65 protein-coding genes, 1 pseudogene, 1 riboswitch and 1 other annotated feature (2 of these 68 only partly in view) are annotated in these 56401 nt (G+C 33.2%); of the genes and pseudogenes, 50 read left to right on the top strand and 16 right to left on the bottom strand.

The window, feature by feature from the left end:
* The 9 genes from ACFWM3_RS12675 to ACFWM3_RS12635 all read left to right on the top strand — a co-directional run.
* Positions 1-678, top strand: the 3' end of a protein-coding gene (locus ACFWM3_RS12675; protein ID WP_390311541.1) for a PH domain-containing protein. It extends 744 nt beyond the left edge of the window; the window shows 678 of its 1422 coding nt (coding positions 745-1422); its start codon lies off the left edge, out of view; the stop codon is at positions 676-678.
* A gap of 103 nt (positions 679-781) precedes the next feature.
* Positions 782-2218, top strand: coding sequence for an FAD-binding oxidoreductase (locus ACFWM3_RS12670; RefSeq protein ID WP_390311540.1), 1437 nt, complete (start codon positions 782-784; stop codon positions 2216-2218).
* A gap of 4 nt (positions 2219-2222) precedes the next feature.
* Positions 2223-2759: an MFS transporter gene (locus tag ACFWM3_RS12665; RefSeq protein WP_056475434.1), complete on the top strand. Its 537-nt coding sequence runs from the start codon at positions 2223-2225 to the stop codon at positions 2757-2759.
* Positions 2760-3081: 322 nt separating this feature from the next.
* Positions 3082-3261 (top strand): hypothetical protein, encoded by a 180-nt coding sequence (locus ACFWM3_RS12660; protein ID WP_390311539.1) that lies wholly within the window; start codon positions 3082-3084, stop codon positions 3259-3261.
* A 150-nt stretch (positions 3262-3411) separates the two neighbouring features.
* A complete protein-coding gene (locus tag ACFWM3_RS12655; protein WP_390311538.1) occupies positions 3412-4923 on the top strand; it encodes an MDR family MFS transporter in 1512 nt (503 codons plus the stop codon).
* 91 nt (positions 4924-5014) lie between these two features.
* Positions 5015-5641 carry a class I SAM-dependent methyltransferase gene (locus ACFWM3_RS12650; RefSeq protein WP_390311537.1) on the top strand — a complete coding sequence of 209 codons (627 nt, stop codon included), beginning with the start codon at positions 5015-5017 and terminating at the stop codon, positions 5639-5641.
* A gap of 155 nt (positions 5642-5796) precedes the next feature.
* Positions 5797-6219 carry an RrF2 family transcriptional regulator gene (locus ACFWM3_RS12645; protein WP_390311536.1) on the top strand — a complete coding sequence of 141 codons (423 nt, stop codon included), beginning with the start codon at positions 5797-5799 and terminating at the stop codon, positions 6217-6219.
* 119 nt (positions 6220-6338) lie between these two features.
* Positions 6339-7046, top strand: a complete 708-nt coding sequence (locus ACFWM3_RS12640) for a nitroreductase family protein (RefSeq protein ID WP_056475447.1) — start codon at positions 6339-6341, stop codon at positions 7044-7046.
* Between the two features lie 273 nt (positions 7047-7319).
* Positions 7320-7913, top strand: a complete 594-nt coding sequence (locus ACFWM3_RS12635; RefSeq protein ID WP_098429337.1) for a YdeI/OmpD-associated family protein — start codon at positions 7320-7322, stop codon at positions 7911-7913.
* 230 nt (positions 7914-8143) lie between these two features.
* Here the strand turns inward: ACFWM3_RS12635 and ACFWM3_RS12630 are convergent, their stop codons facing one another.
* Complete coding sequence (locus ACFWM3_RS12630) at positions 8144-8461, bottom strand: hypothetical protein (protein ID WP_390311535.1); 318 nt, start codon at positions 8459-8461, stop codon at positions 8144-8146.
* Between the two features lie 208 nt (positions 8462-8669).
* On the opposite strand from ACFWM3_RS12630, the gene ACFWM3_RS12625 reads away from it, so the two are divergent.
* Positions 8670-8870 carry a hypothetical protein gene (locus ACFWM3_RS12625; protein ID WP_056475456.1) on the top strand — a complete coding sequence of 67 codons (201 nt, stop codon included), beginning with the start codon at positions 8670-8672 and terminating at the stop codon, positions 8868-8870.
* 301 nt (positions 8871-9171) lie between these two features.
* Here the strand turns inward: ACFWM3_RS12625 and pdxK are convergent, their stop codons facing one another.
* Positions 9172-9987, bottom strand: a complete 816-nt coding sequence (gene pdxK / locus ACFWM3_RS12620) for a pyridoxine/pyridoxal/pyridoxamine kinase (protein ID WP_390311534.1) — start codon at positions 9985-9987, stop codon at positions 9172-9174.
* A 201-nt stretch (positions 9988-10188) separates the two neighbouring features.
* Positions 10189-10366, top strand: a riboswitch (Lysine riboswitch).
* Between the two features lie 201 nt (positions 10367-10567).
* Between pdxK and ACFWM3_RS12615 the strand changes: the two genes are divergently transcribed.
* The 3 genes from ACFWM3_RS12615 (at position 10568) to ACFWM3_RS12605 (ending at position 13495) form a co-directional block, all read left to right on the top strand.
* Positions 10568-12037 (top strand): amino acid permease, encoded by a 1470-nt coding sequence (locus ACFWM3_RS12615; RefSeq protein ID WP_056475460.1) that lies wholly within the window; start codon positions 10568-10570, stop codon positions 12035-12037.
* 181 nt (positions 12038-12218) lie between these two features.
* The gene (locus ACFWM3_RS12610) at positions 12219-12911 is read left to right on the top strand and encodes an MBL fold metallo-hydrolase (protein WP_390311533.1); all 693 of its coding nucleotides are present in this window, start codon (positions 12219-12221) and stop codon (positions 12909-12911) included.
* Positions 12912-12928: 17 nt separating this feature from the next.
* Positions 12929-13495 carry a TetR/AcrR family transcriptional regulator gene (locus tag ACFWM3_RS12605; protein ID WP_056475464.1) on the top strand — a complete coding sequence of 189 codons (567 nt, stop codon included), beginning with the start codon at positions 12929-12931 and terminating at the stop codon, positions 13493-13495.
* A 73-nt stretch (positions 13496-13568) separates the two neighbouring features.
* On the opposite strand, the gene ACFWM3_RS12600 is transcribed toward ACFWM3_RS12605, so the two are convergent.
* Entirely contained in the window at positions 13569-13868 is a 300-nt protein-coding gene (locus ACFWM3_RS12600; RefSeq protein ID WP_056475467.1) for a hypothetical protein, read from the bottom strand.
* 202 nt (positions 13869-14070) lie between these two features.
* Between ACFWM3_RS12600 and ACFWM3_RS12595 the strand changes: the two genes are divergently transcribed.
* Positions 14071-15057, top strand: a complete 987-nt coding sequence (locus tag ACFWM3_RS12595; protein WP_390311532.1) for a zinc-dependent alcohol dehydrogenase family protein — start codon at positions 14071-14073, stop codon at positions 15055-15057.
* A 94-nt stretch (positions 15058-15151) separates the two neighbouring features.
* On the opposite strand, the gene ACFWM3_RS12590 is transcribed toward ACFWM3_RS12595, so the two are convergent.
* Positions 15152-15604, bottom strand: coding sequence for a hypothetical protein (locus ACFWM3_RS12590; protein ID WP_390311531.1), 453 nt, complete (start codon positions 15602-15604; stop codon positions 15152-15154).
* A 484-nt stretch (positions 15605-16088) separates the two neighbouring features.
* Between ACFWM3_RS12590 and ACFWM3_RS12585 the strand changes: the two genes are divergently transcribed.
* From ACFWM3_RS12585 to ACFWM3_RS12565, 5 genes are all read left to right on the top strand, one after another.
* Positions 16089-16730, top strand: a complete 642-nt coding sequence (locus tag ACFWM3_RS12585; protein WP_390311530.1) for a response regulator transcription factor — start codon at positions 16089-16091, stop codon at positions 16728-16730.
* Positions 16731-16746: 16 nt separating this feature from the next.
* Positions 16747-17850: a sensor histidine kinase gene (locus ACFWM3_RS12580; protein WP_390311529.1), complete on the top strand. Its 1104-nt coding sequence runs from the start codon at positions 16747-16749 to the stop codon at positions 17848-17850.
* 156 nt (positions 17851-18006) lie between these two features.
* Positions 18007-18942, top strand: a complete 936-nt coding sequence (locus ACFWM3_RS12575) for an ABC transporter ATP-binding protein (protein ID WP_129688594.1) — start codon at positions 18007-18009, stop codon at positions 18940-18942.
* Positions 18943-18978: 36 nt separating this feature from the next.
* Positions 18979-20103, top strand: a complete 1125-nt coding sequence (locus ACFWM3_RS12570) for an ABC transporter permease (RefSeq protein ID WP_056475488.1) — start codon at positions 18979-18981, stop codon at positions 20101-20103.
* Between the two features lies 1 nt (position 20104).
* Positions 20105-21250: an ABC transporter permease gene (locus ACFWM3_RS12565; RefSeq protein ID WP_056475491.1), complete on the top strand. Its 1146-nt coding sequence runs from the start codon at positions 20105-20107 to the stop codon at positions 21248-21250.
* Between the two features lie 50 nt (positions 21251-21300).
* On the opposite strand, the gene ACFWM3_RS12560 is transcribed toward ACFWM3_RS12565, so the two are convergent.
* The 3 genes from ACFWM3_RS12560 to ACFWM3_RS12550 all read right to left on the bottom strand — a co-directional run bounded on the left by ACFWM3_RS12560 (position 21301) and on the right by ACFWM3_RS12550 (position 22808).
* Positions 21301-21681: a VOC family protein gene (locus ACFWM3_RS12560; protein WP_056475494.1), complete on the bottom strand. Its 381-nt coding sequence runs from the start codon at positions 21679-21681 to the stop codon at positions 21301-21303.
* Positions 21682-21766: 85 nt separating this feature from the next.
* Positions 21767-22447: a bacillithiol biosynthesis deacetylase BshB2 gene (gene bshB2, locus ACFWM3_RS12555; protein ID WP_056475496.1), complete on the bottom strand. Its 681-nt coding sequence runs from the start codon at positions 22445-22447 to the stop codon at positions 21767-21769.
* Positions 22448-22463: 16 nt separating this feature from the next.
* Positions 22464-22808 (bottom strand): YojF family protein, encoded by a 345-nt coding sequence (locus tag ACFWM3_RS12550; protein WP_056475499.1) that lies wholly within the window; start codon positions 22806-22808, stop codon positions 22464-22466.
* A gap of 426 nt (positions 22809-23234) precedes the next feature.
* Between ACFWM3_RS12550 and ACFWM3_RS12545 the strand changes: the two genes are divergently transcribed.
* The gene (locus ACFWM3_RS12545; RefSeq protein ID WP_056475502.1) at positions 23235-23624 is read left to right on the top strand and encodes an FtsB family cell division protein; all 390 of its coding nucleotides are present in this window, start codon (positions 23235-23237) and stop codon (positions 23622-23624) included.
* Between the two features lie 291 nt (positions 23625-23915).
* On the top strand, positions 23916-24233 hold the full coding sequence (locus ACFWM3_RS12540; protein WP_056475504.1) for a hypothetical protein: 318 nt from the start codon (positions 23916-23918) through the stop codon (positions 24231-24233).
* A gap of 54 nt (positions 24234-24287) precedes the next feature.
* On the opposite strand, the gene tatC is transcribed toward ACFWM3_RS12540, so the two are convergent.
* The gene (tatC, locus tag ACFWM3_RS12535; protein ID WP_056475508.1) at positions 24288-25016 is read right to left on the bottom strand and encodes a twin-arginine translocase subunit TatC; all 729 of its coding nucleotides are present in this window, start codon (positions 25014-25016) and stop codon (positions 24288-24290) included.
* A gap of 333 nt (positions 25017-25349) precedes the next feature.
* Here tatC and ACFWM3_RS12530 point away from each other — a divergent pair, with 333 nt between their 5' ends.
* The 3 genes from ACFWM3_RS12530 (at position 25350) to ACFWM3_RS12520 (ending at position 26779) form a co-directional block, all read left to right on the top strand.
* Entirely contained in the window at positions 25350-25952 is a 603-nt protein-coding gene (locus ACFWM3_RS12530; RefSeq protein ID WP_056475511.1) for a metal-dependent hydrolase, read from the top strand.
* A gap of 76 nt (positions 25953-26028) precedes the next feature.
* Positions 26029-26457 (top strand): hypothetical protein, encoded by a 429-nt coding sequence (locus tag ACFWM3_RS12525; protein ID WP_335409736.1) that lies wholly within the window; start codon positions 26029-26031, stop codon positions 26455-26457.
* Between the two features lie 22 nt (positions 26458-26479).
* Positions 26480-26779, top strand: a complete 300-nt coding sequence (locus tag ACFWM3_RS12520) for a DUF2653 family protein (RefSeq protein WP_056475516.1) — start codon at positions 26480-26482, stop codon at positions 26777-26779.
* Positions 26780-26826: 47 nt separating this feature from the next.
* On the opposite strand, the gene ACFWM3_RS12515 is transcribed toward ACFWM3_RS12520, so the two are convergent.
* Positions 26827-27021 (bottom strand): YqzH family protein, encoded by a 195-nt coding sequence (locus ACFWM3_RS12515; protein ID WP_056475519.1) that lies wholly within the window; start codon positions 27019-27021, stop codon positions 26827-26829.
* Between the two features lie 162 nt (positions 27022-27183).
* On the opposite strand from ACFWM3_RS12515, the gene ACFWM3_RS12510 reads away from it, so the two are divergent.
* The 4 genes from ACFWM3_RS12510 (at position 27184) to ACFWM3_RS12495 (ending at position 29403) form a co-directional block, all read left to right on the top strand.
* Positions 27184-28446 carry a Y-family DNA polymerase gene (locus ACFWM3_RS12510; protein ID WP_056475522.1) on the top strand — a complete coding sequence of 421 codons (1263 nt, stop codon included), beginning with the start codon at positions 27184-27186 and terminating at the stop codon, positions 28444-28446.
* Between the two features lie 87 nt (positions 28447-28533).
* Positions 28534-28866: a YolD-like family protein gene (locus tag ACFWM3_RS12505; protein ID WP_056475525.1), complete on the top strand. Its 333-nt coding sequence runs from the start codon at positions 28534-28536 to the stop codon at positions 28864-28866.
* Positions 28867-28945: 79 nt separating this feature from the next.
* The gene (locus tag ACFWM3_RS12500) at positions 28946-29170 is read left to right on the top strand and encodes a DUF1659 domain-containing protein (protein ID WP_056475529.1); all 225 of its coding nucleotides are present in this window, start codon (positions 28946-28948) and stop codon (positions 29168-29170) included.
* A 17-nt stretch (positions 29171-29187) separates the two neighbouring features.
* Positions 29188-29403, top strand: a complete 216-nt coding sequence (locus ACFWM3_RS12495; protein ID WP_056475532.1) for a DUF2922 domain-containing protein — start codon at positions 29188-29190, stop codon at positions 29401-29403.
* A 91-nt stretch (positions 29404-29494) separates the two neighbouring features.
* Here the strand turns inward: ACFWM3_RS12495 and ACFWM3_RS12490 are convergent.
* Positions 29495-30846 (bottom strand): IS3 family transposase gene (locus ACFWM3_RS12490; protein ID WP_390311528.1). Its coding sequence is split into 2 segments (ribosomal slippage): positions 29495-30399 and positions 30399-30846, totalling 1353 coding nucleotides; the frame shifts between segments, so codons are not numbered across the junction.
* A 199-nt stretch (positions 30847-31045) separates the two neighbouring features.
* Between ACFWM3_RS12490 and ACFWM3_RS12485 the strand changes: the two genes are divergently transcribed.
* The 4 genes from ACFWM3_RS12485 to ACFWM3_RS12470 all read left to right on the top strand — a co-directional run bounded on the left by ACFWM3_RS12485 (position 31046) and on the right by ACFWM3_RS12470 (position 34636).
* Positions 31046-31885, top strand: a complete 840-nt coding sequence (locus tag ACFWM3_RS12485; protein WP_056475533.1) for a Cof-type HAD-IIB family hydrolase — start codon at positions 31046-31048, stop codon at positions 31883-31885.
* A gap of 566 nt (positions 31886-32451) precedes the next feature.
* Entirely contained in the window at positions 32452-32898 is a 447-nt protein-coding gene (locus ACFWM3_RS12480; RefSeq protein ID WP_056475534.1) for a BclA C-terminal domain-containing protein, read from the top strand.
* Between the two features lie 179 nt (positions 32899-33077).
* Positions 33078-33572 carry a DinB family protein gene (locus ACFWM3_RS12475; RefSeq protein WP_390311527.1) on the top strand — a complete coding sequence of 165 codons (495 nt, stop codon included), beginning with the start codon at positions 33078-33080 and terminating at the stop codon, positions 33570-33572.
* A gap of 134 nt (positions 33573-33706) precedes the next feature.
* The gene (locus tag ACFWM3_RS12470) at positions 33707-34636 is read left to right on the top strand and encodes a phosphotransferase family protein (RefSeq protein WP_390311526.1); all 930 of its coding nucleotides are present in this window, start codon (positions 33707-33709) and stop codon (positions 34634-34636) included.
* Between the two features lie 61 nt (positions 34637-34697).
* Here ACFWM3_RS12470 and ACFWM3_RS12465 read toward each other — a convergent pair whose 3' ends face one another.
* The 3 genes from ACFWM3_RS12465 to ACFWM3_RS12455 all read right to left on the bottom strand — a co-directional run bounded on the left by ACFWM3_RS12465 (position 34698) and on the right by ACFWM3_RS12455 (position 36751).
* Positions 34698-35318, bottom strand: a complete 621-nt coding sequence (locus ACFWM3_RS12465; RefSeq protein ID WP_056475543.1) for a class D sortase — start codon at positions 35316-35318, stop codon at positions 34698-34700.
* Between the two features lie 3 nt (positions 35319-35321).
* A complete protein-coding gene (locus tag ACFWM3_RS12460; RefSeq protein WP_390311525.1) occupies positions 35322-36395 on the bottom strand; it encodes a processed acidic surface protein in 1074 nt (357 codons plus the stop codon).
* 146 nt (positions 36396-36541) lie between these two features.
* Positions 36542-36751 carry a CDGSH iron-sulfur domain-containing protein gene (locus ACFWM3_RS12455; protein WP_056475552.1) on the bottom strand — a complete coding sequence of 70 codons (210 nt, stop codon included), beginning with the start codon at positions 36749-36751 and terminating at the stop codon, positions 36542-36544.
* A gap of 196 nt (positions 36752-36947) precedes the next feature.
* On the opposite strand from ACFWM3_RS12455, the gene ACFWM3_RS12450 reads away from it, so the two are divergent.
* Together ACFWM3_RS12450 and ACFWM3_RS12445 are read left to right on the top strand one after the other, a co-directional pair.
* Positions 36948-37535 carry a GNAT family N-acetyltransferase gene (locus tag ACFWM3_RS12450; RefSeq protein WP_390311524.1) on the top strand — a complete coding sequence of 196 codons (588 nt, stop codon included), beginning with the start codon at positions 36948-36950 and terminating at the stop codon, positions 37533-37535.
* A gap of 58 nt (positions 37536-37593) precedes the next feature.
* Positions 37594-38757 (top strand): iron-containing alcohol dehydrogenase, encoded by a 1164-nt coding sequence (locus ACFWM3_RS12445; RefSeq protein WP_390311523.1) that lies wholly within the window; start codon positions 37594-37596, stop codon positions 38755-38757.
* A 39-nt stretch (positions 38758-38796) separates the two neighbouring features.
* Here ACFWM3_RS12445 and ACFWM3_RS12440 read toward each other — a convergent pair whose 3' ends face one another.
* Complete coding sequence (locus tag ACFWM3_RS12440; RefSeq protein ID WP_390311522.1) at positions 38797-39717, bottom strand: alpha/beta hydrolase; 921 nt, start codon at positions 39715-39717, stop codon at positions 38797-38799.
* A gap of 17 nt (positions 39718-39734) precedes the next feature.
* Positions 39735-39980 carry a zinc ribbon domain-containing protein gene (locus ACFWM3_RS12435; protein ID WP_056475564.1) on the bottom strand — a complete coding sequence of 82 codons (246 nt, stop codon included), beginning with the start codon at positions 39978-39980 and terminating at the stop codon, positions 39735-39737.
* Positions 39981-40537: 557 nt separating this feature from the next.
* Positions 40538-40776 (top strand) — a binding site (T-box leader).
* Positions 40777-40826: 50 nt separating this feature from the next.
* On the opposite strand from ACFWM3_RS12435, the gene asnS reads away from it, so the two are divergent.
* From asnS to ACFWM3_RS12365, 14 genes are all read left to right on the top strand, one after another.
* Positions 40827-42218 (top strand): asparagine--tRNA ligase, encoded by a 1392-nt coding sequence (gene asnS, locus ACFWM3_RS12430; RefSeq protein ID WP_056475567.1) that lies wholly within the window; start codon positions 40827-40829, stop codon positions 42216-42218.
* A gap of 179 nt (positions 42219-42397) precedes the next feature.
* Positions 42398-42652, top strand: coding sequence for a YqkE family protein (locus tag ACFWM3_RS12425; protein WP_056475570.1), 255 nt, complete (start codon positions 42398-42400; stop codon positions 42650-42652).
* 267 nt (positions 42653-42919) lie between these two features.
* Positions 42920-44419, top strand: coding sequence for a 4-hydroxyphenylacetate 3-hydroxylase family protein (locus ACFWM3_RS12420; protein WP_056475573.1), 1500 nt, complete (start codon positions 42920-42922; stop codon positions 44417-44419).
* Between the two features lie 59 nt (positions 44420-44478).
* Positions 44479-45225 (top strand): IclR family transcriptional regulator, encoded by a 747-nt coding sequence (locus ACFWM3_RS12415; protein WP_056475576.1) that lies wholly within the window; start codon positions 44479-44481, stop codon positions 45223-45225.
* A gap of 52 nt (positions 45226-45277) precedes the next feature.
* Positions 45278-45817 (top strand): 3-hydroxyanthranilate 3,4-dioxygenase, encoded by a 540-nt coding sequence (locus tag ACFWM3_RS12410; protein ID WP_056475668.1) that lies wholly within the window; start codon positions 45278-45280, stop codon positions 45815-45817.
* Entirely contained in the window at positions 45802-46839 is a 1038-nt protein-coding gene (locus ACFWM3_RS12405; protein WP_390311521.1) for an amidohydrolase family protein, read from the top strand. The genes ACFWM3_RS12410 and ACFWM3_RS12405 overlap by 16 nt, the downstream gene beginning before the upstream one ends.
* A complete protein-coding gene (locus tag ACFWM3_RS12400) occupies positions 46808-47269 on the top strand; it encodes a RidA family protein (RefSeq protein WP_056475578.1) in 462 nt (153 codons plus the stop codon). Before ACFWM3_RS12405 ends, ACFWM3_RS12400 begins: the two co-directional genes overlap by 32 nt.
* A 56-nt stretch (positions 47270-47325) precedes the next feature.
* The gene (locus tag ACFWM3_RS12395) at positions 47326-48798 is read left to right on the top strand and encodes an aldehyde dehydrogenase (RefSeq protein WP_390311520.1); all 1473 of its coding nucleotides are present in this window, start codon (positions 47326-47328) and stop codon (positions 48796-48798) included.
* 30 nt (positions 48799-48828) lie between these two features.
* Complete coding sequence (locus ACFWM3_RS12390; RefSeq protein ID WP_056475674.1) at positions 48829-49605, top strand: 2-keto-4-pentenoate hydratase; 777 nt, start codon at positions 48829-48831, stop codon at positions 49603-49605.
* Between the two features lie 14 nt (positions 49606-49619).
* Entirely contained in the window at positions 49620-50501 is an 882-nt protein-coding gene (locus ACFWM3_RS12385; RefSeq protein WP_390311519.1) for an acetaldehyde dehydrogenase (acetylating), read from the top strand.
* 30 nt (positions 50502-50531) lie between these two features.
* The gene (dmpG, locus tag ACFWM3_RS12380; protein WP_390311518.1) at positions 50532-51551 is read left to right on the top strand and encodes a 4-hydroxy-2-oxovalerate aldolase; all 1020 of its coding nucleotides are present in this window, start codon (positions 50532-50534) and stop codon (positions 51549-51551) included.
* A gap of 15 nt (positions 51552-51566) precedes the next feature.
* A complete protein-coding gene (locus ACFWM3_RS12375; RefSeq protein WP_390311517.1) occupies positions 51567-52337 on the top strand; it encodes a 2-keto-4-pentenoate hydratase in 771 nt (256 codons plus the stop codon).
* Positions 52338-52343: 6 nt separating this feature from the next.
* Positions 52344-52526 (top strand): tautomerase family protein, encoded by a 183-nt coding sequence (locus ACFWM3_RS12370; protein WP_056475592.1) that lies wholly within the window; start codon positions 52344-52346, stop codon positions 52524-52526.
* A 181-nt stretch (positions 52527-52707) separates the two neighbouring features.
* A complete protein-coding gene (locus tag ACFWM3_RS12365; RefSeq protein WP_390311516.1) occupies positions 52708-53427 on the top strand; it encodes a YwiC-like family protein in 720 nt (239 codons plus the stop codon).
* A 77-nt stretch (positions 53428-53504) separates the two neighbouring features.
* Here ACFWM3_RS12365 and ACFWM3_RS12360 read toward each other — a convergent pair.
* Positions 53505-54248 (bottom strand): annotated as a pseudogene (locus tag ACFWM3_RS12360) (Mrp/NBP35 family ATP-binding protein); the annotation flags it as partial.
* A gap of 189 nt (positions 54249-54437) precedes the next feature.
* Here ACFWM3_RS12360 and ACFWM3_RS12355 point away from each other — a divergent pair.
* A complete protein-coding gene (locus tag ACFWM3_RS12355; protein WP_390311515.1) occupies positions 54438-55616 on the top strand; it encodes an MFS transporter in 1179 nt (392 codons plus the stop codon).
* Positions 55613-56401, top strand: partial view of a formate dehydrogenase subunit alpha gene (fdhF, locus tag ACFWM3_RS12350; protein WP_390311514.1) — the start only. Its footprint extends 1338 nt past the window's final position; 789 of the gene's 2127 nt are visible here — the first part of the coding sequence; it begins with the start codon at positions 55613-55615; its stop codon lies beyond the right edge, outside the window. The genes ACFWM3_RS12355 and fdhF overlap by 4 nt, the downstream gene beginning before the upstream one ends.

Here is a 56401-nt window from a genome sequence, read left to right as displayed (position 1 = left end):
AACTTTACTGTCCAAAGAAGAGATGATCGAATTATTATTACAAGAGGGTTATTCGAAAAAAATGAATTTACGGTGTCTTTAAAACGAATTCAAGGAGTAGTTGTAAAAGAAGGGATCCTTCGTCAATTATTTGGCTATTCTACAGTTTACGTCGAAGCTGTTGGCATGGGAGATAAGCAGGAACAAGGTAGACATGTACTACATCCATTTATTAAAACTAAGGATGTGCACTTATTCCTAAAAAATTTTATTCCTTCTATTAACTATGATGAAATATCAAACCGAGCACCAAAAAGAGCTCGAAAAACATATTATTCAAGAATGATTATTACTTTTCTTCTAATAGCAAGTGGAATTGTATTACTTCCATTTGTTCATTTCTGGGCTTATGGCATTGTTTTAATCGGTATATTTATTGGGGAATTAGGATTTAGAAATGCAGGCTATACATTATTAGATCGAACTGTGATCATTCAGTCTGGTTATTTCTCAAGAACAACTGCGATTTTACCAAAAGAGCGAATACAAGTATTGATCGGTGAACAAAGTTTCCTTCAAAAAAGGGTAAAACTAAAATCGATCTTCATTACGATTCTTTCAAGCCAATTTGGTCGTACTTATCAGGTAAGACATTTAGATGAAAAAGACGTTAATCGAATGATTGGTTGGTTTAGTTAATAAATATTTGTACATTATTTTTAAATGAAGACGTGTATACATTAGTGTAAGCACGTCTTTTTTTAACGCTTAAATTTATTTTTTCTACTGGGAGGAAAAGAACTTGAGGAAACGAATATTTGTAGGAATACTCCTCTTAACCGTGTTTGTTACAGTTTTACATACGCTGTGGAACAAACCTGCACCATTAAGGCATGGAGTAATTGATGATGTTGGCCATCTTCTTCCTACTAAAATTGATCGGATTGTCAAAGGAAAGGAAGTAGATCAATTAAAGAAAATTGTAATCGATGCAAAAAAACAAGGGAAGACAGTTTCAATTGCAGGCGAGCGACATAGTCAAGGTGGTCATACATATTATAAAGATGGTGTGGTGATCGATTTAAAAACATTTAATAAGGTTGAAAAAGTGGATCCCGTTGAGAAGACAGTGATTGTTCAAAGTGGTGCAACATGGGGAGATATACAAAAAGCGATTAATCCTTATCATCTTGCATTAAAGGTAACTCAGTCACAAGAGATTTTCTCAGTAGGCGGTTCATTAAGTGTGAACGCACACGGTCGTGATATTCGGAATCACTCATTAGCTAGTACAGTTAATTGGTTTACATTATTAACACCTGAAGGGAAAGTAATGAAAGTAAGCCGCACAGAGAATAAAGAATTATTCCCTTATGTATTAGGTGGATATGGATTATTTGGAATTATTTTAGAAGTAGAGTTTCAACTAACAGATAATGAATTATATCGAATAGAAACAAAAACGATGGACTATAAGAAATATCCAAATTATTTTAACAAGAACGTTTTAGAAAACGAAAATGCAAGAATGCATATTGCTAGAATTTCTGTAGCACCAGATAGCTTTTTAGATAAGGTTTATGCAATTAATTATATGGCAACTTCCCGTAAAATGTCCGATTCAGATCAAGAGCTGAAGGATGATCATTCCGCTTTTTTACCGAAGTTGGCACTAGGTATGTCCAGAACTTCGGATATTGGTAAGGATCTCTTTTGGGATTTTCAATATCGCTTTATTCACTCCTTAAATGGAAACTATGAAACTCGTAATAATGTCATGCGTTCTGAAAGTAAGTTTATGGAATTCGATGACCGTCAAGATACACAAGTTTTACAGGAATTTTTTGTACCTGTAAATGAATTTGTTCATTACATTGATGATGTTAGAGACTATTTACAATATGAAAATTTAAATATATTAAATATAACGATCCGTTACGTTGAAAAAGATGATGAAACAGTCATGAATTATGCGAAAGATGATATGTTTGCATTCGTTGTTTTGATTCAACATTGTAAAGATAAAGATTCTGTTCAATATGCAAAAGAGGTAATTCAAAAGTGGACTGATATAACGTTGGAGCATCGCGGTACTTATTATTTACCTTATTATCCATATCAGTCGAAGCAACAAATGGTAACAGCATACCCAAAAATGCAAGATTTTTTCAATAAGAAAAGAGAGTTTGATCCGAATGGTGTATTTATGAATACTTTTTATGAAAATTATGGGGAGTAGTCCTATGAACCGTTTTTTAATCGCATTACTTAGTATTATTGGGTTTAGTAGCTCTTTAGTATTTCCATATTATGTCCTCTTCTTAAGGAATATAGGAGATGCGTATGATGTATTTAGTTTATTATATGGACTCTTTTCATTAAGTTTGAGTGTGGTCGTATACTTTGGTGGTCGATTCGTTGACCGCGTTTCACCATTTTTATTAATGATATTTCATTCATTATTTTGCTGTTTATTGTTTTTTTCACTGCCTTTGATCGATAATATAAAGATTGTCTATATTGGGCAAGTTTTATTTGGAGGATTTACTGCGTTATTCAAGATCGCTGAAAAGAAATTATTTATGAACGCTTCATCTGATTTTTATAGAAGTTACTTATTTTGGACATCTTTTGTAACAGCTATTTGTATTATAGGTGTAGGAACTTTACTTGAATCAATTGACATTCAATTTATGTTTCATTTAGCGGCTTGGCTTTTCTTAATAAGTGCACTCGGTCTTTGTTATAAAATGATAATGAGCAAGGTGTCGACTAGTTGAATGTTTTTGGAACGAACGGTCTGGTTCTTAGCAATGAAGTTTATTCTATAAATTCAATTCAACACAACAATGTTTTGTTTTTTATTGATTGTTATTATGCGTAACGTTGTTATATTCCTTTTTATACAATAAAGTTAATGAACTAGTAGTATATTTTACAGATAAAGTACTGTTTTTAATAAAAATAAAACAATAAATTTAAAATTTTATATTGTCTAAGTAACGAAACAATGTTATATTAACTTTAAATTAATTAAAGTATTTATGGAGACATTCATACTTTATGTGAAGTTAAATTGTATGGAAGGAATGATTATATAGTATGAGACATGAGGAAGCTGTAGGAATTTTTTATGCTGCTTTTGTAATTTTAGGAGTAACGATTGGTTTAGGTGTAGGTTATTTTACATCACATTTAATCGTAGGAGGATTTCTTGGTTTTGGAATTGGAATAGGTTTAGGTCTATTAAGTAATGCTATTTTATACATTAATAAAGACTGATTTTGACTGCTGTTCTAATGAACGCCAAAGGTTACTTTAGCTCGTCATCAGGCTAAGCGCCCGTTTTTTAGCAGTCAGATACTTAAGTTAGGCCATGAATACAAAATTGAAGTTAAATTTTATGCTTGAAATGTTAAAGGAGAGATGGTCATGCAAAAAAGGGAAACTAAATTGGTTCCTGTTATGATTGCGTTATTGCTTGGGATATTTTTCGCTTCCCTTGATAACACAATCGTTTCTACCGCGATGCCTACTATTTTAAAGGATTTAGGCGGCTATGATAAATTTGTTTGGGTAACTTCGGCTTACTTAGTTACAGAAATGGCTGGTATGCCAATTTTCGGTAAACTTTCTGATATGTACGGTAGAAAAAGATTTTTTATGTTAGGTATTATATTATTCATTTTAGGTTCAGTTCTTTGTGGAACAGCGACTTCTATTATTCAGCTTAGTATTTACCGTGCAATTCAAGGTATAGGTGGAAGTGCGTTAATGCCAATTGCTTTTTCAATTATTTGGGATGTGTTTCCTGTTGAAAAGCGTGGTAAAATGAGTGGTGTTTTTGGTGCTGTTTTTGGGTTATCAAGTGTTCTTGGACCTTTAATTGGTGCTTATATTACGGATTATATTAACTGGCGATATATTTTCTATATTAATATTCCTTTTGGACTTTTAACACTTGGACTAATTAGTTATTTTTATGTCGAGTCAAAAAACCACACAAAGCAACAAATCGACTGGTGGGGTGCTACAACATTTATTATTAGTATCATCTGTTTAATGTTTGCACTTGAGCTAGGTGGAAAAGAATATGCTTGGGATTCAGTTCAAATTTTAGGTTTATTTGCTGGATTTGCTGTTTTCCTAATTGTCTTTTTATTTATTGAACGTAAAGCAACTGAACCGATTATTTCGTTTAGCATGTTTAAATATCGTCTTTTTGCTGCAAGTAACTTTGTTGGCTTATTTTATGGAGCGGCATTCATCGCTGCAACAATTTATATACCAATCTTTATCCAGTTTGTTCAAGGTGGAACAGCTACGAATTCAGGTTTAGTTTTATTACCAATGATGGTGAGTGTAAGTATTTCTGCCGCATTTGGTGGAACTTTAGCAAATAAAACTAGTTATCGTAATATCATGATTGGATCGGTTGTACTTTTATTAGCAGGTATTATTTGTCTAGGTACTTTAACACCTGATACGTCTAAATTCCAAGTGATCGTTTATATGATTATTGTTGGATTTGGTGTAGGGGCATCATTTTCAGTTCTTGGTATGTCTGCGATGCATCATTTTGATAATGAAAATCGTGGTTCAGCAAGTTCAACTAACGCATTCCTTCGTGCACTTGGCATGACAGTAGGTATTACGGTTTTTGGTGTTATTCAACGAAATGTATTTACAGATAAAATTGCTGATGCATTTGCAAAAAGTGGCGCACCTCAGAATTTCTCTAATATTAATCAAGCCTTTACTCCTGAAGCTGCCAAATTGATTCCTGCGCCAATACTGACAAAAATTACTGACGTGTTTTCAACATCAATTGCCCATACATTCCTTTGGACATTAGTTCCTGTAGGATTAGCATTGATTTCAATTTTCTTAATGGGTAACGAGCGTTTATCAGATAAAGAAATAGCTAAGAGCAATGCGTCATAAGTAGAAATAAAAAAGAAAGACCTTTGGTCTTTCTTTTTTTGAACACAATAATATAGCTCAAGTGGAATGATTTTTGAAAGGGGATTTACATATGACAGAATTTTGGGAATCGAGTTTTATAGATAATCAAGCGATGTGGGGATATGAACCTTCAGACTCCACAATTTTAACAAAGGACTATTTCCTTGAAAAGAATGTTAAGGATGTATTGATTCCAGGGATTGGATATGGTAGAAACGCAAAGATTTTTACTGAAAACGGAATAAACGTAACAGGTATTGAAATATCAAAAACAGCGATTGAATTGGCAAGGCAAAATGGGATTGATTTTACTATTTTTCATGGTTCAGTAACCGACATGCCTTTTGATCAAAAGCTGTACGACGGCATATTTTGTTACGCACTGATTCACTTATTGAATAAACATGAGAGAGAGAAGTTTATTAAAGATTGCTATAATCAGTTAAAGCCGAATGGCTATATGGTATTTACTACGATTTCAAAAGATGCACCAATGTTCGGAAAGGGCAAACAGCTAGATAAAGACTACTTTGAAATAATGGAAGGGATAAAAATGTTTTTTTATGATTCTGACTCGATCAAACAAGAGTTTGGAAACTATGGATTGATCGAAGTTTCCGAAATTCTTGAGCCACATAAGAATATGGAAAATAAACCTCCGTTTAAATTTACGATGGTGAAATGTCAAAAGAAATGATTATTACCTTTATTAAAAGTGAATTTAGGAAAGATGTAGGGATTTTCTAATTTCGCTTAATTTCTTTCATCTCGCTATAACCCTATCTCTTAATAATTTAGATAAGGTTGTCTTTTTCTAAAAATAGTTTAGACTAGTAACTGAGGTGAATGATCTTGAAAGATAAGGTTTCTAGTACGAAATGGTTTGGACTAGCACTGCAATCTCTACTAGTTTTAGCAGAGCAAGACGGAATCTGTCCAAGCGCAGTATTAGCTCAAAAACTTGAGGCACAGTCTACTTTTTTAAGAAAAATTCTTGCCAATTTAGTTAAAGCAGGCATTATTTCAGCTAAAGAAGGACGAGATGGTGGATATTATTTAGCCAGAGATGCTAATGAAATTACTTTAAAAGATGTTTATGATGCGATGAGATCAGATCCATATTCAAAAGGCTTTTTAGATGTAAATAGTAAGGAATGTTTTGCGCCATCTACTCGATCTGCTTTATACGATTTAAAAGATGAGATGGAAAGCTGGCTTGTTGAAGGTCTTGCAAAGAAAACAATTTCAGACTTATTACCAAAAGAAAATGGGTAAAATAAGATCGAAACTAAAGTGTTTCGATTTTATTTTTCTATAAACTGTAGTTGACTTTTATACAGTTAAAGTCATATACTGTATTTGTAAAGGATACAGTTAATTAAGGAGAGATTAAAATGTCTAAAGTTAAATCTGAAAAAGAAGAGTATTTAAATAAAGTAAACGAAATTGATTTTGGTAAAGAAGCTCCAAAAGAACTTGATAGTACGGATTTCTTTACTGTAGCAAAGGAAAGAAGATCAGTTCGTCACTACGATCCAAGCTTTCAAATGTCTGATGATGAAATTAAGGAGTTATTAGAAATTGCAGTTCAAGCTCCATCTTCTTCAAATCTACAGCCATGGAGATTCCTTGTTATTAAGGACCAAGATACTAAGCAAAAATTATTACCAATCGCTAATAACCAACAACAAGTTGTGGATGCTTCTGCAGTAATCGCTGTTTTAGGTGATACAGAAGCATACAAAAATGCTGATCGCATTTATGATGAATTAGTTGAAAAAGGTATGATGACACAGGAAGTGAAAGACTTCTACGTAGGATCAATCGTGAAAAACTACGGTGGTTTACCAGAAGAAATTGCAACAAAAATTGCTATGGTTGATGGTGGATTAGTTTCAATGCAATTTATGCTTGCAGCAAAAGCAAAAGGTTTAGATACAGTTCCAATGGGTGGATTTGATCAAGCGAAGTTTGTGGAAGCATTCAATGTACCAGCAAACTTCAAACCAGTTATGTTAATTTCAGTTGGTAAAGGAATCAAAGCAGGCTTCGAAAAAGTTCGTTTAACTTTAGATGAAGTTGTTGCTTGGGATCAGTACTAATTACTTAGAAGAGTATGAAGAGCAGTGATAAGGGAAACCTTGGACCTGTTCTTTTTTTGTGTGAAGGAAATTTGCATCCGTTTAAAGAATAAATTTTTGGAGGGAACTAATTCTCTATCAAATTAGCTAAAAATAAGTAAAAAATGAGTCAATCCGAGTGGTATTAAAAAAACATGTATAGTAAAATTTACTAAAATAATAATTCTTAAGTTAATTTATATTTAAATAAACGCTAAAAAGTTGTCTGAAAGAATTAATGTGAGGTGTTTATCGATGACAAATAATAATATGCATCCTAAAGTTGAAGCATTTTTATTGAGAGCGAAAAAGTGGCAAGAAGAATTTTATAAGTTAAGGGAAATTGTCATTGACTGTGAACTGACAGAAGATTTTAAATGGATGCATCCTTGTTACACACTTGATAATAAAAATATCGTTTTAATTCATGGTTTTAAAGAATATTGTGCACTTCTGTTTCACAAAGGTGCGTTGTTAAAAGATCCAAAAGGCATTCTGATTCAACAAACAGAAAATGTACAATCAGCACGTCAGATTCGTTTCACCAATATTCAGGAAATAATTGAAATGGAAAGTGTCTTGAAGGACTATATTAAAGAAGCAATTGAAGTGGAAAAAGCAGGTTTGCAAGTAGAATTAAAAAAGACTTCAGATTATGAAGTTCCTGAAGAATTACAACTTAAATTAGATGAAAACCCGGCCTTAAAAACGGCTTTTGAAGCATTAACGCCAGGACGTCAAAGAGCTTATATTTACTATTTTTCTCAACCAAAACAATCAAAAACCCGTACGTCTAGAGTTGAAAAATACATTGATCAAATTCTCGATGGCAAAGGATTAAATGATTAGTATATTTTTAGGAAACCAATAAAATTTAATATTGCTTAGACAAAGTACAAAAAACTTGATTTTCAGACTGATTGCAAGCGCTTGTCTTTCGAGGCGCGAAGCCTGATGAGGAGCGGAGTTACCTTTACACGGTAATGACCACCGCAGGTAGGCGAAGCAACGAAGAAAGCGAGCGTTTGTCAACAGTCTGAACGATTAAAATTGCTCTTTAATTTTAAGGTAACAAAAAATTAATTCTCGCCAATCATGCCGACTTTTTTGTTTGTCTTTGTATCTATATAGATAACGATCTTCTCTTCAGGATGATCTCCATTAAAAGTAACAGAATATAGCTTATCTTTATGATAATTTTTATTAAATATTGTAGCATTATTAGGTATGGATTCTTCTTTTTTAATGACCCCATGTTTATCACTTAACGCAGCCTGTTCATTTCTAGTTAGGCTAGAATATGCAATGCCTTGGATATTTTCTTCATTATTTTTTTCACAACCAATTACTGAAAGAAGCATAGATGTTATCATTAATATGAAAAAACTTTTTCTCATAAAATCAACTCCCTTTCTATATATAATAACATGTAGTACATAAAAAAATGTTAAATATTGGTACTTTTTCTTACTGTTCAAAATTATTGAAAAGGTATAAGTATATAGGAAGTAGAGTAGAAATTAATAGAAAAAATTAAACGTTTATGATCTAGTTATTTGCGAATTATTTGAGCTGGTATTAACTATAAGGGAGGTGGGAATTCAGATGGGACAAAACAAACATGCATTACATCTTCACAAGCGTTTGCATACAAAACATAATGAACGAGTTGCTGAGTTTCATAAACAGCACGCGATTCAGATTGAAAATGGTGAAAATGGAAATGGCTTATTAGCTAAATGGGAAAGATATATTTATTTCAAAGGAAGAACTGTAATTAAGGCAATTAAGGGAATCGCTAAGTGAAAATTATGAAGATAGGGGATTGGGAAACCTTTCCCTTTTTCTTATTTTCAAAATAAAAAAGAGGTTATCCTAATAGGATTAAATGAGCTGCAGATGGACTGCAAATAAAACCTGAAAATCGCAATTAAAATTGGCAAAACTGAATAAAAACTTGATAAAAATCTGCTAATTTTCTATAAAAAAGATCAATCATATCAGCTGAGATCCCCACTAGCGTCTGTACATTCCCTTTTTTACAATAAAAAAAGGGCGCCTCATTCATCAGTTAATCTGACTTATGAGACAGCCCCATTATTTGTAATCAGCCTTCACCATGTAATCGATAAGCCATGTGGTTTGTTGGACCAACGTATTGATTAATTGGGAATGAGTGACGAATTGCTTCCGTAATGAATTTCTTTGCAGTGTAGATTGCTTCCCTTGGTTCTGCTCCTTTAGCAAGCTCTGCACAAATCGCTGCAGAGTAAGTACAGCCTGCACCGTGAGTATATGTAGTTTCAATTCTGTCAGATTCTAAGTGCTCTATTTTTTCACCGTCGAATAATACATCTATTGCATTTTCATGCTGAATTTTGCTTCCACCTTTAACTAAAACAAATTTAGCACCTAATTCATGGATTTTGCGTGCTGCTTCTTCCATTTGTTCAACAGTGCAGATTGGAGGCATTTTAGCTAATTGAGCTGCCTCAAATAAATTTGGCGTTACAACTGTTGAAAGTGGTACTAAAATTTCTCTTAATGCATCATTCGTCTCTGGATGAAGAGCTTCGTCATTTCCTTTACAAATCATAACTGGATCTACAACTACTCGATCAATATTATGTTTTTTGATTGTTTTTCCAGCTAACTCAATTATTTCAATTGAACCAAGCATACCTGTTTTCATTGCTTGAATACCAACGCCAACAACGATTGTTTCTAATTGTGCTGCAATTGTATTTATATCAATTGGAAATACTTGATGATGCCAATGATTATGAGGATCCATCGCTACTAATGTTGTAATTGCACTCATGCCATAAACATTACGTTCCTGAAACGTCTTAATATCAGCTTGTAATCCAGCTCCACCACTACTATCAGATCCCGCAAGTGTCAATGCTTTATAAATTGTCATGTGAAAAATTCCTCCTTTGAATTACATAGAATTATTATACAAAAACATATGTGCTACGTACAAGACAAGAGTATTCTGAAGCGAAAATCAAGGGATACATCTCTTAAGTTGAGTCTTTTTTTGTCGAAAAATCTATTGACAAACTAGATTAATAGATTGTATATTGAGTTTATAAAAATTAATTTAATATGATCTTTATCTCGTCTGGATAGAGGCGCAGTTTTGATTAGTCGTTACTTTGAGGTTTATGGTACCTGTGAAAAGTAATAAAAGGTGAAACTGCCGAAGTAATAAATTTACCATTTAAATTTATTATTGGGCCTATTGCTGAATAAGCATAGGACTGTCACAAGATTTCTTGTGGAGGGCTATTGAAGAGATGTTGATGCTGTTTGACACATATAATTTGAGTCTTAAACACGTGAACATTGCTTCACGTGTTTTTTTGTATTTTACCAGATTTTCCATTCTTTACATATTGACGAAAATACTGAGTAAAATACACATCATACAACACTTTTATACCGTCCCATATTCTCGCGTAAAGATAAGATTGCAAGAATCAAGAGGAGGCAATAAGATGGGACTAACAAACCCTAAAAATGATAAAGTAGTATCGAATACTCACGATGGTTCTTTAAAAAGGGGCCTTAAAGCAAGACATTTAACGATGATTTCAATTGGTGGTTCAATTGGGACAGGTTTGTTTTTAGCTAGTGGAACTTCAATTAGTCAAGCTGGTCCTGGTGGAGCTGTTTTAGCTTACGGACTAATTGGTATTATGGTTTATTTCTTAATGACTAGTTTAGGTGAAATGGCGACGTATTTGCCAGTTTCTGGTTCATTTAGTACTTATGGATCTCGCTATGTTGATCCAGCATTTGGTTTTGCTATGGGTTGGAATTATTGGTATAACTGGGCAATCACTTTAGCTTTTGAATTATTAGCTTCAGCAATGCTGATGAAATATTGGTTCCCTCATTCTCCAGCAGTATTATGGAGTGGAATCTTTTTAGTGATTATATTAGGTTTAAATTTACTTTCAGTTAAAGGTTATGGTGAATCAGAGTTTTGGTTTTCATTAATTAAAGTTGTGACTGTAGTTGTCTTTTTAGTTGTTGGTATTGCAATGATTTTTGGCATTTTAAGTGGACATCATGCAGGTTTTAAAAACTTTACTGTTGGAGATGCTCCGTTTCATAATGGATTTTTAGGTGTATTATCAATCTTTATTGTTGCAGGTTTCTCATTCCAAGGTACAGAGTTAATTGGTGTTGCAGCAGGTGAGACAGAAAATCCAGAAAAAAATGTTCCAAAAGCAATTCGTCAAATTTTCTGGCGTATCCTTTTATTTTATGTTTTAGCTATTATCGTAATTGGTTTATTAATTCCATATACAGATCCTGATTTAATGAGAGGCGACGTGGCTGTTAGTCCATTTACTCTAGTGTTTGAAAAATTAGGTGTTGCATTTGCGGCTTCTGTTATGAATGCAGTTATTTTAACTTCAGTTTTATCTGCAGGTAATAGTGGAACTTATGCTTCGACTCGTATGTTATATACTCTAGCAGTCGAAGGAAAAGCTCCTAAATTCTTAACAAAAGTAAATAAAAATGGTGTTCCTACAAATGCTTTATATGTAACACTTGCAGTTGGTTCACTTGCTTGTTTATCTTCATTTTTCGGTGAAGGTCAAGTGTATACTTGGTTATTAAATTTATCAGGATTATCAGGTTTCCTTGCTTGGTTAGGTATTGCGATTTCTCATTACCGTTTCCGTAAGGCTTATGTTGCTCAAGGAAAGGATTTGAAAGATTTACCTTATCGTGCAAAATGGTTCCCACTAGGTCCAATCTTAGCATTTTTAGCTTGTTTATTTATTGTACTAGCTCAAAACTGGCAAGCTTTCACTGGTAATGCAATTGATTGGCAAGGTGTACTTGTTTCATACATTGGAATTCCTGTATTTTTAATTGTTTGGCTAGGTTATAAATTTAAACACAAAACGAAAGTTGTTTCTTATAAAGAGATGGATTTATCTAGAAAATAATTTTAGTCTGAAAATCAGGTTTATAGATTTTATCTAAATGTAGCCCTTTCATCTTGGATGGAAGGGTTTTTTAGTTATTTTAACGATTTTCACATAAATTTGGAATTTTTGTTCACAAAAACTAATACCTTTAGTATTATAAAACTAAAGGTATTAGTTTTTATTATTAGGAGGGTATAATATGAAGATTACGAAAAAAAATTATCTTTATGAGTTGAGCTTTTTACCCAATTTCTTTCCTGTAAATTGTTTTTTAGTTGAAGAAGAAAACGAGCTTACATTAATTGATACAGCACTATCTTTTAGTGCGACTAAAATTATTGAAACAGCTAATCATATAGGTAAAAAAATTACAAATATCGTTTTAACACATGCTCATGGCGACCACGTAGGATCGCTTGATCAATTAAAATCACTGCTTCCTGATGCAGTCGTCTCCATTTCAAAACGAGATTCAAAATTATTAAAAGGAGACACTAGTTTAGAAGCTAGTGAGCCAAATACTCCTATAAAAGGTGGCGTTCCTAAAAATATCCAAACTATTCCGGATCGGTTATTACAGGAAGGAGACACTATTGGGTCTTTAATTGCAGTTGAGGTTCCCGGTCATACACCTGGTTCAATGGCATTTTTAGATCAACGTACAAATGCCATTATTGCTGGTGATGCTTTTTCATTAAGAGGTGGTTTTGCGATCTCTGGTCAATTAAGAATTTTATTTCCTTTTCCATCTATCGCAACATGGAATAAAGATGCTGCGCTAAATAGTGCTAAGAAAATTAGTGAATTAAAACCTACATTATTAGCAGTCGGTCATGGTACGATGTTAAGCAATCCACAAGAAGCAATTGATCGTGCCTTTAAAAAGCAGTAAGTGGAGGAGTATACGCAATGTCACCAAGAATTGGATTGAATTTTAATGAATTACTGAGAACTTCAATTAAAATTGTTGATACAGAAGGGTGGGAGGCTTTAACGATTAGTTATCTTGCAAAGAAGCTAACGATTCAACCACCATCGATTTATAATCATATTAAAAATTTGGATGAACTAAAAAATAGTGTTGCATTACATGGGATTACACAGCTTTATGAAAAACTTCGTGAATCAGTTGAAGGTAAGAATAATGAAAAGGCAATTTTTGCATTAGCTTTTGCTTATCTTGATTATGCTAGAACTCATCCAGGTTTATATAAAGCTACCTTATCTCCGTCTCAAACACCAGGAGATGAGTATAGGTTAACTGGGAATAAGATATTGAACTTAATCTATGAAGTATTGAAGCCGTATAATTTAACTGATATTGAACTTATTCATGCGGTAAGGGGTTTAAGAAGTTTGCTACATGGTTTTGTTTCGCTTGAAAAAAGTGATGGATTTGGTATAAATATTCCAATTGATGAAAGTGTACTTTTTGTATTGAAAAATTATGTAAGAAATTTGAAGCCAGATCTGTAATGATAATTAAAAGGATAGGAAGGTCTAATACCCTCCTATCCTATTTATAGAGAAAATACGTTAATATTTATAATTATGCGTTTACGCCGTCTTTGAAGTTTTTATTCCAGTTTTTATCTCCCACATGCTCAAGATCTTCAGTAGTACGTTCTAATACGTCTATTAGTAACGTCTTCATATGGTGAATATTGTTATAAAATACTTTTTCTTCTTCTAAATCTGGTTTTGCATGATGAGCTGCCTTGATTGCTGTTTCTTCGCGAAATCTTTTAACTTTTAAGTCTAACTCATCAAAGACGTGTTTTACATACTTTACAATATTTCTATGGTTTAACGTATTTCTCTCATTTAATTCCTCTAATTTGTTTACCATAGTCATTTTCCTCCATGAATTAAGATTAAAAGATTAATATTGATTATACTGAATCAACGTGAAAAAACAATATAAATTATAAATTTTTAACCATTATAATCAAAACCTTAAGATTCAATTTGAGGTCAAAAGTGTATTTTTTTCGATCTGATATATGCTACAATGACTTAAAAATATTTTCTATTTTGCATAGGAGGCTATTATGAAAGCAATTGTGATTCATCAATATGGAGATAGTTCTGAGTTTAAAAATGTTGAAATTTCAATACCGAAGCCATCTGGTCATCAAGTTTTAGTTAAGGTTTCTGCGACTAGTATTAATCCGATTGATACAAAGATTAGAAAAGGGATTGTACCAAATGCGTTCCATCCTAATTTTCCGATGATTTTACATAGTGATTTTTCTGGTGAAGTTGTTGAAGTTGGTGAAAATGTTTCACGTTTTTCAGTTGGAGATTTTGTTTTCGGTTTAAATGTCTTTACTGGTGCTCTTTCAGATTATTTTTTAATAGAAGAATCAGTAATTGCTAAAGCTCCAACGAATTTACCAGTTCAAGAAGCAGCAACTTTACCATTAACAGCTATTACTGCATGGGAGGCACTTTTTGAAAGAGGTAATTTAAAACAAGGTGATCATATTTTAATTCATGGCGGGGCAGGTGGTGTTGGTCATCTAGCTATCCAGTTGGCGAAAGCATTTGGAGCTACTGTCACGACAACAGTTTCATCGAAAGAAAAGGCTGATTTAGTTAAAAATCTAGGTGCAGACCATGTCATTAATTACAAGGAAGAGACCGTCCAAGAATATGTTAACCGCCTAACGGATGGACAAGGCTTTGATCTTGTTTTTGATACTGTTGGCAAAGAAAACCTAGATAAATCATTTATTGCAGTTAAACCAAAAGGTACTGTTTTAGCAATCGCAGCACGTTCGACGCATGATTTAACACTTTTACATAATAAATCTTTATCTTTACATGTAATTTTTATTCTGCTTACTCAAAAAACTGAGGAAGGGCGTAAAGAACATAGTGCGATTTTAAATAAAATTGCTACTTTAGTTGAAGAAGGAAAGCTAAAACCGTTGATTAATCCAAAATCTTTTACATTTGATCAAGTGAAGGACGCTCATGATTACTTCGAAAATAATGAAGTACAATTTGGTAAAGTATTAATTGAAAATAAGTAAACTTTTTAAATCCCTTTTGCATATGCATGGGGATTTTTTTAAAAATAATTTTTGAATGATTGCAGGTCTTAGTAATGTGACTAAGTATTTAGCATTAATTGAAGTTGAAGATATTAAGATGCTTAAAAAGACTAGTAAACTTACTATTTTTTTCATAATCAAACTCCCTACTTTCATAATTTGTTTGGATATATGGGTTTGCATCAATCTGTTTAAAATAATAAGTCTTTTCATTTCTCATAATCTTGAATCCACTATTTTTATAAGTGATTTCTACTTTATTAAAAATCGAACTTTGTATAATATATTGGGATTCTGTTTTTCTTAAATAGGTTCCTTTATCTAATTTTCCATTACCTTGTAAATCTTCGTAATAATAATAAAATGTATAATCATTTTCTGGATCAAAGACGATTGATTCAAAAGGCAGTTCTTTGCATAAAAATGTACCTCTCAATAAAAATGTCTTATTTGGGGATTTGCAACCACTAGTTAAAAATACCAATATAAATATAATGAGTATTTTTTTAGTATTAAATTTTTTCATGTACTTATTTTTCTCCTGTAAAAAGACTTGTAATGTTTACTATTTACTAACTTAATAAGGGGAAAAGTTTACCTTTTCATTTTGCCGGCGTTAATTAATGTGTTAACTTATTTGTAATTTTTTGAAAATGTTAGAAGTATATACAAATAAGTTAAAGGGTAACTATTTTTTAGTAAAATTTAACAGAGCGCTCAATTAAATTTTACTAAATATTTCGAGAAATTTTACTTCAACAATTGAATAAATTGTGAAATTTATCACAAATGTAGAGTTCATGTGTTTTTCTTTACCTTTTTATTAATTAATTCGGAAGGGTGATCGTTTTAAAGCAATAAACTTATGTAATGAATGGATTTATTTTCTGAAATCAATGAGCTAATCTTTCTCTTCTCATGGTAATTAGTTAATAGTGGTATATAATGGAAATATAATTCGTGGAATAAAGGATGTGAAAACGAGGTAGAAATTTTCTCCCTCTATTCAAATGAAAATAAAATTAATTATTGCTGATGATAATTCATTTATTAGAGAAGGTCTTAAAATCATATTGAGCTCTTATGATGAGTTTGAAGTATTAGAAACCGTAAATGATGGGAATGAAGCGTTCAAATATTGTCAAAATAATGAAGTAGATGTTGCGCTTTTAGATGTTCGAATGCCAAATATGAATGGTGTAGAAGCTACTAAGCATATTTCCGAGCAAACTAAAACGAAGCCACTTATTTTAACGACTTTTGATGATGATGAGTACATTATCGATGCTGTGAAAAATGGCGCAAAGGGCTATTTATTAAAAAATAATGAACCAGAACGAATTCGAGAAGCGATTAAAAGTGTTTATCATGGAAATACAGTCATGCAAGATTTAGTACTAGATAAAATTAGAACGAATTTAGCAAGTAATGTGAGTACAACAGATACGAAAATAGATACGAATTTGTTTACCCAAAGAGAGTTAGATGTAATGGCACTAATTGCAAAAGGGTTTTCGAATAAGGAAATTTCTAAGCAAATTTTTATTTCTGAAGGAACAGTTGCTAATTATATTACTTCAATTCTTGGAAAAACAGGACTAGAACATCGAACACAAATTGCTATTTTCTATATTACTGGGAAAGTAGACTAACGCGAAGGAGTTACATATGGAGCGTTGGATTATTTTAAATAAACTCTCTATTATCTTATATATAGCTTTAATTTGTATTCAAAATGAAATTCCTAATTTCTCTTGGGTACTTTTTGCATTACTTGTTTATTTTTGTTTGAATATTAGTCTTTATTTAATAAAAAATAGATCGTTGATAAATCTTTTACTAATTTTATCAATTTGTTTAATTGTCTATTCCAATTTAAAGATTCAGCCATTATTTCTTTTACTACTGCCAGTGTCTATCTTAGAGCTCGTTTCTTTTTTTACTTCGAAAAAATGGATTGGTTGTTTTCTTGCACTACTTCCAATTTTCTACTTACCAAATTCTTTACAGCCTATTTATGGATTAATTTCATTATTTAGTTTTATCGTCTTTTCGATTGTTAATTTATATAACACCAGATTACAGTTTAAAGAAAATCAAATTGACAAGATGAGGAGTACAATTCAAAAGCTTTCAAATAAGATAAATAACCATAATGAGTTTATCGAGCAATCGGAATATACCTTTAAATTGGAGGAACGAAATCGTATTTCTCAAGAAATACATGATAAAATTGGGCATTCAATGACTGGTGCGCTATATCAAATGGAAGCAGCTAAACATTTAATGAGTACTAATCAGGATAAAGCATTAGAATTGCTTCAAAATGCGATTAATATTTCAAAGGATGGAATTGAAAACATAAGACTCACTTTAAAAAATATGAAGCCTCCAACTGAACAAATGGGAATTCATCATATGAAATTATTCATAGATGAATTTTCTGCTAAGCATGATTTAAAAACATTGTTTGTCTATAAAGGAAATCTCGACCTTATTACACCAATTCAATGGAAAGTAATTCAAGAAAATGTAGTTGAGGCTTTAACAAATACGATGAAATATGCAGATGCTACAGAGGTTTCGATTGAAATACATGTCATGAATAAAATGATAAAAACAAATGTAAAAGACAATGGTAAAGGGAAAGTGAAAATTAAAAAGGGTTTAGGCATCATTGGGATGGAAGAGAGAACAGCGGCTATAAACGGGAAAATAATAGTTGATGGTCATGATGGTTTTTCAGTTACAACTTTGCTTCCAATCCAATAATTTCATCATGTGATATGAATTTCTATTAAGTCCATGATGATTTTGCCTAAATAAAAACATGAATATTCTCATGTAAAAAGGGTGAACTAATACACTGATATTAGTTCACCCTTTTGCTTATAATAGCATCATACACAAAGCTTAAGAGGTGAGAGGATGAAAGTTTTAGAGATAAAAAATTTAACTAAAAAGTTTGGGGATTTTATAGCAGTCGATAATATGTCTTTATCAATTGAAGAAGGAGAAATTTTTGGATTTCTTGGAGCAAATGGAGCAGGAAAAAGTACGACAATTAATATTATTTCAGGGCTACTTCGAAGTAATCAAGGTACTGTAGAAATCCTAGGTAAAAACAGTAAGAAGAATAGTAAGTTCGCAAAAATGAATATTGGAATGGTACCTCAGGACTTAGCTATTTATGAAGATTTAACTGCCTATGAAAATGTTAGATTTTTCGCTGGACTTTATGGTTTAAGAGGTTCGGAATTAAATGAAAGAGTAGAAGAAGCGCTACAATTTGTAGGGTTAGAAGATAAATTTAAGGAATATCCAAAAAATTTCTCTGGTGGAATGAAGAGAAGATTAAATATTGCGTGTGCAATTGCACACCGACCTAAGCTTATTATTATGGATGAACCAACTGTTGGGATTGATCCACATTCCCGAAATTATATTCTTAATAGTGTACGTAAGCTTAACGAAATGGGCTGTACAATCATTTATACGAGCCATTACATGGAAGAAGTTGAAGAAATATGCTCACGTATTTCAATTATTGACCATGGGAAAATCATCGCTGAAGGAACGAAAGAACAGCTTAAATCGATTATTACGAATACAAAGGATATACGAATTGAAGTTAAAACGACTGAAAACATTGATGTTACTGAGCTAAAAGCGATTAATGGCGTAGAGAATGTTCATATTTTAGATAATGTTATTACGATTACTTCAGATAATGGTGTGAATAATCTAAATAAAATCATTCAGCATTTTATAAATAATGAAATTGAAATCAGTTCATTACAGGAAAATGCTCCTAACTTAGAAACTGTTTTCCTTACATTAACCGGTCGAAATTTGCGTGATTAACTTCATGAAAAATTATTTAACAAGGAGGCAATTGACTTGAACATTTTTAATATTGCTTTCATGGAAATTAAGCGCGACTTTCGAGATGTAAGGACCTTATTTTTTATGTTAGCTTTTCCAATCATTTTAATGCTTGTTTTAGGTACTTCACTTTCAAATGCTTTTACAACATCCGTCCCGATTAAGGATGTGCATGTTTTATATAAAGATCAATCGACAACTGGTGAGTTTTCGAAGTATTTTAACGAATTAATTAAAGGTACGAAAAAGTCTGGGATTCATTTTAAAAAAGCTGCGAGTAATACAAATGGTGAGAAAGAAGTTAAACGAAATCATTATGATGGCTATATTTCTATTCAAGATAACGGAATTAAGCTTTATATAAATGAAGGAAACAGTGTTGAAGGTAGCGTTATTCAAGGAATGTTAACTTCTTTTGTAGATAAATATAATGTTGGAGTTGAAGTTGCAAAAATTGACCCAACTCAAGTTAAAGAAGTCTTTTTAGGTAATTCACATGACGATTATATTAAGGATACTTCCATTGCATCAAATAAACAGCCAGGTTCAATGGATTATTACGCGATTGCAATGACGACTATGATTGCTCTTTATGCAGCAATGTCTGCAAGTAAGTTGATTACTGGAGAAAGAATGAGAAAAACAGCTGATCGATTAATCGTTTCTCCTATTTCTAAATTTGAGATTTTTATAGGAAAAATACTTGGAAGTTTGGTTGCTAATTTTCTGTGCATTATTGTAGTTGTCTATTTCAGTAAATTCTTTTTTAAAGCTAACTGGGGTAGCCATCTATTATTAGTCTTTATTGTTTTACTAACGGAAGTTCTTCTATCAATTAGTTTAGGATTGGTTGTAAGCTATATCACGAAATCAAATGCATCATCTAGAGCAATCATCATGATTGTTGTGCAGTTATCTTCATTCTTTGGTGGAGCTTACTTTAAATTGGGCGATACTAGCGGGTTTTTAAAAATCATTACACATTTTTCCCCACTTACATGGGTTAATACTGCAATTACAAAAATTATTTATGCAAACGACTTGTCAGCTGCGATTCCTGCGCTTGTCTTTAATATAGGTTTTTCATTGTTATTCCTATTTCTTGCATCTATTTCTCTACAAAGAAGGGAGGGACTGTAAGATGCAGACAGTTTTTTGGCTAATTTCGAATACTTTAAGAGCTACTTTTAAAAATAAGAAAAATGTTATTATGTATATTTTAGTACCTCTAATTGGTATTTTTATTTCCTTTCTAGCTTATGGTGGTTCAAATAAAACGATTGTTCACGTTGGAGTTGTCAATGAGGATCATCAATATATTGCAAATGATACGATTATGTTTTTAGAACACTTAGATAACGTTCGTATTGAAATAATAAACACTTCTGATGCCAATGATAAGCTTGCTTCAGGATCACTTGATTGTGTTATTTCGTTCCATGATGGTTTTACAGATAGTGTACGTTCTGGTAATCCAGATCATATTCAAATATCTTCTATAAAAGGTGCTCAAATTACGAGCTTTGTAAAATCTTATTTATACAATTATATCGATAATGTTTCGGCAATTAGTAAAGTGGCAAAAACAGACCAAACTAAATTTAATCAAATGTATTCCAACTACCAAAATGCAAGCTTCAAGGTAGCAACAAAAACATTATCAGATTCATCTCAGTCTGAAAATATGACGACATATAGTTTAGGCTTTTTGATTATGATTATGTTAATGTCTGCAGGGAATCTTTCTGAAATTATTTTAAAGGAAAAAGAAAATCGAATTTACTACAGACTTTTGTCAGCACCTATTAATGCTAGAAAATATATTTTCTCAAATGTTGTAGTCAATATGATTGTAATGACTATTCAAGTAATTATTACGCTTCTCTTTATGACTAAAGTGTTTCATATTGATATTCATATTCCGTTTTGGGAAGCGGCAATTGTTATGATGCTTTTTGCTTTGATCTCAGTAGGAATCTCATTAATGATTGTGGCGTTCTCAAATAGTTCAAAATCATCTGGAGCATTGCAGAACTTAATCGTTGTTCCAACTGTCATGATCTCCGGTTGTTTCTGGCCAATTGAGATTATGCCATCATCAGTACAAAGAATTGCAGATTTTCTCCCTCAAAGATGGACGTTAGAGACTTTGGCAAAATTGCAACAAGGAAGTAGTTTAGGAAGCTTATATTTAAATATTTTAATCCTTCTAGTTTTTGCGGCAGCATTTTTCTTAATTGCTATTTATAAGTTTAGTCGTAATAGTTCTACTAGAAATTTTGTGTAAGTATAAAAAAATCCATCTCTTTTTAGAGATGGATTTTTTTAGCTATTTTATTAGTCCATTGAACTGCAAATTTCAATAAAATGTCCGTCTGGATCTGCTACATATGCTACTGTTTGACCCCATGGCTTTGTAATTGGTTCTTTGATGATATTTACACCTTTTGTTCGTAAATCTTCTATTGTAGAATTCACATCATCAGTTACAAATCCGATTTCAAAGGTTTGAGAGGTTGCCTCAGTATATTTATAATTTAATCCAGTAAGCTCTTGAACATTGCTACGTTCAATCATAGCAAGTACGGTATTGCCTGTATCTAATTCTACATACGTACCATGATTTCCACGAATAGGAAGGCCTAAAGACTCAGTATAGAAAGTAAGAGATTTTTCTAGACTTGAAACATATAAAATTAAATACCTCATTTTCAACATTTCACTAACCTCCAGAATAGTTTAATCTCTTGTTCTTTCTACATAAATAAGGTTTTTACCTTCTTATATTGGTTTTGGCAAGTTCTTATTCAAACTGATAAGTATAGAACGATTCCTTCGCAAAAAATGATTTTAATCGATCATCGGGTATATCCTCAAATTTTTCGATTTTTACAACGTCTTTTAGCATCGCTTCTGTTTGAGAACGGTGTGCTTTCATTGTTCTTAGTTTCTGGGTTGCTACATCCATTACATCATTCACGATATCTGGTTTCCCTAATACTTCAAAACGTTCTTTTGTAATTGCAATACACCATACTGTTGGACGATCTTCTTCATCCATTCGTCGAACTGCTTCAACAGCAGCTCTTGCAGTTGCATCATGGTCGGGGTGGACACCATGTTCTGGATAAAAAGTAATTAATAATGTTGGCTGAATCTCGTCGATAATTTCCTTTATTGGATTAATTACATCCTCAGGGTTTTCGAATTCAATTGTTTTATCATGGAATCCGAGCATTCTTAAATCTTGGATTCCCATTTCTCTACAAGCGTCGATTAATTCGTTTTTACGTATTGTAGGAAGTGATTCTCTTGTTGCGAAAAATGGATTTCCCATATTTCGTCCCATTTCTCCTAAAGTTAAACAAGCGTATGTAACCGGAATCCCTTTATTTGTAAACTTAGAAATCGTTCCAGCAGCCCCAAAAGCTTCATCATCAGGGTGAGGGAACACAAGTAATACTTTTTCTTGTTTTTGACTCATTTTTAGTGCTCCTCTCTTAAAATGGCGTATAGCTTAAATGTATTGCGATTGCAAGCTTTCCATCCTCATTATGACCTGCTAGTAGGAGGCGACCTTGGTCATCAACTTCAAAATCAGTTAATCCTTCTGCAACAACCCAGCCTTCCTCAAGCTTTAGTCCGACACGGTATGGGTATTTGCCTGTGATCGTAGCACGGCTAATGATTACTTTCGTATTTCTGATAAAGGCATTTACTGTCATTACTTTTTCATTAAAGTGATTAGCATATGCACCATTTGTAGTTTCTAAATGTAAATAGACTGTTTGATTTATATAATTTTGAAGTGCATCTTGGGCAGCACCAATTTCTAATTTTTGCATTTTCTCGTACCTCCTTTAAAAAGTATTATAATCCAACTTTCCCTAAATTGGTAATTTGTTGGCTTGTGATTTTGAACATAAAAAGATCCCTATCTAATTGGGTGATAGGGATTGGGGGGATGTGTATAACATGATTACTAAAATTTAACTGTTTAAATATTCAGTTAATTTATACTTAATATACATGATGGGAAAATATTCGTCAACCACTTTTGTTAAAAAAAATTAAAATATTCAAAAAATAAGAAAATGAGGTAATTAATGGTATCTTTTATTGATAAGATACATGACGAGAACTCGACAAAAAAGACGAGTTTTTGTGTAAAATAGTCAAATTTTTACTTGTTTTACCTTTTTTTTCTTTTCTAAAAAGATATTACTTGTTAAACTAGAGTAGAATAATATTTTTAAAGGGAGGTTTTTAACGTGAAGGCAGAAGCACGAAAGTTATATAATCCACAAAGAGAAGAATTAAACAAGCCTTCTCGTAATCAATTTCCGCAAACTCAAAAAAGAAAAACAATAAGAATCCATCGAATCATTTTGACAATATTATTTTTGTCTTTCATTGTCGTGTCTGGAATATATATGTTTAGTCAAAACAAGATCGCTTCGGCAAAGCAACATGAACTTTCAACATTACATGTCGAACAAAAAAAAGTGGCTAAAACTGAAAAAGATTTAAACAGACAGATTAGACTATTAAATGATCCGGATTTCATAGCAAACTATGCGCGTGATCAATACATGTTCTCTAAAAAAGGAGAAACAATCATCATCGTGCCGAAATCAAAAGATGAGATCAGCTCAAACTAACAATTAATTAAACTAAAAGATTCTCATATATGTGGGAATCTTTTTTCTATTTTTATTATAGAACTAACGTTCGTTTGGTGCAAGTTTAAAGTCGAACGTACAAACTCAAATAGGAAGAAGGGAATAGAATTTTTTAGTCTCTTTTACATTTTTCTCTTATAAACATACTCAATTTCTTATCCTTTTGTTGTCTATTTAGTTCTAATTACCCACGATTTCTACAAAATTTTTACTATTCTGAAAAATACATCTTTGTTATAATTTAAATAAGCTTAAATAAGGAGGATTAACATGAAAAAGTTCATTTACGTTTTTGCTATTTTAATTGTACAAGTAATTTTGACGTTCCTTGTTAGTGTTCTCTCGGATTCATCGGCTAGTAATATTGCTATTATGGTAGGATTCGTTACGACGGTCTTCCTTTATTGGAAAACAGCTAAAAAAGTAAGTTATACTCCATTGCAGCGGTATCAATGGTTGCGTGCTGCTGGATTAGAATTTAATGATTTACATAAAGATTTTCAAAGAAAAATTGCTATTAAAGCATCGTTAATTTATAGTTTTTCAGGTTTGGTTGTTACTTTGTATACATCACATATTTTATTATGAGGAATAGTCAAGAAAAAATGGACAAGCATGCTAATTGCTGTCCATTTTTGTTTTTTATTCTGATTCATGTTGTAGTCGTTTAATACGTCTTCTATATGCAAGTGATGAAACAAGAATACTTAATTCGTATATAACTAACAATGGTAAGCTTGTCATCATATCAGATACAAAATCAGGCGGTGAAATTGCTGTTCCGATAATAATAAGGATAAAATATGCAAATCGTCGAGTTTTTCTTAAAAATGCCGGTGATACGATTCCGATACTTGTTAAAAATAGTATAATGACTGGTAAATCAAAGAAAAACGCAAAAGGAACAACTAAGTTAAATAAGAAGCTAAAATAGCGTTCAGCTGTGAATGTAACTGTTACTAAGTCTTCTCCAATATCCTGTAAAAATTTTAAAACGTTTGGAAAGATGAAATAATAGCCAAATGCTAATCCACAAACGAACAATAAGAATAAAGCTGGTATGTAAAGCATTGTGCTTTTTCGTTCTTTTACATGCAAGGCCGGCTTTACAAACGCCCATATTTGGTAAGCTATGACAGGGATACTACACGCGATCGCGAACACCCCACCAATCATTAGATAAATCCAAAGGACATCACTTGGACCAAGCGCTAGAAGCTTTCCATGCAAATCTTGAACAAGGAAATTGAATATAGCTTTCGTATAATATAATCCAATCCCTAAAAAAATAACGAATGCAACAATAACTTTTATTATTCGATTTCGAAGTTCATCTAAATGGTCAATGACACTCATTTCTTTTTCTTGCATAATTTCCCCCAAAGCAAACTGTGAAAGTATTTTATTACACTTTAAAAAGTAAACTGGCTAGCGACGTCGATTACTTGATGTAGTAGCCAATTCTAGGAATAAAGTGTAAGTGCAACTACGTCTTTAGTCTTCGCCCAAAAGGCTTACAAACCGACTAGTTTTCTATAACACCTAAGCTTCCTATATTTTGTCAGAAAAAAGAACAATCGTCAATGAATATAAAGACATTAATTATTCTTAAATTACCATCATTTGCTAATATATTCATATGAAAACTAACCTTATCCGACTATAATAAAAGTATGAGTATGTAAGATAAGGAAGGTAAATATTTTGGATGGAAAAAGTCATGTAATTGTAGGATTATTTGCAACTGGTGTCACAATGTATGCAACAAAAAATGATTCTATGACCGTCCCACTTATAGTTGGTGCAATCAGTAGTTTAGCTCCTGATTTAGATCATCATAATAGTTCATTAACAAAAAAAGTTTCAATGCCGCTAAAAGTTCTTTTCAGCTTATTATTTTTAGCAGCTACATTATTTATTGTTGTGAAAACAGGGAAATTAATTTATTCTGGTTCATGGATTTATGCAGTAGGTATTCTCACATTATTTATTGTTTGTGTTAGCTGGTTACGGAATATAAAAACAATATTAATGTTAACAGGCATATTAATTGCAGTTATTGGTTGGTTTTTCTTTCATGGTTATTGGTCAATCTTTGCGCTTGGAGTATTTGTTGCTGTTTCTTCGAGATTAAAGCATCGTGGACCAACTCATTCCCTTTACTTTTTAGCTTTTTGGTGTGGAATTTGTTATTTGCTGCAAAAAGACTTAATGATAAATGGATTATGGTTAGCTGGTACAGTCGGTTATTTTTCGCACCTATTAGCGGATCAGTTGTTTACAAAACAAAGTATTAAGTGGTTATAGGCCTCTTAAATTATCACATTTTTTTATTAAAATAATCCATACTAAGAAAGATGTGATGATGAAAGAAGGGTCAATATTGAAAAAAATAAATTCTCTAATATCAATGTGGATTTTGTTTTTTATGCTTGCTTTGTCAATCCCGGTTGATGCAAGTAGTAATACATATAACCATCAACGTATTAAGGTGAATACTAATTCCTTTGTTTCTAGCAAACAACCATCAACGCATCTTGCCATTAGGAGATCGTATCGTTCTAATAGAAGTTATCGACCAACAGCACCTAGGTCGAGTTATCGATCTTATAGAAGTCCTGGAAGGAATTTTTTAGGGTATGCAGGTGCATTTGGGTTAGGTTCTCTTTTTGGCTCGATGCTAAACCCGTTTGGTGGCTACTATGGTGGTCAGCACTTTGGTTTTTCATTTTTTGGATTACTATTAGATTTTTTAGTGATAGTAGTGATTATTTGGTTTATTAAGAAAATCTTTCGTAGAAACCGATATTAATTTTTTCCCTTCGAGGTGACTTGTGAAAATCTATTTTGATGAACAAGATGTTGCCAATGCAATTTGTGTATATGTGGCTGATTTAGAAGGAATACGCCCAGAAAGTGTGCAAATTGAGTTTCAATTTGATGAAGATGTTGGGGTAAGTTGTCAAGTTTCGGCCAATCATCTGAACGTATTGTATGGTGAGCAACAAATATCAGACGCAATTGGTTTTTACTTAGAAGAGATTCATCGTTTTTCATCCTATGCAATGGAAATCATTATTGGTTTTGATGAAGAAGTTGGAATTACGAGTGAAATATCATTTATCTATTCATAAAAACCCGAGAGAGAACTGGACGTTCTTTCTCGGGTTTTTTCGATTGCTTAGGCATAATTCGTTACGTATTCGTAAACAATATCTTGTACTAATTCATATAATTCACGATCATCATTTAATTGTTCGGTAACGATTTGATCGTACAGTTTATCTAGCATATCAGCTGTAATCCACTGTTCGTGTTCTCCTCTATATTGCATTAACGCTCGTTTAATCATCTGCTTTACAAACTGTCCATCCACTTTTAGTTTCCTCCCTTAAGCTAACTTTAGTATAGCTAAAATTTTGTATTGTTCCTAATGAAAAAAATTTATTGAAATCGAACGTATATTCGTTTAATATATGTTTATAATAAAAATAAGAACATTAGTTCTTATATTTTTTGGAAAATCGGAGTGATATGTATGAGCATTTGTTATGAAGAGTTACCACATCATCGGATATTATGCATCGATATGAAGAGCTTTTATGCAAGTTGTTCTGCGGTCATGCTCGAATTAGATCCATTAGAATGTTATTTAGCAGTTGTTGGAGATGTAGAGAGAGAAGGAAGTATAGTCCTTGCAGCTTCCCCACGATTAAAAAAGGAATTTGGGATTAAAACGGGATCAAGGGTTTTTGAAATACCGAAAGATCCGCGAATTAAAATTGTAAATCCTTCAATGTCAAAATATCTAGAAATCTCAACAAACATAGTAAAGTTATTAAATGAATTTGTACCCTTAGAGGATTTACATGTATACAGTGTTGATGAATGTTTTTTAAAGGTGGATGGAGTGAAGAGATTATGGGGTGATGCTTGGGAGATTGCCGAAAAAATTCGCACTGAAATTATGGCACGATTTCAATTACCTTGTTCGATTGGGATTGGACCGAACATGCTTTTGTCGAAGCTGTGCTTAGATTTAGAAGGAAAAAAAGATGGGATAGCGGAGTGGACTTATGAAGATGTAGAAAAAAAACTATGGCAGGTGAGTCCTCTTAGTGAAATGTGGGGAATCGGTAAAAGAACCGAACGAACTTTAAATGCAATGGGTATTTTTACAGTAGGACAGTTAGCGAAATATCCTCTTCATTTGCTGGAGAAAAAATTCGGGGTGATGGGAAATCAACTATATCATCATGCGTGGGGAGTAGATCTGTCTGAGCTAGGTGCGCCAATAATGAATGGACAGATTAGTTTTGGTAAAAGCCAAATATTAATGAGAGATTATACGAAAGTCGAAGAAATTAAGTTTGTTATTCGTGAAATGTGTGAAGAGGTTGCACGCCGAACTCGTAATGCTAAGAAGGCAGGACGTACGATTACATTAGGAATTGGATATAGTCGTGAAGAATTCGGTGGAGGATTTTCCCATGCTTTTACAATGGATGAACCTACAAATATTACTTCAGATTTGTATGAAATCTGTACAAAATTATTTGATCGATATTATGAAGGGAAGACAGTTCGGCAAATTCTCATTTCTCTTTCGAATATTGTAAGTGACGAAATCATGCAGTTAAATTTGTTTGACCAGAAAAAACCTCAAAAGCGTAATTTAGGATATGTGATGGACGCAGTCCGAAAAAAATACGGATCATCTTCGCTCCTCTGGGCTGTTTCTTATGCAGAAGGAGGAACAGCACTTGCCCGAAGCAAGCTGGTAGGTGGACATAAAGGGTAAAAGATTTCCTTTCGTCCTTTTCTCCCTGCAGGTGAAAGCCACTAGTTCTACCTAAGATAAAATGAGAAAAAAAGGAGAAGAATGCCGATGATTCGTGACCGTGGCACGATTAAATGGACGTCAATGATGTTACCAGAACATGTAAAAATGCTTCGTGATTGGAAAGTATCACAAAATTATGAACAACAAAAAGATGTAGATGAACAACTATTAGAGGAAATGAACCGTCATCTTCAACAGGCAATTCATGAAGATGAAAGTGTACAAATTACTTATTATAAAGATCACTATCACCATAATGTAAAAGGAAAAATAGGGAAAATTAATTTACACCAAAATAGGCTATCCATTTATGAAGAACAAGCTGGATATATGGAGCTGTTATTAAGTGATATTGTGGACGTGAAAATTGGATCTTGAAAATCAAAAAAAAATAATGAACCGTTAACGAAAACTCCCTCTTTTTTAAGTACATATACATCGAAAGGGGGAGTTGAAAATGGCGCAAATTGCTACTCAACAACTAACATTGTATGTAAATTTACATGCAGGAAAAGACGCACAAGGAAAAATCATGATCAAGAGGAAGGCATATAAAAATGTCCGAGTTGATGTTGATTTAGTGAAGCTAAGTGAAATTGGTAATGCTTTAGCATCATTGCAAGATCTACCGTTAGTAGAACTAGAAGTATTAAGCAATGGACTACTTTTAAACAGTCTATAAAAAAGGAGGAGAGCGACATGATTCAAACATTAGAACTTAAATTTTTAAATGAAAACGAAAAGGTCGTTACGCTAACAGTAGACAATCCAACCATTCCAGTTAATCCAACATTAATCAATCAAGTAATGGATAAAATTGTAGCAAACAACGTATTCACTTCTACAAGTGGAATTGTCGTAGCAAAACAAGGCGCACGCTTGGTTGGTAAGGAGATTATTGAGATAGAGTTATAGGCTTTATTATGGTTAGAAAATGAGTTTTGTAGGCAGTCCAAAGACCTTCTGAAATTGTAGTGACCCCATAAAGTTAGACTGGTTACTTCAATTAGGCAGCTTGTTGGGCATGAACTCGGTATTTTACTGGGCTCATGCCTTTTAATTTTGCCTTAATTCGTTTGTTATTGTAGTAATCTATATATTTAGCTAGTTCTTGCTTAAAGTGTTCAACACTGTTAAATTCTTTTAGATAAAGTAGTTCAGATTTCATGATACTAAAGAAACTTTCTATTACTGCGTTATCGTAACAGTTTCCTTTTCGTGACATACTCTGCGTGATGCCACGTTTAATTAGGGTAGTACGATATTTTTTCATTTGATAGTGCCAGCCTTGGTCTGAATGAATTAGTAGTATATCGGAATCTGTTAAACGTTCAAAAGACTGTTCTAACATAGTTGATACAAGTGAATAAGTTGGACGTGAACCAATTGTATAAGCAATTATTTCACCGTTATATAAGTCCAACATAGGTGAAAAATATAGCTTCTCTCCAAATAATTTAAATTCAGTAATATCTGTAACCCATTTCTCATTTGGTTTATCTGCTTGGAAATTTCTATCTAAAATATTAGGGGCAACCTTACCCACTTCACCTTTGTAAGAGCGATATTTCTTTACCTTTACAAGTGATTTTATCCCTAGTACTTTCATGAGTCGTTGAACTTTTTTATGATTTATTTTATAACCACGATTAGTAAGCTCGTCTCGAATTTTACGATAGCCATAACGACCTTCATGTTCCTCGTAAATTTCTTTTATCATTACTTTTATCTCTGTATCTGGATCAGGACGGTCTAGATTTTTCATCCAATAATAGTACGTACTACGCGGAATACTGGCAAGCAGTAGAAGTTCTTTTAACGAAAACTCATGCCTTAATTCACAGACAACTTTTACTTTGTCATGTTTCGTGATTTTTCCTTGTTTTGAACTAAGGCATTCAACTTTTTTAGATACGCATTTTCCATGCGTAAACGTTCTATTTCAGCTTGAAGTTCTTCAACTGATCCCTTAAGTGGAGTTGTTTTCTTTGTTTCTTTTTTCATGGCAGATCGCCCCTTTTTCTTTGATTCTAGGGCGTCTAGTCCTTGTGATTCAAATAGAGTCCTCCATTTTCGAATCGTTCTAGGGGAAGGAATATTGAAAATTGCAGCTGCTTCATTCGGTGACGTCCCATGGTCATTCATATACTTTAATACGTCTAGTTTAAACTGTACCGAATAACTTGTATATGACTTTTTCAGCAAGCCATCAATCCCATTTTGCTTATATTGAGCTACCCAGTTTATTACTTCAGTATGGGACGTTCCAAATAACATACCAATGGAGTGAAAACTTTCTTTGCCTTCTAAATATCGTTTAACTACCGCTAATTTATGTTCAGTAGTAAATTTTGTCATAAAAAATGCACCTCCAAATGTTAGATGTGTCTAACATTTGGGGTGCACTTCAAATGCAGAAGGTCTTTTTTTGCGTTATAATAATAGAGAATGAAAACATAAAATAGAAATAGATAAATTGTAATAAGAATAATTTAGTAGAATTGGTGAATAGTTAGCATTCAGATTATAAGAGAATAGTAGAAAAGGAGAGAACGACATGGCATTAATTGCAATTGATATGGATGGTACACTGGTAAATGGTAAGAATGGAATACCTATGGAAAATGTTGAAAGCATCCGGGCAGCACAAAAGGAAGGAATCCATGTTGTCATTTCTACAGGTAGAATGTATGAAAGTGCAAAGGAAGTATTAGATGAAGCTGGTCTAACTTGTCCGATTGTCTGTTTAAATGGCTCCCAAATATATGACTATGAGGCAAAAATTTTGCACAACGATTCAATGGATAAAGAAATTTTTGCGAAAGCCTTAAGCATATGTGAAGCAGAAAATAAAACATTTATTATTAGTACTAGTGAAGGATCATTTACAAAGTGTCGAGATACACTATATGATGAATTTTTTACTGATAAGCAAACTGGCAAGACACACAAAGTGACAGCTACTTTAAGAAAGGTTCGAACTTACTCTTCTATTGAAGATTTTAAGGATCTTGATGTATATAAAATATTATTTCTTTCCAAGAATGAAGAGGTTATTAGTCGCATTCGTCTAAAACTAATGCAAGAAGAGGGACTATTAATTACTTCGTCAGGCTCAAATAACGTTGAAATTAATGCAGCAAATGTAAGTAAAGGAGCGGCATTATTAAAGCTTGCACCAATCCTTGGAGTAGATTTAAATGAGAGCATGGCAATTGGCGATAGTTTTAATGATGTCTCTATGTTTAATCGAGTAGGTTTTCCAGTAGCTATGGGAAATGCGAAAGAAGAACTAAAAAGCTACTGTACATTTGTTACAAAAACAAATGAAGAAGCAGGCGTAGCCCATGCAATCTATCATTTTTTAGATCAAAAACAAAAATTGAAACAAAGTTAATTAAATTCAATTTGTAGACCGGCAAGAGAGAGTTTAAAAGTCAAAGTACTTTTGAGACTCTCTTTTTTTGCATTCTTTCTATACTTTGTAGACACTTCTTATTCCTTTTCCCTATTTTAAAGACATAAAGATTGTATAGGTTAACATAATCTAAATATAAACTATAAAGGATGTGGATTGTTAAAATGGATGTAGCCTTAGGTATATTTCCAATCATTATTATGCTTTTTTACATTGCAATTCCTATAGGTCTTATAGTAGTAATCTCCTACTTCTATAAATTATTTAAAATCCGAAACGAGGAATTAAAGAAGCAAAATGAACTATTAAATCGGATTGTAAATGTACTAGAGAGGTCATAAAACTCGCAATACTATATGATTTAACAGAACTTAGTCCGATGATGACTAAGTTTTTTTATTCTATTAAAATTGAAAAAAATAAAAAAACTAGTGGACATGCTGTAACGAAAAGAAAAAACTTTCATATTAATAAAATATATAGACAAGTCTTTAATATGTTACTCCTAAGAGGATTTATGTCTAATAATAATGAAAGGTGATAATATGAGACATTCAAGACACCCAAGACATCATTGTCCACCAATACCTCCTGGCGAAAGCTTTGCATTTGTTACAAATAGTGGTGGAACAATTTCAGTAATACAAGAAGGAACAGTTGTAACTTTTCCATCATTTCAGTATTTAGGTGAAGGAATTACAATTGATCGAGCAAATGATCGACTAACAGTTGAGGCACCAGGTAATTATTTTATTACTTACACTGTGAATTTAAATGCACTATTAGCCGTATCTACAAGAATATTAATAAACGGTAGACCTATTAATGCATCAGCAATCGTAAATGAAGTGAATAGATCCATTTACGGTAGTCAAATGATCTTACCATTAGAAGCTGGAGATACAATTTCACTTCAATTATTTGACTTTGTTGGAGATGTTAAGTTGTTACAAGGTGCTGGAGCAACAATTAATCTATTCAGAGTTCATTAGTATAAGATTTTATCGTTATGCTTCAAAAGATTCTCCTATCCCGTTACAAGAATGCACTGCTTTTTAAAAAAGTAGTGCATTTTTTAATAAGTTAAAATCATAAAGTAATAAAGGTGAATCTAGTAATAACCACGAAAGTACATATCGTAAAGTATAAAATTAACAAAGGAGAATGATCTATGAGTAAAAAAGAGTTTATATTAGATCAATTGGAAGTCTGTCGTAATGTTGAAAGTTGGATTCAACCTTTAAATGTAGCATTGGAGAATTTAAGTTTAGAGGATATAAGTTGGAGACAAAATGATTTTACTCATACGATCGCTGAAATCGTATACCATCTGTATTTCTATAATGAACGATGGTTGAGTAGATTTAAAGGAGAAATACCAACTGAAGTAATCGATAGTAATGCTTCAACTTTTCGAGAGATGGAAAATTTAACAAGGGAATATTGGCAGGAGCTTGTTGAACGGTTAGACGAGAATTTAGCGAATTGGCAGCAAGCCATAAAAGAAGCAGATGAATCAAAGCTTTATGAACAAATTCCAAACTTTCCAGTAGATGCAGTCTGGTGGGGAGCATTATCTAATTTATGTACTCATAATGCTTATCATATCGGGCAAATCCTCTACATACGAAAAGCACAAGGTTCATGGGTATCAAAAGAAGAGTAGGAAGCTAATACGGAGAAAAATCATTAAATAATTTGTATTGCCGTATAAGAAATAGTAGGCTATTTTGGAAGAAGTAGGAATAGATGGAAATAGAATTGAAAAAAAGATAAATAAGGGAAAATGGGGAACAAAAGATGATCACACAAAATGTTAGGGATTACATTTTGAAAAAGTACAATATAAGCGAATTGAATTTTTTAGGAAAGGGACAAGAAGCAGAAGTCTACTCTTATGATCAAAAGAGAGTCTTAAAATTATATAAACCAACAGCCCATTCAAAGCTAGAAATATTAAAGCAATTTTATGAATCAATGAATTCTAGTGATGCAAATTTTGAATTACCTAGAATTCACGAGATTATAAAAGAGAAGGGCGTTGTTTTAACAATTGAAAAACGAATTGAAGGCAGAAATATACAAAAGGATTTATCAAATTATGATGAGCAAGTATTAGATTCTTTCTTTGAAAACTATCTATCTACAATATTAAGTATTCAAAGGATTGAATTAGAAAAGCAATTTAAAGGCATTAAATTATTAAGTGATTATGAAGAAGTTTCTTCAAAGGACTGGAACGGTTTTTTAAAGCAATCGCTACTAAGAAAGAATACAGAAGTAGATTATTATTTGAAAAGAGATGTATCAGATTACGAAGTGAAATTAAAACGTTTAATAGATGCATTTTCAGTTGGATATGAAGGGGAATATGCATTAGTACATGGTGATTATTATCCATCAAATCTATTAGTAAATTCAGATGGACAAATTAATGGTGTAATTGATTTCGGATTAATGACATTATATGGAGACCCGTTATTTGATGTTGCATTAAGCTGGATTTTATTTGATTTATATGATGAATTGGGTGAAATAAAGCTAGCAAAATATTTAAATAAAGTAGTTGATCGATTAGGAGAAGAGGTTAGAAGTACAATCCATTTATACGTTTTATTTTATAGTATTTATTCGGCAAATTTCTTTTCAGAAACTTGCAGTGATGGACACTACCAATGGAGTGTTCGCAATTTAAATAACGAAAAATTTTGGGCTGTACTAGAAAATTAATGAAAAATATGAAACTACTAATAAAAAATGCTCACTACCTAAATAGTAAGCATTTTTTTGTTTATTTATTTACTTCTGATTTGACTAAACCAGCTACAAGTATATAGCGCTGCGGTGCATGTCCAATAAAATTAAACGGATAACAAGTACTTACCGTTAAAGTTGGTCTTGGTTTTGGAATAATAACAGTGCGATCATCTTTATCAACGATACGAATTTTATGAACCTTGTAAGTAAATGTGCCAGCCGAAGTTTTAACAATTAACGGATCGCCCACTTTTACTTTACCGAGCCCACGAAATACAGTATCTCGATGTCCAGCAAGAACACTATTATCTCTTTCACCTGGCATCACAGATTTAGCGTAATGACCTATTCCTTTTGCAAGCTCATCCTCATCTGTCCCGTGGAAGATTGGTAGAGTTGCTTGAAGTCGAGGAATCGTTAATGTACCCATTTCATCGCCAAATTTAGGATAAGTCTTGTAAAGCGGTTCATCTCTTTTAATTTGCTTCAATTTAGTTGCTGTTTCTGTTTTGATTTCTTTTTTGAAATCATCCTTAGACTGTTTATACAGTACGTAGGTTTTAATTAAAGAATAAGCATTTGTTGTAGCAAAAAATAATCCGACAATAAAAAGGAGTGCTGAAAATATAAGTAGAACTTTTCGTTTACGATTCATAGCTTATCGTTTAACAATTACCTTTTTACGTAAAACAACAGCAGCTAACATCATTAACATACCAACCATTGTCCATTCAGTTGTATGAGTTGCAGTAGTAGGAAGTTTACCGCCATTTTCTGTTCTTACAGTAACATTAGGTTTTGGGTTCTTAGTTGCTGGTTTTGGGTTTTTAATTGCTTTTTCAGTATCTTTAACGATATCCACGATCTGATCATCACCTAAAAGTTCATCTGGTGAAAATACAGCGTCTAATAATAGATTACCAGCATTATCATAAATCTCTAAATATACTTTTATATTTTCCATAGAATCCATAGAATCATCCATAGTAAGTAATTTAGCAAAAGTTAAAGGAGTTTTAACGCCATTTTGTTCAATCGCAACTTTAATATCAATTTTTAAAGTAGATTGAAGCTCTTTTACGATATTCATTAATTCTACTTTTAATTCAGCTGGTAATTCTTTTGGAGCAGCCTCAGAATCCATTGAGAAAATTTCAGGATAATTTTCTTCTAAAGCAGATGCACGTTCTCCTAATGCTTCTAATTTTGCTTCAACAGCAGGATCATCATTTACAACTTTTTCTAGGTATGCAGATAGATTATTAATTTCTGATTGAGTAATTCCAAACTCTGAAAGAGCAGAAGAAATATCTTCCATAGAAGGGAATTGATCTTCTACACTACCTGACTCATCTTCATCTAAATAAATTAAGTTTTCGATATCAGAAGTAAAATAATACGTATCTAGTAATGATGCATTTTTGTCCATATCATCATAGTAGACTGCTAGATCTTTAATTTCATCTTCAGTGTAACCGTACTCATCTAGAAGAGCGTCTAAAGTTTTTTGTGTAAGTCTTTCACCTAAAGTATCTTTTAACTCATCAACTGAATCGAAATCAGAGATCGACTCACCGTAGTAAGAATTTAAATAATCCTCTAATTGTTTTTGAGTTAGGTTGATACTAACTAAATAAGATTTTAATTCATTTGCATTTGGCGCTGCATATGCAGTTACACCTGGTACTACTAATGCTGCAGATAAAACGACTGAAGCTAATACCTTTTTCATATTGTTTTCCCCCTAAATAGTACATTCCCTAAATATAAAATGTGATTAGATCAGTATTATGAATGATTCAAATATAATAAAGGTATGAGGGCATAAGAAAGCCGATTATTTAGGATTGCTCAATAATCGGCGCCAGAAAAATGAAATTATTCTGATTCTTTAGGAGCTCGAACGACAGATTCGAATTTTCCTTTATGAGTACCGTCACAATATGGTAATTTACTTGACATGCCGCATCGACATAATGAGAAAGCTGCTTTTTGCGGATATGTATTCCCTTCAGCATCAACTAAATCAACTGTTCCAGTTACACGTAAAGGACCATTATCTAAAACCTTAATTTGAACATCAGACATATTAAATTTCCTCCTACACATCTTAAAGTTATTATATATTACATTTATGTTAAAATAAATGGGGTATTTTAATAAAGTATTAACTTTTAATATGAAATTAACATGAATTTAGTATAAAATGAAAAGGTTATTTTTTTTATACTAAATTCATGTTAAAGATAACTAAGTAAAAATTTATGTTAAGGAGTGACAATTCATGATTCGAATAGCAAAAAAAGAAGATGCCAAACAAATTGTCCCTCTAATTGTACAAGCGATTGAAGATATTGTATTTATGTTAACAGGGACAACATCATACGAACAAGCAACCCCAATTTTAGAATATTATGTTCGATCTGAACAAAATCGACTAAGTTACCATAATTGTTTAGTGAAAGAAATTGAAGGGAAAGTTGTAGGAGTGATTATAGCCTACCATTCCTTGGAATTATCAGTACTTGATCGTGAAATGCTTGAAATAATAAGTCGTAATTTAAATATCCAAAATGTAAAAGTAGATAAGGAAGCAGATGATGAAGATTTTTATATTGATACATTATCAGTGCATTCAGATTATCAAGGCAAAGGAATTGGAACTGAATTATTAGAAGGATTACTTTCTTTTGCCAAAAACAAAGGGATTACTCGTGTTTCATTAAATGTTGATCAAGACAAACCATCTGCTCGCCGATTATATGAAAAAGTGGGATTTAAATATGAGAAAGTTAGATTTATTATGAATCATTCATACGATTATTTAGTGTTCCCAATAAATGAAAAAATATTCGAAACAAAAGTCGTTTAAGATGCATCCTTTCGATTGTTTAAGTTAAAATTAAGTTTGAACAATAGGAGGGATACATATGAATTTTTTTACATTCGCAAATCCAACAGAATTAATATTTGGTAAAGATAGTGTACAAAAGTTAAAAGAAAAGGCTGCTAGCTTTGGAAAGAATGTTTTAGTTGTATACGGTGGTGGAAGTATTAAGCGAAATGGCCTATATGATCAAATAGTAGGTATTCTTAAAGAAGCTGACAAAACAGTTTATGAACTAAGCGGAGTTGAACCAAATCCGAAATTATCAACAGTTCATAAAGGTATACAAATTTGTAAAGACGAAAATATTGATTTTGTTTTAGCTGTTGGTGGTGGTTCAGTAATCGACTGTACAAAAGCTATTGCAGTTGGTGCGAAATTTGATGGTGAGATTTGGGATATTATTACACGTAAAGCATTCCCAACAGATGCATTAAAATTTGGAACAGTATTAACGCTTGCAGCAACTGGTTCAGAAATGAACGCTGGGTCAGTTATTACAAATTGGGAAACAAATGAAAAATTAGGTTGGGGAAGTAAATTTAGTTACCCAACGTTTTCAATCCTAGATCCTCAAAATACATTTACAGTTCCTCGTGATCAAACAGTTTATGGATCAGTGGATATAATGTCACATGTTATTGAGTCATATTTCCACCATGGAACGAATACAAAAATTCAAGACCGTTTCTGTGAAGGAATCTTAAAAACAGTTATCGAAACTGCTCCAATCGCAGTAGAGAAATTGGATGATTATGAAGCGCGTGAAACACTACTATATAGTGGAACAATGGCATTAAATGGAATCTTAAGTATGGGTGTCCAAGGTGATTGGGCTACACATAATATAGAGCATGCAGTTTCTGCAGTAACAGATATTCCACACGGTGGAGGATTAGCAATTATTTTCCCTCATTGGATGGAATATGTAATGAGTGAAAATGTTGATCGTTTCTGTCAATTTGCAGCTAGAGTATTTGATATCAGGCAAGAATCAATGTCAAAAGAAGAATGGGCATTAGCTGGTATTAAAGCTTTACGCACATTCTGGGACTCAATCGGTGCACCAAGTCGTTTAAGTGAGTACGGTATTACAAAAGAACAACTACCTGAAATGGCTGCTAAAACGGTTAAATATGGTCCATTTGGTAACTTTAAAAAATTAGATCAAGAAGATGCATTGAAAATTTTAGAGGCAGCTCTTTAATAGATCCAAAACTGGGCAGAGAAAAACTCTGTCCAGTTTTTATATTGAATTATGGTTAACGCCAATATTATTTAAAAAAGATGAAACAATTGAATAGTAATCATCTTTGTTTTCATTTAAACTCATAGCGTGGGCACCATTTTCGGCAATGAATAGTTCTCTCTTATTTTGATTTTTCGCTTCGAATAATTTAAGTGTATGTGTAAATGGAATATAAGGGTCTGGTTTACTATGAACAAATAAAACAGGATTTTTAATATTATGTGTTGCCAGTAAAGGAGAAATATCTTTAATGAAAAATCCATTCCGAAGCTTTAACCAAATGCTAGAAACGGGAAGGATTGCCCATTTAGGAAGTTTATAATCCATTTTCAAACGATATGTAAGCTGTTCTTCGAATGTAGAGAACGCGCAGTCTGAAATATAGAAAGCTGCAGAATCCTCAACAAAACCAGCATATTGTAACATTGTACATGCTCCCATTGACTCTCCATGAATGCCAAGAACAATCTCACCTTTTAAATCCTTTAAATATTGAACAACAGATTGTAAGTCATATTTCTCATAATATCCATAGCTAGTTGTATGACCACCTGACTCCCCATGTCGCCTATGATCATAAGTAAGTACATTAAAGCCAAGCCTTAAAAATAGCTCAGCATATTTAATTGAGTTATTCTTATTAACCGTTACACCATGTGTAATAATGACCCAATTATTTGTATCAAAGGACTCAAACAAGTATCCCTTTAATTCGTATCCATAACGAGATTGGATAGAAAAGGGTTGTTTTTGAACAGAACGATACAATCCTTCATCAAATCGGAAATTTTCCAACTCGCGCTGATAAATAAACTCAAGAGAATTTGTTTTCATAAACAAAACTTGCTGCGTAAAATAGTAGCCAACTCCAATAAAATAAATAAGAAAAAGAACAGCTACAACAAGCCAGATCATCATAATAGAACCATCACTCTCTATCCGAAAAGAATATCAAGAATTGTCGTTAACTCACCACGGGTTTTACCTTCTAAAATTGAAGGATTATAAACCTCAACAAAACCGCAATTTAAACAAGAAACAAATAAAAAATGATTATAATCAATATCTAGTAATTTACTTAAACCTGAACCGGACATTGATACTTCTTTAGTTTTTGCGTGTGTATGTTTACATTTCGAACAAACAAATTTATCCCTTAACAATTCTTCAGCTCTAGCCATAAATTAAACCCTCCTTTTTAGTAAAGTGTATCATAGGAAAAAGAAAATTTAATAAAGGGATTTTGACAATTAAATTAAGAATGACGAGTTTATAAATTGAACATTGTCGCTTCATGTTCATAAATAATCCTTATAAGATATAAAAGGATTCATGAGTAGGAAAAAATACAAAATATGAAATATGCTAACCCATTAGGTGTTCATGAGTAAGTAAAGGGTAAGAAGAAGGAGTTTAGTTACACATAAGGTGTTCATGAGTAAGTAAAAAGGTAAGAAGATGGAGCTTGGTTACTCATGAGGTGTTCATGAGTAAGTAAAAAGGCAAGAAGATGGAGCTTGGTTACTCATGAGGTGTTCATGAGTAAGTAAAAAGGCAATAAGATAGGGCTTGGTTAATCAAAAGGCTCAAATGGAAAATGTTGTGTATCAGATCGATTTAATTAGGTTAAGCTGTTTAAAAGTATAGATTCCAATGAATATATTTTTAGGGACAACTAGACAAGAGATTATGATTTATGATAAATTATACAAGAAAAATTCCTTTAAAAACTACATATTTTAAATCGATGAAAAGGACAGTAGTTTTTGCTATATTCGATAGCGAGCTAGGGACGGTGGAAGCCTAGTGATGAAGCATGAATGAAGAACACCTTTGAGTTCTAACCGAAAGGGATCACTTAAGTAGGCTTAGACGTTACCAGCACGTTATTAACTGGGATAAGCAGTGTTAGCTTTAAAGTTGGTCATATTATGACAATTTGGGTGGTACCGCGGAAGTTAGTCTTTCGTCCCTTTTATAGGGATAGAAGGCTTTTTTTATTGGACATTAACATAAGGAGGCTAATTATGATAAAGACTGTAGTAAAAGATTTATACAGAAATCAAGAAAATTTTAAAGACCAAACCGTTCAAATTTCAGGATGGATTCGTACTCTTCGTGATTCTAAAACAATTGGTTTTATGGAGTTAAACGACGGTACATTCTTTAAGAGTGTACAAATAGTATTTGAGGACAATCTTGAAAACTTCAAAGAAATTACGAAGTTACCTATTAGCTCAACTGTTTTAATAGAAGGTGAATTTATTCCAACTCCGGAAATGAAACAACCTTTTGAAATTAAAGCAACAAAAATTGTGATTGAGGGATTATCAGATACAGATTATCCATTACAAAAAAAGAGACATTCTCTTGAGTATTTAAGAACAATCGCTCATTTACGTCCAAGAACGAATGCTTACTCAGCGGTTTTCAGAGTAAGATCTCTTGCATCATATGCCATTCATAAGTTCTTCCAAGAAAAAGGATATGTATATGTACATACACCAATCATTACTGGAAGCGATACAGAAGGCGCAGGAGAAATGTTCCGTGTGACTACAATGGATCTGAACCAAGTTCCAAAAGCTGAAGGCGGAAAAGTGGATGACGGCGCGGATTTCTTCGGTAAAGAAACTAACTTAACTGTAAGTGGCCAATTAAATGGTGAAGCTTATGCCCTTGCTTTCCGTAATGTGTATACATTTGGTCCGACTTTTAGAGCAGAAAATTCAAATACTGCACGACATGCGGCAGAATTCTGGATGATTGAGCCGGAAGTTGCTTTTGCAGAACTACCAGATATTATGGATCTTGGTGAAGACATGGTTAAGTTTGTAATTAATTATGTATTTGAACAGGCACCTGAAGAAATGGAATTCTTTAATAGTTTTATTGATAAAACACTTATTGAAAGATTAAAGAATGCGTTAGAATCTGACTTTGGTAGAGTTACTTATACTGAAGCTGTTGAATTATTACAGAACTCTGGTAAAAAGTTTGACTACCCAGTTGAATGGGGAACAGATTTACAAACTGAACATGAACGTTACTTAAGTGAGGAAATTTACAAGCGTCCTGTATACGTAACTGACTATCCGAAAGAAATTAAAGCATTTTATATGAGAGCAAATGAAGATGGCAAGACAGTAGCTGCGACAGACTTATTAGTTCCTGGTATTGGCGAATTAATCGGAGGAAGTCAACGTGAAGAAAGAGAAGACATCCTTGTAGAGCGAATCAAAGAACTTGGTATGAATGAAGAAGATTACTGGTGGTATTTGGAGCTTAGAAAATACGGCGGTACAAAACATTCTGGTTATGGAATTGGATTTGAACGACTTGTTATGTATTTAACAGGAATGAAGAATATCCGTGATGTAATACCATTCCCACGTACACCAGGAAATGCAGATTTTTAAATATAAAAATAAACAATAGGATGCTGCGGCATCCTATTGTTTTTATGAAGCACCAAAAGAATCTGAGTTTTAGCATTTGAAAAAAGAGAAATAGTAGTTTTATAATATATGTAAAGATGAAATACTTCTCTTTCTACTATAAATTATTATAAAATAATGGAAATGGAAGGTGATATAATATGAAAAAAAGAAAACCACAACAGCCTGTAAAACCAGCGTATGAACAGAAAGAAAAAATATCATTAGGATCATTAATGAATGAAGAAATTCTTCAAAAATTAAAAAATACAAAAAAACAATTGCAAGAAAATGAAACGAAGCTAAAAGAGGAAGAAGAAGCACGTATTCGTGAAGAAAAGAGATTACGTGAGAAAAATAAATCATTCGAAGAGTTACTTAACGAGAGTAATATCTCTTGGAAGGACTTTAAATAAGACGCCATTGGTGTCTTATTTTTTTTGTAAGTGTAAAAAATTAATTTAATCATTTTTTTATAAGAAATTTCACATTATGAAATTTTTTGATTGTTCTAAATTTTATAATTTTTTATAGTGAAATTAAGTTAATTAAAAAGTAGTAGGTGGTGTAAATAATTTAAGAAAGTGAAATTGATCTTTTTGAAAGCGCTTTAAAAAATTTCCGAATTCGATTTAAAAAACAAAGTTTAAAAAAATTACATATCGGAGTGGAGGAATTATTAAATGGGTATTCGTACAGGAGCGCAATATATTGATGGACTAAAATCTAGAAAGCCAGACGTATGGTTAGGTGGAGAAAAGGTAGAAGATATCGTAAACCATCCAGTTTTCAAACAACCGATTCTAGAGATTGCAAAATTATATGATATGCAGTTCGATCCAGCTTATCAAGAAAAAATCACACATATTTGTGAAGAAACTGGCGAGCGAATTTCTAATGCATTTTTAGTGCCTAAGTCATCTGAGGATATTAAAAAGCGTGGAGATTTATTCGAAGCATATGCAAAGTCAACATTTGGTTTAATGGGAAGAACACCAGATTTCTTGAACATTGTCTTAACTTCAATGGCAAGTAATTCATGGTTTTTAGATAAATATAATCCAGAGTGGTCAAAAAATGTCCAAAATTATTTCAAATTTGTTCGTGATAATGACGTCTTCTTAACGCACGCAATTATTAATCCACAAAATGATCGCAGTAAGCCATCTTATGAACAAAAAGATCTATTTACACATTTAGGTGCTGTTGAAGAAACGGTTGATGGATTAGTTGTTAGAGGGGCTAAAATGCTTGCAACATTAGCACCAATTACAGATGAAGTCATTATTTATTCATTCCCTGGATTCCACGAAGGTGATGAGCGATATGCTTTAGCATTTGCACTTCCGATTGACACGCCGGGATTAAAAATTTTATGTAGAGAGCAAATGCAAGATGGTAAAAGATCATTTTTTGATCATCCATTAGCATCTAGATTCGAAGAGATGGATGCTGTCCTTGTATTTGAAGATGTGTTAATCCCTTGGAATCGTGTATTTATTCATAATAATGTTGAAGCTGCAAATAATCTATATCCAAAAACAGGTATTGCACAACAGCCTGCTCATCAGTCTGGCGTAAGAGGCTACGTAAAATTAGCTTTTGCAGTAGAGGTAGCTTGCAAATTAGCTGATTCAATTGGAGTAGATGTTTATTTAAATGTCCAAAATGACTTAGGTGAACTACTACAATCAGTTGAAACAATTCGTGCGTTACTTCGAGTTTCTGAAACAGAGTATGAGACATTACCTTCAGGCGAAGTAAGACCGGCATGGGAACCACTTGAGACAATTCGTGGCTTGCTTCCAACTATGTACCCAAGAGCAATTGAAGTGATTCAAACAATTGGTGCAGGTGGCTTATTAATGTCACCAACAGAAGCAGACTTTGAACATCCTGAGCTAAGAGATGCAATGGATAAATATTATGTTGGACGTGAAGGAGTATCCTCTTTAGAACGAATTCAATTATTCAAACTTGCATGGGATTTATGTGGAGAAGCTTTTGGACAAAGAGCACTTCAATATGAAAGATATTATACTGGTGACCCAATTCGAAAAAGAGCAATTTACTATAACCAAATGAAACGCAAGAAAACATTTAGTATGGTAGACGATGCATTAAACGGAGCAAAAAACTTAAAAGGAGTATCGACTAATCTAGCGAATTCTAAAGTTAACTGATTAATTTTAGAAAGCAGGGATTTTATGAAATTTTTTAGTATCAAAGAGGAGGGGATCTAGTGATCTCTTCAGTTCAAAAGATTTCTAGAATATTAGATTGCTTTACAGAAGAAGAACCAGTCCTAGGAAATTTAGAAATAGCTGAAAAGTTAAATATGAATGCAAGCTCGGTCCATCATTTAGTTCGAACTCTTTGTGCTGAAGGAATTTTAATTCAGGATAGTAAGAAAAAGTATCGACTTGGTTGGAAGCTGCTTGAATGGAGTAATCACGTTATGTATCAACAAGACATATATAGTGAAGCCATTCCATTATTAGAAAATCTACTAAAAAATTATGATAGTACCGTTCATATCGGAATGTTTGATAAAGGGGACGTAAGATTTGTCTTAAAAGTTTCCTCAAAACATTCGATACCTGTCCCGACATTTATAGGTGCTAAACGACCTGCATATTGTACGAGTACTGGTAAAATCCTACTATCATATAATCCAGCATATTTAAAAACAACGATTGAAAAAGGCTTTAAAGCTTATACAACAAATACAATTACGAATATTGATGCATTAAAAAAAGAAATGACTGCGATTAAAGAGAATGGTTATAGCATTAGCAACAATGAAAATGATCTAGGATTATTCGGAATTGCAGCTCCAATTCAAACATATACTGGTCAAACTTTTGCAGCATTAAATATGGTTGGACCGGTTTCGTATATGATGAGCCAAGACATTGGTCGAATGATTCAGGATGTTGTGAAAACTGCTAAAACAGTCTCAAATCAGCTTGGTTATATTAATGCATAATGATAGCGCTTACTTAAGTTTAAATAAAAATGAATTAATTGGAGGATTAGAGATGAATCTTAAAAGTCGAGTTTTTAATATTTTCAAATTGATTGAGGATAATAAAGAGCTATTAAAACCACCAGTTAATAATAAGGTTATTTGGGAAGATTCGGAGTATGCTGCGATGATCATTGGAGGACCAAATAAACGTAGAGACTTCCATATCGATCCTGCAGATGAATTTTTCTATCAAATTAAAGGCAATTGCTATGTTGAGTGTATTACGCCAGATGGTAAGCGAGAAGTTGTAACAGTTGGAGAAGGTGAAATTTTTATGCTTCCTTCTTTTGTTCCACATTCACCTCATAGAGTAAAAGATTCATATGGAATTGTGCTTGAACGAAAAAGAGCAGAAGGTGAATTAGAAAGCTTTGTTTGGTTCTGTGATGAGTGTAATGAAGAAATGCATAAAACGACCGTTCAATTAACGGATATTGGTACACAAGTAAAAGAAGCGATTGAACAATTCAATGCTAGCCTTGAATTAAGAACATGTAAAAACTGTGGTCATGTCATGAAAGAGGAAGCGGATGAATGGGTATGCGTATAGACTTTCATACACACATCATTCCTGAGGATTTACCGAATTTTTTTGAAAAATATGGTCATGAAAGATGGCCAATTTTACAACCGACATGTTCATGTGGTGCCAATATTATGGTTGCTGGAAAAGTATTTAGGGAAGTAACTGATCAAGTTTGGAGTCCTGAAAAGAGAATTGAGGACATGAATAATGAAGATGTAACAATGCAAGTGCTGTCGCCAATTCCAGTTACATTTTCGTATTGGGCACCAGCTCCAGCAGCTTTGGAAATGGCTCAAATTCAAAATGATTTCATTGCAAATACAGTTAAAAAGAACCCTACAAAATTTATTGGATTAGGGACAGTACCAATGCAGAACGCCGAAGTAGCTATCAGGGAAATGGATCGCTGTATTCATACACTTGGATTAAGTGGATTGGAAATTGGTACAAATGTAAATGGAATAAATTTAGACAGTGATGAGTTTAGTCCATTTTTTGAAATGGCTGAAAGATGGAATGTCCCATTGTTTATTCATCCGTGGGAAACATTAGCGAAGGATCGTACTCCAGATCATAACTTTATGTACACGGTTGGAATGCCGAGTGAAACAGCTTTAGCTGCTGCTAGCTTAACATTTGGTGGTGTGATTGAAAAATATCCAAAATTAAAGATTTGTTTTGCACATGGCGGTGGTTCATTCCCATTTATTCTGCCTAGATTAGATCAAGGATGGAAGGTATGGCCGCATTTGCGAAAAACTGCCTATCCACCAAGTCATTATGTAAGTAATTTTTATTTTGATTCACTTCACTATGATCCTATCAATATTCAATTTTTAATTAACCGATTTGGTTATGACAAAATTGTGATGGGCTCGGATTATCCTTTCTTATTAAGGGAAACTCCACCTGGAAGAGTCATTAATCAAATGGATATTAATAAAGAAATGAAAGAAGCTATTTTAGGCAAAAATGCCCTGAAATTTTTAAATATTAAGGAGGCAGATTTACTTCATGGAAAACAAAGTATTGACTCCAGAAGATAGATTAATCAGTTTAGGTTATGCACTTAAAGCAATAAGACCGGCATCAGGTAATTATGTAAAATCTGTTCGTACTGGTAATCTACTATTTACATCTGGTCAAGGTGTAGATGAATACCATGGAAAAGTTGGACGAGAGTTAACGCTCGAGGAAGGGTATGCTGCTTCTAGGGAGTCAATGTTAAATTTAATTAGTGTCTTAAAGTACGAATTAGGGGAACTTTCGAAAGTAAAACGAATTGTAAAAATATTAGGCTTCGTAAATAGTACAGAAGATTTCTATGATCATCCGAAAGTGATGAATGGAGCTTCTGACCTTTTAGTAGAAGTGTTTGGTGAAAGAGGAAAACATGCTAGGTCGGCTGTTGGGATGGCACAGCTTCCACATAATACAGCGATCGAAATTGAAATGGTTGTAGAAATAGAGGATTGAAAAATTTGGTGGCACTCGTGTCACCTTTTATTCTATTAGAATGGTAGGTGCCTATTATGCAAGTTACAGAGAAGAAAAATAAAACATTACCGATCGATTGTAAGCATTTTATTGATGGACAATCTATTCCTTCTTTTAATCAAAAAACATTTTTAAATATTAATCCTGCAACTGAAGAAGTGTTAGGTTCTGTTTCTGAAGGTGGGGAGTTAGAAATTGATTTAGCAGTAAAAGCAGCAAAACGAGCGCTAAAAGGTGAGTGGAAACAATTTACTAGCAATCAAAGAGCGGCAGTATTAAGAAAAATCGGAGACGGAATATTAGCTCGAAAAGAAGAATTAGCAGCTTTAGAGGCAATGGATTCTGGAAAGCCATATGAACTTGCTTTAGAAGTTGATATTACTAGATCGGCTCACAATTTTTATTTTTTCGCTGATTATATTACAACTTTAAGCTCTGAGTCTCATATGCAAGATCAAACTGCCTTACATTATACATATCGTAGGCCTGTTGGTGTAGTCGGAATGATTAACCCATGGAATCTTCCTTTATTACTATTAACATGGAAGCTTGCACCTTGTTTAGCGGCTGGCAATACAGCGGTTATGAAGCCGGCAGAATGGACACCAATGACAGCTACAGTTTTAGCTGAAATTTGTAAAGATGCAGGCGTACCTGACGGAGTTGTGAATGTTGTACACGGATTTGGAGCAAATGCGGCAGGCTCAGCTTTAACAGAGCACAGCGATGTTGATGCAATCACATTTACTGGTGAAACAAAAACAGGTACAGCAATTATGAAGGCGGCAGCTCCAACGTTAAAAAAATTATCGTTTGAGCTTGGAGGAAAAAATCCAAACATTATCTTTGCTGATTCTGATTTAGACGAAGTGATTGAAACAACTTTAAAATCATCTTTTATGAATCAAGGAGAAGTTTGTTTATGTGGATCTAGAATTTATGTTCAGAGATCAATCTTTGATGAATTTATTGATAAATTTGTCGCGAAAACAAAGGAATTAAAAATTGGCGATCCGTTTGAAGAAGGCACAAAAGTGGGTGCGGTAATTAGTAAAGAACATTACGAAAAAGTATTATCTTATATCGAGATTGCAAAAGAAGAAGGTGGAACTATTTTAACGGGTGGCAGTAGACCAGCATCAATTGAAAAAGGATGCTTTATCTCACCGACAATCATTACAGGATTAAACCGTGATTCTAGATGTGTAAGAGAAGAAATATTTGGTCCAGTCGTAACAGTTATGCCTTTTGATTCGGAAGAAGAAGTGATTGAATGGGCAAATGATACTCATTATGGCTTAGGAGCTACAATCTGGACAAATGATTTACGCAGAGCTCACCGTGTTGCTCATCAAATTGAGGCTGGAATTATTTGGGTGAACACTTGGTATTTAAGAGATTTACGTACACCATTTGGAGGAATGAAGCAAAGCGGTTTAGGGCGCGAGGGTGGAATTCATAGCTTTGAGTTTTATAGTGAATTATCGAATATCACGATTAAATTATAAGAATTAAAAAGGGGGCTAAAGAAAGTGAAGATTACTAGTGTAGACGAGCTTACGATTCTGCTACAAGAAGCAGAAGAGAGTGGAGTAAGTATAAAAGCTTTAACTGAGATTTTTCCTGGATTAACTGAAAAAGAAGCCTATCAAATTCAATTAACAAATGTTGAAGAAAAATTGAAAAAAGGGCAGAAAATTATCGGTAAAAAAATTGGATTAACTTCAATTGCTATGCAGGAGTTATTAGGAGTAGATGAACCAGATTACGGTCACTTACTAACAGATATGAATATTCCTAATTTCGGTGAAGTTCAAGTTGCAAATATGATTTTACCAAAAGTAGAAGCTGAAATTGCATTTGTCTTAAAAAAGGATTTAATCGGGCCAAATATTACATTTGAGGATGTAGTTAATGCAACAGATTATATTGTACCTGCATTAGAGGTAGTTGATAGTAGAATCGAAAATTGGAAAATTCGATTAGAGGATACAGTAGCTGATAACGCTTCATCATGCTTATTTGTTCTTGGCAATGAACGTTTTGATGTAAAGGAAATTGACTTACCGAATGTTGCGATGGAATTATATCGTAACGAAGAATTGATGAATTCAGGTAAGGGAGAAGCAGTGCTAGGAAACCCAATTCATTGTGTAGCATGGTTAGCCAATAAATTAAGTGAATTTGGAATCTCGCTAAATGCAGGAGAAATTATTTTATCAGGAGCTTTGTCAGCTGCAATTAATGCAAATGCTGGGGACTTATTTACTGCGAAGTTCCCATTACTAGGTGAAGTCTCGATTTCATTTAAATAAATGAGGTGGTAATTATGAATAAATTAAAAGTCGGAATCATTGGTTCGGGGAATATTGGAACAGATTTAATGATGAAATTACAGAATAATCCATTTCTAGAATTAACAACGATGATCGGAATTGATCCAGAATCTGATGGGTTAAACCGTGCGAAGGAATTAGGAGTTGAAGTAATCGATAATGGTATTCAAGGTTTCATTGAACGAAAAGAACTGGCTGATTTATTGTTTGATGCGACTTCTGCAAAAGCTCATTTTCATCATGCAAAAGTACTTGGTGAATTAAAGAAGCGCGTGATCGATTTAACGCCAGCGGCAATTGGGCCATTTGTCGTACCACCTGTCAATTTAGGTTCACATATAGTCGAAAGGAATGTCAATTTAATAACATGTGGTGGGCAAGCAACAATCCCAATCGTTCATGCGGTAGGTCAAATTGCCGAAGTTGAGTACGCAGAAATCGTTGCAACAATTAGCTCAAGAAGTGCCGGTCCTGGTACACGTGCTAATATCGACGAGTTTACTGTAACAACGGCTAGAGGACTTGAAGAGATTGGTGGAGCTAAAAAAGGAAAAGCAATCATTATTTTAAATCCAGCAGAACCGCCAATTATGATGAGAGATACAGTTTATTGTAAAGTTACGAATGAAGATTTTAACCATGAAAGCATGATTCATTCCGTTAAACAAATGGTGAAAAAGGTTCAAGCGTATGTTCCAGGATACCGTTTAAGAATGGAACCAATCATAGATGGTTCAACTATAACTGTATATTTAGAAGTTCAAGGATCAGGGGACTACTTACCTAGCTATGCAGGAAACTTAGATATTATGACTGCATCAGCAGTAAAAGTAGCAGAAGAGATTGCACAATATGAAGTTGTAAAAACTGTTTAAAAAAGTGCTTAAAGAAAGTGAGGGAGTGCAATGTTTGGAAAAGAAGTCATTGTAACTGAAGTAGCACTTCGAGATGGAAGTCATGCAATTGCTCATTCATATACAGTAGATCAAGTCGTTCGAATTGCGAAGGCTCTTGATGATGCAAAAATGCCTTTTATTGAAGTATCACATGGAGATGGTTTAGGTGGTTCTTCATTACAATATGGTTTATCAACAACGAATGAATTTGAATTGATCGAAGCAGCGGTAAATTCATGTAATCATTCAAAGATTGCTGTCTTACTATTACCTGGTATTGGAACAGTAAATGAATTAAAAACGGCAGCAAAAATCGGAGCAAAAATGGCTCGTATAGCTACACATGTTACTGAAGCTGATGTTTCGAAACAACATATTTCCATGTCTAAAGAGCTTGGATTAGAAACTGTCGGTTTTTTAATGATGTCCCATATGGCACCAGTTGAAAAATTAGTAGAACAAGCCAAATTGATGGAAAGTTATGGTGCGGACGTTGTATATATGGTTGACTCTGCAGGTGCGTTTCTTCCACATGAAGTAAAAGACCGTATTGCTGCTTTACGAGGGTCCCTTGATATTGAAGTTGGATTCCATGCACATAATAATCTTTCTCTAGCGATGTCAAATACACTAGTAGCGATTGAAGAAGGATCTACTAGAATTGATGGCAGCGTACGTTGCTTAGGTGCTGGAGCAGGAAATACACAAACTGAAGTGTTAATTGGAGTGTTAGAACGATTAGGAATCAAGACAGGAATTGATTTCTATAAAATGATGGACTTAGCAGAGGAAATCGTTGCGCCAATTCTTCAAACACCACAAGAGATTACAAAAGGTAGTCTAATTTTAGGCTATGCAGGAGTGTATTCTAGTTTTCTATTACATGCTAATCGAGCAGCTAAAAAATGGAATGTTGATGCAAGAGATATCTTAATTGAATTAGGAAAACAAAAAGTAGTCGGTGGGCAAGAGGATATGATTCAAGAAGTTGCTTGTATGTTAGCAAATAAAAAATTGTCTGTTTTTTGAGAGGAGACGGGTTTTATGATAACTGAAATCGCGAATAAAATATATATGCACCAAAAAAAGGGTCTAGAAATGGATAAAATTACGATTGAACATCCAGAATTAAACGTTAATAATGCTTATGAAATTCAAAAATTAAGTATTGATAATGCGATTAAAAATGGTGATCCATTAATTGGTTGGAAAATGGGACTAACAAGTATTGCTAAACAAAAATCTGTTAATGTTGACGAGCCGATTTATGGACGCTTAACAAAATCGATGGAATTAGAAGAAAAAGAATTAAAGATGGAAGGTTTAATCCATCCGAGGGTTGAGCCAGAAATAGCATTTATGATCAACAAGCCATTATTTGGACAGGATGTAACAGCAAAAGATGTATGGGAAGCAACTGAGTATATTGTACCTGCATTAGAAGTAATTGATAGTCGATATAAAAATTTCTCATTTACGCTAACAGATGTAGTAGCAGATAATGCATCGTCATCAAAATTTATTATTGGTAAACAACAATATTCACCTACATATACTTCTTGGGATGAAATTAATGTTGAATTATACAAAAATGGCGTAAAAGTACAAAGTGGTGTAAGTTCTGATGTACTAGATCATCCAGTAGAATCCGTCGTAAAGTTGGTGCAGATGCTAAGTAAAAACGGCGAACAAATTGAACCAGGGATGATTATCTTAACGGGTGGAATTACAGAAGCGATCCATGTTGAAGAGGGCGATAGTGTAGAAGCACGATTTGATGGAATCGAGACAATGGAACTACAGGTAACGAGGTAATACAATATGCCAATCATTCAAATTCAATTGATTGAAGGAAGAAGTCCAGAATTAAAAAAGCAATTAATGAGAGAAATTAATGAAGTTGTATGTCGTACATTGGATGTTCAGCCAGCACAAGTAAGAATTTTAATAAACGAATTCGAAAAAGAAAATTGGTCCGTTGGTGGAGTTGCAAAGGATGAGTAAAAAAGTCCCTTTTTTAAGGGGCTTTTTTCTTGTTGGGAATAGTTTTATATTTTAGGCTCTATTAAAGTAAATGGGGCTTTATGAAATTCTCAAACATAAAAAGGATAGTGAACTTAATCACAGAAAACCCATAATCGTTTGAGTATGATGTAAGAATAATAAGGAAAGTGGGTGCTATATTGTGAAAATAGTAGTTCCAAACCAACACGGTGCTTGGGCAATGCTTTTAATTCCATATATACTTGGAGTTGCCGCAAGTTCATTTCGTTTAATTCATATCCCTTTATTTATAGGCTGGTTTTTTCTATACCTTGCTGCCTATCCATTAATTATGGTGATCAAAGGAAAACAAGTGTCATTTTATTTTTATTGGGCGTTAGGTTATTTTTTCATTTCATTCGTATTTTTAGCACTCGTTATGTTTGCTGAATGGAGATTGATATACTTCGGTCTAGCTATGCTTCCATTCTTTCTATTAAACATATATTTCGTTAAGAGAAAAAACGAACGAGCCTTTACGAATGACATGGTTGCGATTGGTGTTTTTTGTATAGGTGGATTGGCTAGTTTTTATATAGGGAAGAGGGCACTTACAAGGGAAGGCTGGAGTGTAGCACTCTTCGTATTTTTGTTCTTTTTAGGTAGTACATTTTTTGTGAAATCAATGATTCGAGAAAAAAAGAATAAGAGATTTCGTTGGTATTCGTGGGGATACCATTTTATCGTTCTATTATTTATTTTTACTTTAAAAGAGTCTTGGCTTTGGATTCTCCCTTTTGTTCCTAGTTTGATAAGAGCAATTTCTTTATACAATAAAAAACTTACTATTATGCAATTAGGGATCATTGAGATTATCAATTCTGTCATATTCTTAGTGGTAACTAGTTTTCTGTTTTTGTAGATTCTGCCCATTTTTACTGCAAAGTATCAATATACAAAAGCGACTTCAGCTAAGTGAAGTCGCTATTTTAGTATAGTTCAATCTCTTATAACAGCATTTAGAGCGTTAAATTTCAGATTAATAGTTGTAGCTAACTCTTTATAATGATGAAATAAACTAGTTTTCTCATCGTATATGGACGGAGTAGGTGAATTCTCGATAACTTCCTCGATCGGAAGTTTGGCAAGTACTTCGGTTCCTAATCGATCGGCTAATAAATCGCCACCTCCTTTTCCGAATATGTAGTACTTCTCAGAACGATCTATAGGTTGGAAATAAGACATATTTTCAACTACTCCAAGAATTTCATGATTTGCTTTTTGGGCCATCGTACCTGCTCTCTCGGCGACAATTGATGCTGTTTGATGAGGGGTGGTGACAATGATTTCCTTACTTTGAGGAATGGTGTGATGCATATCAAGTGCAATATCACCGGTCCCTGGAGGCATATCTAGAATGCAATAGTCTAATTCTCCCCAAATGACATCTTTACTGAAATGCTCAACCATTTTTCCTAACATAGGGCCTCTCCAAACAACCGGATCGTTGTTTTTGATGAAAAAACCCATCGAAATAATTTTTACTCCGTGTGACTCCACAGGGATGATTTTTCCGTTAAAGGTTTTTGGACTGATGTCGATTTCCATCATTTTAGGAATGCTAAATCCATAAATATCTAAGTCAATTAAAGCAACTCTTTTTCCTTGTCTCGCAAGTGAAACTGCAAGATTTGCCGCTACAGTTGACTTACCTACCCCACCTTTTCCACTTGTTATAGCGATTACATTACCTGCTAACATGTTCACACCTCTTTTTAAATTTTAAGGGTCTATTGTGTGATGTACTTCACAGTCTTGGATACAGTCTTTCTGTACAATTATGACAAAGAAGAAGACTTCATCATGTACCCAATTTTATCAATTTATCAGGCACTTCGATGTTAAAAAAGTCACATGGAGGTTGAACATGAGATGAGAAAATCCTTCGAACGCTCATTTTACTCAAAAAGCAGTATGTATTCATTTTTTATTATTTTGCTTCTACTCTTTACAACGTGGGTTGGAACGGACCGGTTTTTACACTTCGATATGGCATTAATGGGTTATTTTATTTCTTCACTCATTTTTGCAGTAGGCTTAACGATCAGGATGTCTGCATGGCTTATCAGGCCGGCAACACATCAAGTTATAAGGCGTAGTTTGAAAAATTTAAAAGAAAATTCTCGAAAAAAACGTAATCTATTATCGATCACCAAGACAGCGCTAGAAAATATTTTCTTACAGAAATTTATCTTTAAAAGGGGTATTTACAGAGGTGTACAGCATTTACTAATTTCTTGGGGATGTATTGGTTCCTTTGCAATCACCTTTGGTTTGACATTTGGCTGGATGCACTTTGAGCTCGTTGATCCAAATACATACACGATTGTCGTTATGGGTGTAGATACAATTACAATGGCAGCACACGGTATATTCGCTGAAATGGTTTACAACGGGTTAAACATTACAGCTAGTATGGTTCTTGTTGGTGTCATCATGGCAATCGTAAGAAGAATTATGAGTCAAGATGTGAAGGTTACACAACGAGCTGAATTTGATTTATTACCTTTATATTTACTACTAGCTGTAACAGTGACAGGACTTCTATTAACTGTTTCATATGTACTTTTAGATGGTTGGATGCATCATTACTTAACACTTATTCACCAATTGACAGTCGTAATTTTACTGATCTATTTTCCATTCGGAAAGCTATTTCATTTACCGATCCGTCCATTAGCAACAGCAGTTCCTATGAACTATCAACAAGAACTTAGGGTAGATACGAGGCCATGTAAAAGATGTGGGACACCCTATAGTTCTGATGATCAAATTAGCGATGTAAAAGATATATTATCTGCCCAAAGCTTTGATTTACAACTTGAAGATAGAAGTTATCTCTCAGACTATTGTTTACCATGTCGAAGAAGAATTAGGGTCATGAAGCAACTAAATTCAGAGCCACATCTTAAAAGCAGTGATCCAATCTCTACATTAAATGGAATTCAAATGTCTGGTTTTAGCAAAAAGAGATCTGATGACTATTATCATTTTCCAGAGGAAGTTCAAAAAGATATTAATCAATATAACAAAGGGGATCGTGAAGAATGAGCCAATACATCGTCAAAGAAGGTGTTAAAAACCTTCAAAAGCCAGGAGAAAAATTAATTACTACTCATTGTTGTTATTGTGGAATGCAGTGTGGAATGCATATACGTGTGAATGAGAAATCAGGAAAGATAGTTGGGGTAGAGCCGAGATATGACTGGCCAGTTACAAGAGGAAAAATGTGTCCAAAAGGAGTAACAGCATACCAAACTGTTGAGCACGATGAACGAATCCTTACACCACTTATTAAGAAAAACGGTGAATTTGTTAAAGCTACTTGGAAAGAAGCACTAGACCTGATAGAAGAAAACTTTAAACGGATCCAAAAAGAAAGTGGGAGAGATGCTTTATCTGTTTTTGGTGGGGTATCTATGACGAATGAAAAGTGCTATTTGGTAGGTAAATATGCGAGGGTTGGTCTCGGTACAAGGTTTATCGATTACAATGGTCGATTCTGTATGAGCTCAGCTGCAGGTGGATTCCTTAAGACACTCGGAACCGATAGAGGTTCAACCCTACCGTGGCCAGAATTAGAACATACCGATTGTTTCTTTATAGCAGGTTCAAATACCGCTGAGTGTCATCCTACGAGTATTCAGTGGTTGTGGAGAGCAAAGGACAAGGGAGCTAAACTGATTGTGGCAGATCCGAGAGAGACTCCAACAGCACGTGTTGCAGATGTACATTTAGATCTTAAGCCAGGTACAGACTCTGCATTGGCGAACGGAATGCTTCATCTACTCATTAAAAATGGCTATGTAGATCAAGACTATGTAAATGAAAGATGT

It is taken from the genome of Gottfriedia sp. NPDC058432 (assembly GCF_042721555.1).
In the GTDB taxonomy this organism is placed as follows: domain Bacteria; phylum Bacillota; class Bacilli; order Bacillales; family Bacillaceae_G; genus Gottfriedia.
The sequence above is the reverse complement of the archived record's forward strand: the minus strand, read 5'-3'. Positions and strand labels throughout refer to the sequence as shown.

What these genes read in the sequence shown, in the direction of transcription:
- dmpG (WP_390311518.1), top strand. Translation starts at nt 50,532, where the DNA reads ATGTTTGGAAAAGAAGTCATTGTAACTGAAGTAGCACTTCGAGATGGA.
- ACFWM3_RS12660 (WP_390311539.1), top strand. Translation starts at nt 3,082, where the DNA reads ATGAGACATGAGGAAGCTGTAGGAATTTTTTATGCTGCTTTTGTAATT.
- bshB2 (WP_056475496.1), bottom strand. Translation starts at nt 22,447, where the DNA reads ATGAGTCAAAAACAAGAAAAAGTATTACTTGTGTTCCCTCACCCTGAT.
- ACFWM3_RS12575 (WP_129688594.1), top strand. Translation starts at nt 18,007, where the DNA reads ATGAAAGTTTTAGAGATAAAAAATTTAACTAAAAAGTTTGGGGATTTT.
- ACFWM3_RS12355 (WP_390311515.1), top strand. Translation starts at nt 54,438, where the DNA reads ATGAGAAAATCCTTCGAACGCTCATTTTACTCAAAAAGCAGTATGTAT.
- ACFWM3_RS12410 (WP_056475668.1), top strand. Translation starts at nt 45,278, where the DNA reads ATGAATCTTAAAAGTCGAGTTTTTAATATTTTCAAATTGATTGAGGAT.
- ACFWM3_RS12640 (WP_056475447.1), top strand. Translation starts at nt 6,339, where the DNA reads ATGTCTAAAGTTAAATCTGAAAAAGAAGAGTATTTAAATAAAGTAAAC.
- ACFWM3_RS12400 (WP_056475578.1), top strand. Translation starts at nt 46,808, where the DNA reads ATGGAAAACAAAGTATTGACTCCAGAAGATAGATTAATCAGTTTAGGT.
- ACFWM3_RS12450 (WP_390311524.1), top strand. Translation starts at nt 36,948, where the DNA reads ATGATTCGAATAGCAAAAAAAGAAGATGCCAAACAAATTGTCCCTCTA.
- ACFWM3_RS12375 (WP_390311517.1), top strand. Translation starts at nt 51,567, where the DNA reads ATGATAACTGAAATCGCGAATAAAATATATATGCACCAAAAAAAGGGT.
- ACFWM3_RS12630 (WP_390311535.1), bottom strand. Translation starts at nt 8,461, where the DNA reads ATGAGAAAAAGTTTTTTCATATTAATGATAACATCTATGCTTCTTTCA.
- ACFWM3_RS12485 (WP_056475533.1), top strand. Translation starts at nt 31,046, where the DNA reads ATGGCATTAATTGCAATTGATATGGATGGTACACTGGTAAATGGTAAG.
- ACFWM3_RS12385 (WP_390311519.1), top strand. Translation starts at nt 49,620, where the DNA reads ATGAATAAATTAAAAGTCGGAATCATTGGTTCGGGGAATATTGGAACA.
- ACFWM3_RS12440 (WP_390311522.1), bottom strand. Translation starts at nt 39,717, where the DNA reads ATGATGATCTGGCTTGTTGTAGCTGTTCTTTTTCTTATTTATTTTATT.
- ACFWM3_RS12435 (WP_056475564.1), bottom strand. Translation starts at nt 39,980, where the DNA reads ATGGCTAGAGCTGAAGAATTGTTAAGGGATAAATTTGTTTGTTCGAAA.
- ACFWM3_RS12470 (WP_390311526.1), top strand. Translation starts at nt 33,707, where the DNA reads ATGATCACACAAAATGTTAGGGATTACATTTTGAAAAAGTACAATATA.
- ACFWM3_RS12425 (WP_056475570.1), top strand. Translation starts at nt 42,398, where the DNA reads ATGAAAAAAAGAAAACCACAACAGCCTGTAAAACCAGCGTATGAACAG.
- ACFWM3_RS12560 (WP_056475494.1), bottom strand. Translation starts at nt 21,681, where the DNA reads ATGTTGAAAATGAGGTATTTAATTTTATATGTTTCAAGTCTAGAAAAA.
- ACFWM3_RS12510 (WP_056475522.1), top strand. Translation starts at nt 27,184, where the DNA reads ATGAGCATTTGTTATGAAGAGTTACCACATCATCGGATATTATGCATC.
- ACFWM3_RS12615 (WP_056475460.1), top strand. Translation starts at nt 10,568, where the DNA reads ATGGGACTAACAAACCCTAAAAATGATAAAGTAGTATCGAATACTCAC.
- ACFWM3_RS12455 (WP_056475552.1), bottom strand. Translation starts at nt 36,751, where the DNA reads ATGTCTGATGTTCAAATTAAGGTTTTAGATAATGGTCCTTTACGTGTA.
- ACFWM3_RS12650 (WP_390311537.1), top strand. Translation starts at nt 5,015, where the DNA reads ATGACAGAATTTTGGGAATCGAGTTTTATAGATAATCAAGCGATGTGG.
- ACFWM3_RS12540 (WP_056475504.1), top strand. Translation starts at nt 23,916, where the DNA reads ATGAAAAAGTTCATTTACGTTTTTGCTATTTTAATTGTACAAGTAATT.
- ACFWM3_RS12500 (WP_056475529.1), top strand. Translation starts at nt 28,946, where the DNA reads ATGGCGCAAATTGCTACTCAACAACTAACATTGTATGTAAATTTACAT.
- ACFWM3_RS12395 (WP_390311520.1), top strand. Translation starts at nt 47,326, where the DNA reads ATGCAAGTTACAGAGAAGAAAAATAAAACATTACCGATCGATTGTAAG.
- asnS (WP_056475567.1), top strand. Translation starts at nt 40,827, where the DNA reads ATGATAAAGACTGTAGTAAAAGATTTATACAGAAATCAAGAAAATTTT.
- ACFWM3_RS12635 (WP_098429337.1), top strand. Translation starts at nt 7,320, where the DNA reads ATGACAAATAATAATATGCATCCTAAAGTTGAAGCATTTTTATTGAGA.
- ACFWM3_RS12600 (WP_056475467.1), bottom strand. Translation starts at nt 13,868, where the DNA reads ATGGTAAACAAATTAGAGGAATTAAATGAGAGAAATACGTTAAACCAT.
- ACFWM3_RS12370 (WP_056475592.1), top strand. Translation starts at nt 52,344, where the DNA reads ATGCCAATCATTCAAATTCAATTGATTGAAGGAAGAAGTCCAGAATTA.
- ACFWM3_RS12665 (WP_056475434.1), top strand. Translation starts at nt 2,223, where the DNA reads ATGAACCGTTTTTTAATCGCATTACTTAGTATTATTGGGTTTAGTAGC.
- tatC (WP_056475508.1), bottom strand. Translation starts at nt 25,016, where the DNA reads ATGCAAGAAAAAGAAATGAGTGTCATTGACCATTTAGATGAACTTCGA.
- ACFWM3_RS12585 (WP_390311530.1), top strand. Translation starts at nt 16,089, where the DNA reads ATGAAAATAAAATTAATTATTGCTGATGATAATTCATTTATTAGAGAA.
- ACFWM3_RS12405 (WP_390311521.1), top strand. Translation starts at nt 45,802, where the DNA reads ATGGGTATGCGTATAGACTTTCATACACACATCATTCCTGAGGATTTA.
- ACFWM3_RS12625 (WP_056475456.1), top strand. Translation starts at nt 8,670, where the DNA reads ATGGGACAAAACAAACATGCATTACATCTTCACAAGCGTTTGCATACA.
- ACFWM3_RS12480 (WP_056475534.1), top strand. Translation starts at nt 32,452, where the DNA reads ATGAGACATTCAAGACACCCAAGACATCATTGTCCACCAATACCTCCT.
- ACFWM3_RS12550 (WP_056475499.1), bottom strand. Translation starts at nt 22,808, where the DNA reads ATGCAAAAATTAGAAATTGGTGCTGCCCAAGATGCACTTCAAAATTAT.
- ACFWM3_RS12655 (WP_390311538.1), top strand. Translation starts at nt 3,412, where the DNA reads ATGCAAAAAAGGGAAACTAAATTGGTTCCTGTTATGATTGCGTTATTG.
- ACFWM3_RS12465 (WP_056475543.1), bottom strand. Translation starts at nt 35,318, where the DNA reads ATGAATCGTAAACGAAAAGTTCTACTTATATTTTCAGCACTCCTTTTT.
- ACFWM3_RS12595 (WP_390311532.1), top strand. Translation starts at nt 14,071, where the DNA reads ATGAAAGCAATTGTGATTCATCAATATGGAGATAGTTCTGAGTTTAAA.
- ACFWM3_RS12565 (WP_056475491.1), top strand. Translation starts at nt 20,105, where the DNA reads ATGCAGACAGTTTTTTGGCTAATTTCGAATACTTTAAGAGCTACTTTT.
- pdxK (WP_390311534.1), bottom strand. Translation starts at nt 9,987, where the DNA reads ATGACAATTTATAAAGCATTGACACTTGCGGGATCTGATAGTAGTGGT.
- ACFWM3_RS12445 (WP_390311523.1), top strand. Translation starts at nt 37,594, where the DNA reads ATGAATTTTTTTACATTCGCAAATCCAACAGAATTAATATTTGGTAAA.
- ACFWM3_RS12580 (WP_390311529.1), top strand. Translation starts at nt 16,747, where the DNA reads ATGGAGCGTTGGATTATTTTAAATAAACTCTCTATTATCTTATATATA.
- ACFWM3_RS12420 (WP_056475573.1), top strand. Translation starts at nt 42,920, where the DNA reads ATGGGTATTCGTACAGGAGCGCAATATATTGATGGACTAAAATCTAGA.
- ACFWM3_RS12460 (WP_390311525.1), bottom strand. Translation starts at nt 36,395, where the DNA reads ATGAAAAAGGTATTAGCTTCAGTCGTTTTATCTGCAGCATTAGTAGTA.
- ACFWM3_RS12605 (WP_056475464.1), top strand. Translation starts at nt 12,929, where the DNA reads ATGTCACCAAGAATTGGATTGAATTTTAATGAATTACTGAGAACTTCA.
- ACFWM3_RS12505 (WP_056475525.1), top strand. Translation starts at nt 28,534, where the DNA reads ATGATTCGTGACCGTGGCACGATTAAATGGACGTCAATGATGTTACCA.
- ACFWM3_RS12610 (WP_390311533.1), top strand. Translation starts at nt 12,219, where the DNA reads ATGAAGATTACGAAAAAAAATTATCTTTATGAGTTGAGCTTTTTACCC.
- ACFWM3_RS12495 (WP_056475532.1), top strand. Translation starts at nt 29,188, where the DNA reads ATGATTCAAACATTAGAACTTAAATTTTTAAATGAAAACGAAAAGGTC.
- ACFWM3_RS12475 (WP_390311527.1), top strand. Translation starts at nt 33,078, where the DNA reads ATGAGTAAAAAAGAGTTTATATTAGATCAATTGGAAGTCTGTCGTAAT.
- ACFWM3_RS12590 (WP_390311531.1), bottom strand. Translation starts at nt 15,604, where the DNA reads ATGAAAAAATTTAATACTAAAAAAATACTCATTATATTTATATTGGTA.